The sequence below is a fragment of the Hymenobacter bucti genome, assembly GCF_042681145.1.
Classification (GTDB): domain Bacteria; phylum Bacteroidota; class Bacteroidia; order Cytophagales; family Hymenobacteraceae; genus Hymenobacter; species Hymenobacter bucti.
This window is the reverse complement of sequence record NZ_JBHUFD010000019.1, coordinates 1-57,059: the sequence shown is the minus strand read 5'-3', so window position 1 is coordinate 57,059 and position 57,059 is coordinate 1. Positions and strand designations below refer to the sequence as shown.

Annotated in this window: 52 protein-coding genes and 1 pseudogene (1 of these 53 running past the window's edge); 26 read left to right on the top strand and 27 right to left on the bottom strand. The window is 56.8% G+C overall.

Going from position 1 to position 57,059, the window contains the following annotated elements; all coding sequences use genetic code 11:
- The 3 genes from ACFSDX_RS24030 to ACFSDX_RS24020 form a co-directional block, all read right to left on the bottom strand.
- Positions 1-218 carry the 5' portion of a hypothetical protein gene (locus ACFSDX_RS24030; protein WP_382318340.1) on the bottom strand. The gene continues 43 nt to the left of window position 1, outside the view, so the window shows 218 of its 261 coding nt (coding positions 1-218); its start codon is at positions 216-218; its stop codon lies beyond the left edge, outside the window.
- 37 nt (positions 219-255) lie between these two features.
- Complete coding sequence (locus tag ACFSDX_RS24025) at positions 256-894, bottom strand: phage integrase SAM-like domain-containing protein (protein ID WP_382318338.1); 639 nt, start codon at positions 892-894, stop codon at positions 256-258.
- A gap of 351 nt (positions 895-1,245) precedes the next feature.
- Entirely contained in the window at positions 1,246-1,545 is a 300-nt protein-coding gene (locus ACFSDX_RS24020) for a hypothetical protein (RefSeq protein WP_382318336.1), read from the bottom strand.
- Positions 1,546-2,003: 458 nt separating this feature from the next.
- Between ACFSDX_RS24020 and ACFSDX_RS24015 the strand changes: the two genes are divergently transcribed.
- Entirely contained in the window at positions 2,004-2,945 is a 942-nt protein-coding gene (locus ACFSDX_RS24015) for a helix-turn-helix domain-containing protein (protein WP_382318334.1), read from the top strand.
- Positions 2,946-3,038: 93 nt separating this feature from the next.
- Positions 3,039-3,791, top strand: a complete 753-nt coding sequence (locus tag ACFSDX_RS24010; RefSeq protein ID WP_382318332.1) for an SDR family NAD(P)-dependent oxidoreductase — start codon at positions 3,039-3,041, stop codon at positions 3,789-3,791.
- A gap of 193 nt (positions 3,792-3,984) precedes the next feature.
- Here the strand turns inward: ACFSDX_RS24010 and ACFSDX_RS24005 are convergent, their stop codons facing one another.
- The 5 genes from ACFSDX_RS24005 to ACFSDX_RS23985 form a co-directional block, all read right to left on the bottom strand.
- A complete protein-coding gene (locus ACFSDX_RS24005; protein ID WP_382318330.1) occupies positions 3,985-4,401 on the bottom strand; it encodes a hypothetical protein in 417 nt (138 codons plus the stop codon).
- Positions 4,402-5,688: 1,287 nt separating this feature from the next.
- Entirely contained in the window at positions 5,689-6,054 is a 366-nt protein-coding gene (locus tag ACFSDX_RS24000; RefSeq protein WP_382318328.1) for a hypothetical protein, read from the bottom strand.
- Between the two features lie 137 nt (positions 6,055-6,191).
- Positions 6,192-6,953, bottom strand: a complete 762-nt coding sequence (locus tag ACFSDX_RS23995; RefSeq protein WP_382318326.1) for an SDR family oxidoreductase — start codon at positions 6,951-6,953, stop codon at positions 6,192-6,194.
- A gap of 199 nt (positions 6,954-7,152) precedes the next feature.
- Positions 7,153-8,289 (bottom strand): catalase family protein, encoded by a 1,137-nt coding sequence (locus tag ACFSDX_RS23990; RefSeq protein ID WP_382318325.1) that lies wholly within the window; start codon positions 8,287-8,289, stop codon positions 7,153-7,155.
- Positions 8,290-8,667: 378 nt separating this feature from the next.
- Positions 8,668-9,537 carry a helix-turn-helix transcriptional regulator gene (locus ACFSDX_RS23985; protein ID WP_382318323.1) on the bottom strand — a complete coding sequence of 290 codons (870 nt, stop codon included), beginning with the start codon at positions 9,535-9,537 and terminating at the stop codon, positions 8,668-8,670.
- 408 nt (positions 9,538-9,945) lie between these two features.
- Here ACFSDX_RS23985 and ACFSDX_RS23980 point away from each other — a divergent pair, with 408 nt between their 5' ends.
- Positions 9,946-10,185, top strand: coding sequence for a hypothetical protein (locus ACFSDX_RS23980; RefSeq protein WP_382318321.1), 240 nt, complete (start codon positions 9,946-9,948; stop codon positions 10,183-10,185).
- A 258-nt stretch (positions 10,186-10,443) separates the two neighbouring features.
- On the top strand, positions 10,444-11,874 hold the full coding sequence (locus ACFSDX_RS23975; RefSeq protein ID WP_382318319.1) for an amidase: 1,431 nt from the start codon (positions 10,444-10,446) through the stop codon (positions 11,872-11,874).
- 164 nt (positions 11,875-12,038) lie between these two features.
- Here ACFSDX_RS23975 and ACFSDX_RS23970 read toward each other — a convergent pair whose 3' ends face one another.
- The gene (locus ACFSDX_RS23970; RefSeq protein WP_382318317.1) at positions 12,039-12,602 is read right to left on the bottom strand and encodes a Crp/Fnr family transcriptional regulator; all 564 of its coding nucleotides are present in this window, start codon (positions 12,600-12,602) and stop codon (positions 12,039-12,041) included.
- 39 nt (positions 12,603-12,641) lie between these two features.
- On the opposite strand from ACFSDX_RS23970, the gene ACFSDX_RS23965 reads away from it, so the two are divergent.
- The gene (locus tag ACFSDX_RS23965) at positions 12,642-13,016 is read left to right on the top strand and encodes a histidine kinase dimerization/phospho-acceptor domain-containing protein (RefSeq protein ID WP_382318315.1); all 375 of its coding nucleotides are present in this window, start codon (positions 12,642-12,644) and stop codon (positions 13,014-13,016) included.
- Positions 12,985-13,530, top strand: coding sequence for a sensor histidine kinase (locus ACFSDX_RS23960; protein WP_382318313.1), 546 nt, complete (start codon positions 12,985-12,987; stop codon positions 13,528-13,530). The genes ACFSDX_RS23965 and ACFSDX_RS23960 overlap by 32 nt, the downstream gene beginning before the upstream one ends.
- 106 nt (positions 13,531-13,636) lie before the next feature.
- Here the strand turns inward: ACFSDX_RS23960 and ACFSDX_RS23955 are convergent, their stop codons facing one another.
- Positions 13,637-13,846: a hypothetical protein gene (locus ACFSDX_RS23955; RefSeq protein WP_382318311.1), complete on the bottom strand. Its 210-nt coding sequence runs from the start codon at positions 13,844-13,846 to the stop codon at positions 13,637-13,639.
- Positions 13,847-14,387: 541 nt separating this feature from the next.
- Entirely contained in the window at positions 14,388-15,137 is a 750-nt protein-coding gene (locus ACFSDX_RS23950; RefSeq protein WP_382318309.1) for a DUF1349 domain-containing protein, read from the bottom strand.
- 707 nt (positions 15,138-15,844) lie between these two features.
- On the opposite strand from ACFSDX_RS23950, the gene ACFSDX_RS23945 reads away from it, so the two are divergent.
- Entirely contained in the window at positions 15,845-16,426 is a 582-nt protein-coding gene (locus tag ACFSDX_RS23945; protein ID WP_382318307.1) for a Riean_0653 family protein, read from the top strand.
- A 302-nt stretch (positions 16,427-16,728) separates the two neighbouring features.
- Here the strand turns inward: ACFSDX_RS23945 and ACFSDX_RS23940 are convergent, their stop codons facing one another.
- Complete coding sequence (locus ACFSDX_RS23940; RefSeq protein WP_382318305.1) at positions 16,729-17,193, bottom strand: hypothetical protein; 465 nt, start codon at positions 17,191-17,193, stop codon at positions 16,729-16,731.
- A gap of 288 nt (positions 17,194-17,481) precedes the next feature.
- On the opposite strand from ACFSDX_RS23940, the gene ACFSDX_RS23935 reads away from it, so the two are divergent.
- Positions 17,482-18,087, top strand: coding sequence for a recombinase family protein (locus ACFSDX_RS23935; protein WP_382318303.1), 606 nt, complete (start codon positions 17,482-17,484; stop codon positions 18,085-18,087).
- Here the strand turns inward: ACFSDX_RS23935 and ACFSDX_RS23930 are convergent.
- Complete coding sequence (locus ACFSDX_RS23930) at positions 18,084-18,266, bottom strand: transposase (protein WP_382318301.1); 183 nt, start codon at positions 18,264-18,266, stop codon at positions 18,084-18,086. The genes ACFSDX_RS23935 and ACFSDX_RS23930 overlap by 4 nt on opposite strands.
- A 290-nt stretch (positions 18,267-18,556) precedes the next feature.
- On the opposite strand from ACFSDX_RS23930, the gene ACFSDX_RS23925 reads away from it, so the two are divergent.
- Positions 18,557-19,684 (top strand): acyltransferase family protein, encoded by a 1,128-nt coding sequence (locus tag ACFSDX_RS23925; protein ID WP_382318298.1) that lies wholly within the window; start codon positions 18,557-18,559, stop codon positions 19,682-19,684.
- Positions 19,685-20,050: 366 nt separating this feature from the next.
- The gene (locus ACFSDX_RS23920) at positions 20,051-22,252 is read left to right on the top strand and encodes an alpha-N-acetylglucosaminidase (RefSeq protein WP_382318296.1); all 2,202 of its coding nucleotides are present in this window, start codon (positions 20,051-20,053) and stop codon (positions 22,250-22,252) included.
- Between the two features lie 1,466 nt (positions 22,253-23,718).
- Here the strand turns inward: ACFSDX_RS23920 and ACFSDX_RS23915 are convergent.
- The 4 genes from ACFSDX_RS23915 to ACFSDX_RS23900 form a co-directional block, all read right to left on the bottom strand.
- Positions 23,719-23,889, bottom strand: coding sequence for a hypothetical protein (locus ACFSDX_RS23915; protein WP_382318294.1), 171 nt, complete (start codon positions 23,887-23,889; stop codon positions 23,719-23,721).
- 134 nt (positions 23,890-24,023) lie between these two features.
- The gene (locus tag ACFSDX_RS23910) at positions 24,024-24,998 is read right to left on the bottom strand and encodes a replication initiation protein (protein WP_382318292.1); all 975 of its coding nucleotides are present in this window, start codon (positions 24,996-24,998) and stop codon (positions 24,024-24,026) included.
- Between the two features lie 1,768 nt (positions 24,999-26,766).
- The gene (locus ACFSDX_RS23905; protein ID WP_382318290.1) at positions 26,767-27,360 is read right to left on the bottom strand and encodes a hypothetical protein; all 594 of its coding nucleotides are present in this window, start codon (positions 27,358-27,360) and stop codon (positions 26,767-26,769) included.
- 4 nt (positions 27,361-27,364) lie between these two features.
- On the bottom strand, positions 27,365-28,123 hold the full coding sequence (locus ACFSDX_RS23900) for a ParA family protein (protein WP_382318288.1): 759 nt from the start codon (positions 28,121-28,123) through the stop codon (positions 27,365-27,367).
- A gap of 1,157 nt (positions 28,124-29,280) precedes the next feature.
- Here ACFSDX_RS23900 and ACFSDX_RS23895 point away from each other — a divergent pair.
- From ACFSDX_RS23895 to ACFSDX_RS23870, 6 genes and pseudogenes are all read left to right on the top strand, one after another.
- Positions 29,281-29,799, top strand: a complete 519-nt coding sequence (locus tag ACFSDX_RS23895; RefSeq protein WP_382318286.1) for a BfmA/BtgA family mobilization protein — start codon at positions 29,281-29,283, stop codon at positions 29,797-29,799.
- Between the two features lie 13 nt (positions 29,800-29,812).
- Positions 29,813-30,832: pseudogene (locus ACFSDX_RS23890) on the top strand (DUF5712 family protein).
- A gap of 39 nt (positions 30,833-30,871) precedes the next feature.
- Positions 30,872-33,172 (top strand): TraM recognition domain-containing protein, encoded by a 2,301-nt coding sequence (locus ACFSDX_RS23885; RefSeq protein ID WP_382318284.1) that lies wholly within the window; start codon positions 30,872-30,874, stop codon positions 33,170-33,172.
- Between the two features lie 75 nt (positions 33,173-33,247).
- Positions 33,248-33,544, top strand: a complete 297-nt coding sequence (locus tag ACFSDX_RS23880; RefSeq protein ID WP_382318282.1) for a hypothetical protein — start codon at positions 33,248-33,250, stop codon at positions 33,542-33,544.
- 2 nt (positions 33,545-33,546) lie between these two features.
- Positions 33,547-34,848, top strand: a complete 1,302-nt coding sequence (locus ACFSDX_RS23875; RefSeq protein ID WP_382318281.1) for a zeta toxin family protein — start codon at positions 33,547-33,549, stop codon at positions 34,846-34,848.
- A 673-nt stretch (positions 34,849-35,521) separates the two neighbouring features.
- Positions 35,522-36,313 carry a bestrophin-like domain gene (locus ACFSDX_RS23870; protein WP_382318280.1) on the top strand — a complete coding sequence of 264 codons (792 nt, stop codon included), beginning with the start codon at positions 35,522-35,524 and terminating at the stop codon, positions 36,311-36,313.
- A 377-nt stretch (positions 36,314-36,690) separates the two neighbouring features.
- On the opposite strand, the gene ACFSDX_RS23865 is transcribed toward ACFSDX_RS23870, so the two are convergent.
- Positions 36,691-37,803 carry a glycoside hydrolase family 43 protein gene (locus tag ACFSDX_RS23865; protein ID WP_382318278.1) on the bottom strand — a complete coding sequence of 371 codons (1,113 nt, stop codon included), beginning with the start codon at positions 37,801-37,803 and terminating at the stop codon, positions 36,691-36,693.
- A 595-nt stretch (positions 37,804-38,398) separates the two neighbouring features.
- Between ACFSDX_RS23865 and ACFSDX_RS23860 the strand changes: the two genes are divergently transcribed.
- The 6 genes from ACFSDX_RS23860 (at position 38,399) to ACFSDX_RS23835 (ending at position 44,074) form a co-directional block, all read left to right on the top strand.
- Positions 38,399-40,096 (top strand): sensor histidine kinase, encoded by a 1,698-nt coding sequence (locus tag ACFSDX_RS23860; protein ID WP_382318276.1) that lies wholly within the window; start codon positions 38,399-38,401, stop codon positions 40,094-40,096.
- Positions 40,097-40,100: 4 nt separating this feature from the next.
- On the top strand, positions 40,101-40,544 hold the full coding sequence (locus tag ACFSDX_RS23855) for a response regulator (protein ID WP_382318274.1): 444 nt from the start codon (positions 40,101-40,103) through the stop codon (positions 40,542-40,544).
- Between the two features lie 362 nt (positions 40,545-40,906).
- A complete protein-coding gene (locus ACFSDX_RS23850) occupies positions 40,907-41,278 on the top strand; it encodes a hypothetical protein (RefSeq protein WP_382318271.1) in 372 nt (123 codons plus the stop codon).
- Between the two features lie 428 nt (positions 41,279-41,706).
- Complete coding sequence (locus ACFSDX_RS23845; protein ID WP_382318268.1) at positions 41,707-42,036, top strand: hypothetical protein; 330 nt, start codon at positions 41,707-41,709, stop codon at positions 42,034-42,036.
- A gap of 525 nt (positions 42,037-42,561) precedes the next feature.
- Entirely contained in the window at positions 42,562-43,167 is a 606-nt protein-coding gene (locus ACFSDX_RS23840; protein WP_382318266.1) for a Crp/Fnr family transcriptional regulator, read from the top strand.
- 172 nt (positions 43,168-43,339) lie between these two features.
- Positions 43,340-44,074 carry an SDR family oxidoreductase gene (locus ACFSDX_RS23835; RefSeq protein WP_382318264.1) on the top strand — a complete coding sequence of 245 codons (735 nt, stop codon included), beginning with the start codon at positions 43,340-43,342 and terminating at the stop codon, positions 44,072-44,074.
- 637 nt (positions 44,075-44,711) lie between these two features.
- Here the strand turns inward: ACFSDX_RS23835 and ACFSDX_RS23830 are convergent.
- The 5 genes from ACFSDX_RS23830 to ACFSDX_RS23810 all read right to left on the bottom strand — a co-directional run bounded on the left by ACFSDX_RS23830 (position 44,712) and on the right by ACFSDX_RS23810 (position 50,649).
- Positions 44,712-45,302, bottom strand: coding sequence for an SRPBCC family protein (locus ACFSDX_RS23830; RefSeq protein WP_382318262.1), 591 nt, complete (start codon positions 45,300-45,302; stop codon positions 44,712-44,714).
- 49 nt (positions 45,303-45,351) lie between these two features.
- Positions 45,352-46,239: an alpha/beta fold hydrolase gene (locus ACFSDX_RS23825; RefSeq protein WP_382318260.1), complete on the bottom strand. Its 888-nt coding sequence runs from the start codon at positions 46,237-46,239 to the stop codon at positions 45,352-45,354.
- Positions 46,240-46,331: 92 nt separating this feature from the next.
- Entirely contained in the window at positions 46,332-46,829 is a 498-nt protein-coding gene (locus ACFSDX_RS23820; protein ID WP_382318258.1) for a cupin domain-containing protein, read from the bottom strand.
- A 219-nt stretch (positions 46,830-47,048) separates the two neighbouring features.
- Positions 47,049-47,714, bottom strand: a complete 666-nt coding sequence (locus ACFSDX_RS23815; protein ID WP_382318256.1) for an isochorismatase family protein — start codon at positions 47,712-47,714, stop codon at positions 47,049-47,051.
- Positions 47,715-48,018: 304 nt separating this feature from the next.
- A complete protein-coding gene (locus tag ACFSDX_RS23810; protein WP_382318254.1) occupies positions 48,019-50,649 on the bottom strand; it encodes a sigma 54-interacting transcriptional regulator in 2,631 nt (876 codons plus the stop codon).
- A 541-nt stretch (positions 50,650-51,190) separates the two neighbouring features.
- Here ACFSDX_RS23810 and ACFSDX_RS23805 point away from each other — a divergent pair.
- The 4 genes from ACFSDX_RS23805 to ACFSDX_RS23790 all read left to right on the top strand — a co-directional run bounded on the left by ACFSDX_RS23805 (position 51,191) and on the right by ACFSDX_RS23790 (position 54,721).
- Positions 51,191-52,231, top strand: coding sequence for an NADP-dependent oxidoreductase (locus tag ACFSDX_RS23805; protein ID WP_382318252.1), 1,041 nt, complete (start codon positions 51,191-51,193; stop codon positions 52,229-52,231).
- Positions 52,232-52,331: 100 nt separating this feature from the next.
- A complete protein-coding gene (locus ACFSDX_RS23800) occupies positions 52,332-52,652 on the top strand; it encodes a putative quinol monooxygenase (protein WP_382318250.1) in 321 nt (106 codons plus the stop codon).
- 63 nt (positions 52,653-52,715) lie between these two features.
- Positions 52,716-53,612, top strand: a complete 897-nt coding sequence (locus ACFSDX_RS23795; RefSeq protein WP_382318248.1) for a helix-turn-helix domain-containing protein — start codon at positions 52,716-52,718, stop codon at positions 53,610-53,612.
- A gap of 161 nt (positions 53,613-53,773) precedes the next feature.
- Entirely contained in the window at positions 53,774-54,721 is a 948-nt protein-coding gene (locus tag ACFSDX_RS23790; protein ID WP_382318246.1) for an NAD-dependent epimerase/dehydratase family protein, read from the top strand.
- Between the two features lie 24 nt (positions 54,722-54,745).
- Here ACFSDX_RS23790 and ACFSDX_RS23785 read toward each other — a convergent pair whose 3' ends face one another.
- From ACFSDX_RS23785 to ACFSDX_RS23770, 4 genes are all read right to left on the bottom strand, one after another.
- Entirely contained in the window at positions 54,746-55,495 is a 750-nt protein-coding gene (locus ACFSDX_RS23785; protein ID WP_382318244.1) for an SDR family NAD(P)-dependent oxidoreductase, read from the bottom strand.
- A 48-nt stretch (positions 55,496-55,543) separates the two neighbouring features.
- Positions 55,544-56,305, bottom strand: a complete 762-nt coding sequence (locus tag ACFSDX_RS23780; RefSeq protein ID WP_382318242.1) for an SDR family NAD(P)-dependent oxidoreductase — start codon at positions 56,303-56,305, stop codon at positions 55,544-55,546.
- Between the two features lie 54 nt (positions 56,306-56,359).
- Positions 56,360-56,650 (bottom strand): DUF3861 domain-containing protein, encoded by a 291-nt coding sequence (locus ACFSDX_RS23775; protein ID WP_382318240.1) that lies wholly within the window; start codon positions 56,648-56,650, stop codon positions 56,360-56,362.
- Positions 56,651-56,718: 68 nt separating this feature from the next.
- Positions 56,719-57,059, bottom strand: a 341-nt coding sequence (locus ACFSDX_RS23770; protein WP_382318239.1) for an SDR family NAD(P)-dependent oxidoreductase, incomplete at its 5' end; no start/stop codon positions are given.

Below are 57,059 nucleotides of genomic sequence, written 5' to 3'. Positions count from 1 at the left end.
CAAGGTGAAGAAGACGCTCGACGTGGTGGGTGGTGCAGATGGGTCTCGATGCCCAGCTGCGAGCTGATGGCCGTGAGGGCCCGGTTCTCATACTGGTCGGTGTAGTCGCAGAAGCCGGGCCGGCCTTCCTCTTCCTGCGCGTCGATGAGGTAGCCGAGGGCCTGGCGGGTGAGCGGCAGCATACTCGCCTTGAAGCTTTTGCTCCAGCCTTTCTGCATCTCGAAGGTGAGGCGGTTGCCCTCCAGCTTCGAGTTGCTAATGTTCCTTGAGGTCGCTCAACCGTAGCTCACACTTGCAGCTGAAGAGAAACTTGCCCAGGACACGGCACTGCGGCGTGCCCGGCGCGTACAGCCCGTAGTAGCTCTCCAACCGGCGCAGTTCGTCGGGCTGGAGCGGCTTCCACTTGCCCGGCTCGCTTTGGTTTTTGAAGTAGGCGTAGGGGTCTTCAAATTTGATTTTCTCTTTGCAGGCCCAACTCAGGTAGGTCTTCACGTCCTTATGCCGGCTCCAGCGCGTGTTGAGGCCGCGCACGTGCTTGTCGAGGTAGAGCTTGAAATCGTCGACAAAATCGGGCCCTAGGGTGTAGAAGGGCACTACCTCTCGGAAGGCCTTCAGCGCGCGCCACGTGCTGAGGTGGTTCTTCTTGGTGATGTCAGTGATTTCCCCCTTGTGGTGACGCTGAATGACTTTGTGATAGAAGTAGCTCACAAAATCGTCCTTGCTGCCCTCCGTATTAAACTCCACTAAAAACCGCTCGGCCGAGAGGGGCTGGCTGCTCAGGCGGCACTCGACGAAAATGTCGTTGGCCTTGCCCTGGGCATGGCCAACGATAAGGTTGTAATCTTTGGCCAGCTGCTCGGCGGCCGGGCTTTGGCGGGCACCGAAGCCAGACACTGGCCTGTGCTTTCGTCGAATAGAGTAGGGGGCCAATTCACTTTTAGGCCTACCGGCACCGCCCGCCCATCAAGCACCACTAGCAGCCGCACCTGGCAGGTGCCAGCCTTGCGCGCCGGCCGGCGCAACACCACTTTCGCAGAGTAACCCATGTAGATTGGTCAGTGAATTTTTCGTTGGTCAGTAGATGGTCAGCTGGGGTAGGCCGAAATTGGAAAAACCCCCTTCTCAGCGATGCTGAACAGGGGGTTTTTGTATTCTGGAGGCTGTTTTAGTACCTCTTAGTACCCAGAGCCGGAGTCGAATCGGCACAGCGCATAATACAAGATATAAGCTACTGCTAACCAGTAATTATTCAGCTGCCTCGCTTGCCTTACCGCGCCCCGGCTTGTCTTTAGGTGTCCCATCTTTCCGCCGTCCATATGGTGCCTCTGGATCTATATCCGCTGCCGCTTTCGGCGTGCGGATTTTTCGCGTTTGGCGGGCTGAGGTGGCACCGTCCAGGAGTTCGTAAATGCCCGTCAGTTCTTTGGTGATGTTGCTAACTAGATTCTCTACGCGCACCAGACTCTTGCGAATCTCTTTATCATTTGCTGCTGCAGTAGCAGCTTGGTCTAACAGGGCTTGTAACTCATGTAGATTAAGGGCCATTCTAGAGATCTGAAAAAAAGTAAGGAAGGATAGTACGATCGGCTCGCCAAACAGATGCAAATAACTTATCCCTTCTCTGTATGTGAAAGAGCAAAACTCAACTTTGCAGTGTCTTATAATTGCCTATCTGTTAAGTTGCGCACCCTTCCTTCACAAGCAGTCTACTACGGGTCGGCTGAAAACGGCGGAAGAAAGTGCCTCCACACGCTGGCTACGCCCTCGGCAAAACCATCCAATAAGGGCCCGTGGCTGTTGACAGAACTTGACGCGACACTTTTAAGAGAGCGTCTTATCAGCCAAATTAAGGTAACCGCTACTTCGTCAAGTAGGTAGTCAGCCACCTCAGGCCGCGAAAGTTGACTAGCAGCAGTAGCCAGCTCCCTTCAGGGGTGCCAAGACAAGTCCGTCGCCCGGCGGTGGGCGGCCGTACCTTTGAATCCTACAAGCACTCCGCTGCGATGAAGACGACTGCGCTCCAGGCACTTTACCAAGAAGTAGCTCCTTGCACGAGCCTCGATCTAAACACGCTGCTGCCCAGCGGTATTCAGCGCGAGGTGGGCCACTTTAACGTGTTTAATCTGGCCGACTTTTGGGAGACCAGCCAGCTGCGGCCCGACGCCGCTTACCCCTGCCGCTCGTTCTACAAAATCAGCTTTCTGCGCAGCCGCAGCCGCGCCGAGTACGCCCACCAGACGATTGACATCGCGCCCGACACGCTGGTGTTTTCGACGCCTAGGGAGGGGTTTCAGTGGTGGCCGGCCGAGCGGCAGCAAGGCCAGTTTTGCCTCTACTCGGCCGAGTTCATGTTGCCCGTGCTCGGGGGGCTTACCCTCGATGAGTTGCCGCTGTTTCAGGCCAGCGGCCTGCCGGTATTTCAGTTAACACCCGCCGAGGCAGCGCGGGCAGCGGCCATTTTCACGCATATGCACGCGGAGTTGGCCTGCGACTACGCCCACAAATACGACCTACTGCGGGCTTACGTGCTGGAGCTGCTGCACCTGGGCCAGAAGCGGCGGCCGGCCACCGCGCTGCACCCCGCCCCCGCGGCGGCTCGCCTGGCCTCGCGCTTCGTGGAACTGCTCGAGCGGCAGTTTCCGCTGACCGCTGCCCAGCAGCAGGTACCGCTGCGTACGGCCAAGGACTTTGCCGACCAGCTCGCCGTGCACGTCAACCACCTCAACAAGGTGCTCAAGGACAACACTGGCCGCACCACCACCGACCTGCTCGGCGGGCGGCTCGCCCAGGAGGCTAAGGTGCTGCTGCACCAATCTGACTGGACGCTTGGGGAAATTGCCGAGCGCCTGGGCTTTGTCGATGTAGCCCATTTTTCACACTTTTTCCGCCGCTACGCCAACGTCAGCCCGGGCGCTTTTCGAACGCAGCAAGCCGTTGTGATTTGATTGCTACAAAAATCTGATTGGGGAGTACAATACGGGCGGTAGTGGGCCGCCGGACCTTTGTCGGGTTCTTTTCAACACGACAAACTCCCCCTTATGAGTACTGCCAAAATCGCCCTGCTTACCGGCGGCAGCCGGGGCCTGGGCAAGGACATGGCCCTGAAACTGGCCCAGCAAGGCATCGACGTTATCCTGACCTACCGCAGCCAGCAGGCGGAAGCCGCGGCCGTCGTAGCCGCCATCGAGGCTCTGGGGCGCCGCGCCGTGGCCCTCCCCCTAAATGTGGCCGATACGAGCACATTTGCAGCCTTCTTCACCCAGGTAACTCACGTGCTAGCGGATACGTTTGGCACCGGCAAGATTGATTTCCTCATCAACAACGCGGGCACGGGCCTAATAGTCCCGTTTGCCGAGACCACCGAGACGCAGTTTGACGAGCTGCTCAACCAGCACTTTAAAGGCGTGTATTTTCTGACCCAGCGGGCGTTACTGCTGCTGCGCGACGGGGGCCGCATTATCAACATCACCTCGGTGGCCGCCCGCGTGGCGTATGTCGGCAATTCCGTTTATGCGAGCGTGAAAGGAGCCCTGGACGTGCTCACCCGGCAGTTGGCCCTGGAGCTGGGTAGCCGCGGCATTACCGTCAATGCCGTAGCGCCCGGAGCCGTATTTGGCGGCGGGGCCATGCAGGACACGCCCGAACTACGGGCCTGGGCGGCCCAGGCCACGGCGCTCGGCCGCGTGGCCGAGCCGGATGACATCGGCGGTATCGTCGCCTTCCTCTGCACCGACGCCGCCCGCTGGCTCAACGGCCAGCGCGTAGAAGCCACCGGTGGCACGGTGCTGTAGTAAACCGGCAGGCTTTAGGCAGCTTTTTAACCAACCGCTTACGCATTTACTGGCCTAGTCAGGAAGTGCGTAAGCGGTTGCTGCGTGGGAAATACGCGAGCATTTTCTGCGTGTTGCTTCTGAGTCCTATGTTAAAACTGCTAAGGCCCGCCAACTTAGACAGGGACAAATTACTGACTTACAAGGAACCTGTTTAAACGAATGGGAGCTGCCCATCCGGTTTTAGGCGTTTACTTAGGAGGTAGCCTACCCCTACTTCTATGGGCACGAGTAAGACGATTGCGAGACGATAGGCCAAGCTGGTGCTGGCCAAGGCCCCGAACACGCCGGCTAGGTCAACTAGCAGAAATAAGACCAAGAGCACGACCAAAAGAGGTTTTCTTGGTCGTTTATCTAAGAGGCCAACCACCGCACTCGCCAACACCCCGGCCAGAAAGACAAGGCCCACCGATAGCCATTCCGCCCGGGTTCCCAAGGGCACATGGTTGATTGCCGAGCCTGCCGCGATTGTGTTGAGCAGGCGGTCGTGTGGGAAGTTCACAAGCGCGATGACGGCGAACCCGACCAGCAGGATACCCACGCTTCGGAGGATGTTAACAAGTAGCTTCATATGGAACAACAGGTTGAAACATGGAATATTAAAGTTAGCTAATGTATAGCCTTATCCACGATTTGAGTGCCTGCTGTCCCAAACGTTATAGGTAGGGTAGTCTCAGGAAACGGAAAATATAGCACGCTAAGTAAATGTGCCCAAAGGTTGCCACCTGACTCAGGTACCTGCTTCTCCGGCAGCGTCTTTGCGACAGTGATGGATGACCACGCCCGGGTAGCGCAGCTAGTGGTAGCGCGTAACTTTTAAAATGCGGACCAGCCCCCCTACAAGAGAGCCGCAGTACTAGCTGCGCCTCTCTTGTAGGGGGGCTGGTCCGCGTGCGCGTCGATGCCCGTCCGCTGTCTCGCCGCATATTTGTACTCCACCCGGGCCAAGGGCTGGAGATTGTCCTGCAGCGCGGCACAAGCTAGCGGCCAGGCTGGGTCCTCGGGGTAGAGTGCCGTGCGCAGATAGGCCCAGGTGAAAGGCTACCCGCTCGGGGTTTTCGTCGGTTGTTTCCGCGGCATCGTAGCCCGAAATACCGCCCAATAAGTGTTCGCCGCCCACGACCGTCAGCAAATACTTAGGGCCGGGGCTCCGGAAATAGGGGTCGGCATGCCAGTCGGCTCCGTGCACGGTTAAATGTGGCGAAACGTCTTGGTCCCCGATGACAATCAGGGTAGGGGTCGTTATCTCGGCAAAGCTAGGGCGCCGGAAAAAGGGCACCCGCTCATTGCCCGACGCGCTCAGGTCGGCGCCCCCGTTACCGGGTGGGGTGAGCAGCACGCCCGCCTTGATGCGGGGCTCCAGCAGGTTCACCCGCATGCCATCTTCCTCGGTTAGCTGCGCGCCCAGCAACATCCCAGCCGTGTGTTCCCCAGGGAATGCGCGGCCACCGCGACCCGGCTGTAGTCCAGGCGCCCGGTCAGCTCGCGGACGGCCGCCTCCAGGGTGGTTAGCTGGTCGAGGATATACGTCAGGTCCTCCACGCGGGAGCGCCTGAACAAGGGAGCCCCGGGCGCGCTTGCCACGCGCGGGTCTCGGTTCAGGGTTTTGGAGCTGAAGTGAGTGGGCTGGATGACGACGAAGCCGCGAGCAGCCCAAAAACTAACCAGTGGGCCATACCCCTCCAGGGACGAGAGGAAATTCGACTGGCCGTGACCGCGCGAAAGCAACAGAATGGGCAGGTCGCGTCCGGTGCGGGGCAACGAAGAGCGCAGCCGCAACTCGACGGCGCGTCCCGCCGCCGCTGCCCAGCACTACAGGGCTGAGGGAGAAAACGGCCGTCGCGGCCGGCGGCCGTAGCTAGATGGTTTGCAACTCAACTTCCCGATAAATACCCCGGTCGATTGTGATACCGAGTCGTTCAATCATCGTAGCAGCGTCAAACCCTTGCCTTTCATACTCTGCTTGCACCGCTTCTTTTGCGCTATCTATCGCTTGGGTACTTCCCCAAGCCGCTACCGTAACGTAGCGCAGATTCCCTTGCTCATCTGAGTGTTCGTAGTGGGCGTCTTCTATAAAGCCGGGCAGCTTCTGAAGGAAGCCCCGGTTCATCGCTATCATCTGATAAAACTCTGTCTTGGCAGCGGCGGGGACAAAGAATTTATCAATCAAGCTCACCAAGTCATTTCTTTGATTCTCCATAATGTTACCTTCCAGAAAAGTCACTGTTTGTATTAACGGATAGAACGCCCGTTTATAAGCCTGCGCTATCCAGTATCCCTTGCGGAGCCAGGGCCCTACCACGGGCTATATTCACTGCCTTTCGCCGGCTAGTGGCGAAGGCTTTTAAGCAGCTCCTCCCTTTACATGAGGCCCCCGGCGGCGCGCACGTTCTGGCCCGTCAGCCAACGGCCGGCGGGGCTGGCCAAAAACCCCACGACCTCGGCAATGTCGTCGGGCTGCCCTAGGCGCCCCAGCGGAGTGTTCGCTAGCAGTTGCTGTTTGAGTTCTTCCGGAATGGCCAGCGCCTCGGTTTCCGTGATGCCGGGCAGCACGTTGTTGACCGTGATTTGGCGTCCGCCCAGTTCCTTGGCCAGCGCCAAGCCAAACTGCTCCACGGCCGCTTTGCCGCCCGCGTACACCGACTGGTTGGGGTTCGGCACGGCCGTCTGGCCCGAAGAGATGTTGATGATGCGCCCCCCGTCACGCACGCGGCGGGCGGCTTCTTGCAGGGCAAAGAAAGTGCCCTTAACGTCCAGGTTGAAGAGTTCGTCAAATTCGACTTCGGTCACGTCCGCCAGCGGCTTGGCCAGGTACGTGCCGGCGTTGTTGACCACGATGTCGAGCCCACCAAAAAAATCCTCGGCTTGCTGAAATAGCCGGGCCACGTCGGCGAGGCGACTAACGTCGGCCTGAATCGCCGTGGCTTGCCCACCGCCCGCCGTAATGGCCGCGACGACCTCGTCAGCTCTGGCGGCGTTGCTGGTGTAATTCACGACGACACTGGCGCCGGCCTGGCTCAGGCGCAGCGCGATGGCGCGGCCGATGCCACGGGAGGCCCCCGTTACGAGGGCCACTTTGCCGACCAAATCGCCGGTGGCAGGGAACGCAGGAAACTCGGCCATAGGGCAGCAATTGAGAATAAATTAACGTGATGGTTCTTAGGCAATAGTCCATTAGATATTTCTTTCCAAGTGCCGCACGTCCCTCCCCTACCCCCCCCGAACGGCCCTACTACCTGGCTGACTTTCCAGGCCTGCTAGTAGCCAGAGGTAGTGCGCACGCCCAAGCTCTTCGGGTTGATAAATGATGACTTGCCCTCCTTTAGTCGGGAACCTCGTCGGCGCTAAGCGGCTCGGCGGCGGCTACTTGGTTGGTGTGCTGGCGAAAATCTTGCGTTTGTAAATACACGGCCCCACGGGCGCGCTGGATGCCGCCCAGTGGCCGGTGGGCTTCTAGGGCGTGCAGGGGGTTGAAAGACAAGCGCTGCTCGAAATACTGGAAACGAGCCTCACTAAAGCTTGCTTGGGGCGGAAAGGTCAGGCGGGCAACGGTGCGGTACGGACTCTGGGCCTCGGGCCACTCCACCGAGGCATCCTCAACGGGCATGGCCGCCAGGTCGGTGCAAAGCTGCACGCGTAGCTCGAACGAAGCTCCGTGCTGGGCAAAGAACTGGCTCATCGCCGTGCGGAAGGCGTTGTCATCCTGCCCCTGGTCGAGGTGCGGGTTGCCCAGGATAGCGAGGGTTTCCGGCGTCGGAAAGGCCGCGACTTTGGCGATGTAGTCGCCATAGCGGGAGGGAGTCTGGCTGTAGTAGGCGTGGCCGATGGGGTGCAGGGGCTCGCGCCCGATTAGCTTGAGCGTGCCGACGGAGAGCCCGACCGTTTCCAGGGCTGCTTCTACCCCCCGGGCAGCGTAAGAGAGCCCTACAATAGCCGCTTCCGGCAGACGCGGCGTGTTGGAAGCCCCGAAGCGAAAGTTCGTCAGAAACCCAGCGGCCGTAGCGTTGATGAAAGCCGGGTCGGGGGCCAGCACCCAGTCTTGGGTGCTGGTTTCGCGGCCGCCGGCCACGTGCGGCCCGGCCACGCCCAGCACTTTCAGCGCCATGCCGCGCTGGCCGGAAGCCTTATCGGTTACCGGGTTGCTCGGCCCCTGCGAGTAGCGCGCTAGCACATCGTAGCGGCGGCCGGGCTGCGCGAACATACCCTGGGCCAGCTCGGGGGGTAGGTCGTCGGCCACAACCAGTTCGCCCTTCAGCAAGCCCGTGGCCTTGGCGTGGGTGGCACGCATGACCTTGCCGTGCTGCGCGCGGACCTGTTCGGCCATCTGGACCATCATCTGGCCAATTTTGGCAATGGTCTCCGGTTCCTCGGCCGGGATTTGCTCCACCTCGGGCGTATAGCGCACCAGCGGCGCAAAGGCTACCGGTGCGGGGGCAGTTGGTGCTTCAGGATTCTTCATGGGGTAAAGAAAAAGTCAGGGTTGGGGCGGGCTGGCGGGGGCAGGGTTTCGAGCAACAGGCGGTCAGTACTGGCCGGGTCACAAAAGCTCTGGTCAGTGGTTAGGCACACGTCGCAGGCAGCCAGCGCGGCGCGGTAGGTCGCTGGCCAGGAGGTGATTTCCTGCGCCGCAGTCCGTAGGCCCGCTCCGAGTTGAGGTGGCGCACCAGCCCCGTCACGTGCTGACTAGCCTGGCGCAGTGCCACAGCCGCCACGTAGCTATAGACCCCGGCGAGGAAAACGTTTATGGGCAGTACCTAGGGTGAAATAACGAGCACAAAGGTCTCGTATCTATCCCTGCCCACTTCCTCGATTCTTGCTATTCGTTTTTGAATTCTTGCTATCTTTTGTCGCTGGCCCCGCCCCGCTGAAATTCTTGCGGGCTACAGCCCACGGCGCGCTTAAAGGCGGTCGAGAAGGTAGCCAGTGAGGCAAAGCCCAGCACGTCGCTGATGTCAGCCACCGAAGCGTGGCCCAGGCGCAGCAACTGGCGGGCGCGGCGGATTTTCCAGCCCAGCACGTACTGGTAAGGGGCCACCCCCATCGTCTGCTTGAAGAGCCGGGCAAAGTGAAACACGCTCAGATTGGCGAGGCCCGCCAGGATGTCCAGCGTCACGGGGGCCTCGGCGTGGGCCTCCAGGTAGTCATCGATGCGGGCCAGCACCTCCCGCGTCAGTCGTCCGCCCGTGGCAATGCGCCGCTCATGGGCGGCATGATACTGAATCAGGTGGTAGCAGAGCGCATTGGTCAACGATTCGACGTAGAGCAGCCCCAGCGCGTGCTGGCTGCCGGCCGCAGCCAGTAGTTGGCGGCAGAGCTGGGCCAGGAACGGGTCGTTAAATTTCAGACGCTCGCTCAGAACAAAATGCGTCAGGTCCAGGCCCTGCCGCACCAGTCGGTCCAGGTGCTGGTCGTCAACCATCAGGTACACGTTTTCATGGGGAGTAGTCCAGGTTAGCGTGCTGTAGTCGCCGCCCGGATATAAGCCCAAATCGCCGGTGTGATACACCGTCTTCGTTGTCCGCGTTTCGTGTAATTGATGGACTACCAGGGGCACCGCTGCCTGGTAGAGCATCAGCAAGTGATGCTTATGGTGGTGCGCGGGCAATTCGCCAGCTTCCAGCCGGTGCTGCTCTACCCGCACTCCCTCCCAAGCCAAGGGCGCGCTACTAACCAAGGGCTGCTTAAAATACTCGGTTACATACCGCATCAGCACGAGGAAACAATCTGAAAGTCATGGTTTACTAGCTCCTCCTGTTCCTGGCTGGTGTAGTTGCCGACTAGCAGCGCGCTCAACAACGGACCTAGGCAAGGTCGGAATAGGCTACGCCTACTGAGTGAAATAGTTAATGCTCAGCTTGTTCAACTCTCCGATTTTGGGCAGAGCTACTACAGTAAAATATACGTCATCGGTCCGTGCGCTGTTCTGCTGCGGAACTGGGTGTCTGAGGTGGTCGAACAAAGACAGCCAGGGGCAAGTCTTATCTTTTTTACCCGATGCCCCGTCAAGCGAGCAGTTGTTCTCTACTGGCTGTATGGTCGCCCAATCGTAGGAGCGAAAAGCAACGGCAAGGGTGCTGGTCAGTCGGGTCTGGGTCCACCTGGGTTTGTATCTATCTTGTCCTACGTCTCGCGCACGGCCACGTCGCAGGGTTTAGACTCAGACTTGCTACTTTCCAAAATGGGCTTGCGCGGCACGGTCTGGCACAACCGGGGCACGCTGGAACTGCAACTCCCCCATGTTTTGAACTCCAACACGCAGACCATTACCACCGAAGGCCCGACCTTCTACAGTGCTATTCCTGAGCTTACTGCACAAGAAAAATGTATTCTCATGCGGTATTTAAGTAACTTTTAACCAAGGCCCAGAATAGCCTTGTAGAGGCAGGCGCCAACGCCCTGGCTAGGGTGGCGCACTGGCTTAGCTTGCCGGCAGTAGGGGCTAGGGAGTTAGGTGCTCAACGGGGGTAAACCGAATAAAAAGGGTGACAAATGTCACGGCCAAATTGTGTCAGCTGACGCCATTTCTTGGCAGGGGGGCTTCCCAATTTTGCCTCGGCAACCGGACCTCCCGCGACGGGAACGAGGGTTGCCCAAACCCTAAAAAAACACCCCCATGCAAACTGCCTCCAACGGCCCCGACCAGCCTCTCTACTACCAGGATGCTACGGCGCTGGCCGCCCTCATCCGTACCAAACAGGTGACGCCCCGCGAAGTGGTGCAGGCCCACCTCGACCGCATCAGCGCCGTCAACCCCGCGCTCAATGCCCTCGTGACCCTGCTGGCCGATGAGGCCTTGCAGGCAGCCGACGCGGCGGGCAAAGCCGTTATGAGCGGCGCCCCCCTCGGGGCCTTGCACGGCGTGCCTTTCACAGCGAAGGATTCTATCGACACTGCGCAGGTGCTCACGCAGCGCGGCTCGCCCATCTTTCACGGCCGCACCCCCGACGTGGACGCGACCAGTGTGGCGCGGATGAAGCAGGCCGGCGCGATTCTGCTGGCCAAGACCAACCTGCCAGAGTTCTCCTACTCCACCGAAACAGACAACCTGCTCACCGGCCGCTCCAACAACCCCTGGAATCTGGCGCGCACGCCCGGCGGGTCGAGCGGCGGCGAGTCGGCGGCTATTGCGGGGGGCCTCTCGCCGCTCGGCTTGGGCACCGACCTGGCCATCTCCGTGCGCGGGCCGGCGGCCAATACCGGCATTATCGGCTTCAAGCCAACCCACGGGCGCATCCCGATGACGGGTATCTGGCCCCGCGTGCCGCGGCGCAACTGGCACGTGGGCCCCATGGCGCGCAGCGTGCACGACGTGGCGCTGGCGTACTCCCTACTGGCCGGGCCCGACGGGCTGGACGGCTTCGCCACCCTGCCGCGCCACTTCGATACGGGGGTAGGCGCTACCCCCGACCGACCCCTGCGCGTGGGCTGGCTGGTGGCGCCCGGCTTTGGACCCATTGACGCGGAGGTGGCCGCTACCGTACAGGCCGCGGCCGAGGCCCTGCACGGCGCCGGCTGCGTGGTAGAGCCGGTGCGCATCCCGGCCCTGGAGCAGGAGCATCCGCTGGCGCTGTTTAATCAGCTGCACGTAATGGAGTTAAAGCCCGCCTTTGCCGAAGCCACGGCGGGCCACGAAGCCGAGATGTTCGCCATTTCGAAGGCGATGCTGGCCACGCCTGACACGGCCCTGCGGGCCTACGTCTTGGCCGAGCAGGCCGCCGAGCGGCTGCGCGATGGCTTTGCCGCCTACTTCCAGCGCTACGACGCGCTGCTGTGTCCCGTGCTGCCGCTGCCGGCCTACGCGCACGGGCTGTCCGAGCTGGTTATCAACGGGCAAACGGTGCCCGCCACCTACATTCAGAACGCGACCGTGCCGCTCAACGTGACCGGGTTGCCGGGCTTATCCATCCGCTTCGGCACCAGCCACGACGGCTTGCCCATCGGCGTGCAGTTGGTCAGCAACTGGTGGGCCGAGTCGACGGTGCTGCACCTGGCGGCGCTACTGGAGTCGGTAAGCCCGGTGCGCGACCTGCATCCCGCGCTGTAAGCTAGCCCAGCGCGCGCGCAGCAAGTAGCCCGCAACACTTACTCCTTAGTTTACGGAGCGCTGCAAGCGAGTGAAGAACCCTCCTGGTTGCCCCGGGAGGGTTTTTGCTGTTGGTCCGTGGCCAGGGTGGTTCACGTGGCTAGCGGGGGGCTCCTGGCTGGACCTTAACGCCGCAAGCGGCTCAGTGTCTCGCGCGACATGCCCAGGTACGACGCGACCATGTGCAAGGGAACGCGGTTGAATACCAGGGGGTAGGTCTGCTGAAATTCCAGGTATTTCGCCTCGGCCGGCGAACTGATGAGGGAGAAAATGCGTCGTTGACCGGCTTCGAAGCTGCGGGAAAGCAACTGGTCAGAGAACGTTTTCAGGGCCGGCAGGTCGTGCATGAGTTCTTCCCAGTTCTGCTTGGTCCAGGTAATGACGGTGGTGGCCGCCAACGCTTCCATGTTGTAGACCGAAGGCGTTTCGGTGCGGTAGCTTTCCTGGTCCATCATCCACCAGTTCTCGACGGCGAACCGCAGCGTGTGGTCAGTGCCGTCTTCGCTGAACCGGTAGAGCCGGCAGCAGCCGCTGGCAATAAAGCAGTTGAGCCGCCAGATTTCCCCTTCGTGCAGCAGGGACTGCCATTTGCGCAGCTTCCGCACCGTGCTACGGGCGCGCAGCACGTCTATTTCCGTCTCGGTAAGGGCCGCCTGCTGGCGAATGTACTGGGCAAACACATCAAACATGTAGGCAAGAACGGGCGGGAGCAGGACAAGCAAGCCCTATTGGCCGCCCAGAACGAGACGCTCGAAACCCAAGTAAGCCAGCGCACGGGCGAGCTGCAACGCTCGCTCACCGACTTGCGCGCGACCCAGGCCCAACTCATCCAGAAAGAGAAAATGGCCAGTCTGGGCGAGCTCACGGCCGGCATCGCTCACGAAATCCAGAACCCGCTCAACTTCGTCAACAACTTCGCCGAAGTCAGCACCGAGCTACTTGACGAACTGGCCGAAGAGCAAGCGCGACCCGCGCGCGACGCCGGCCTGGAAGCCGAACTCGTGGGCAACCTACGCCAGAACCTAGGCAAAATCACGGCGCACGGCAAGCGCGCCGCGGGCATCGTGCGCGATGTTGGAGCACTCGCGCCAAAGCACCGGTGAGCGGCAGCCCACCGACCTCAACGTCCTCTGCGAGGAGTACCTACGCCTGGCATACCAGGGCCTACGGGCGAATGACAAAACCTTCAACGCCATACTGGACACGGACTTTACAGCCGGCCTGCCGCTGGTCGAAGCCGCCGGCGCAGACGTGGGCCGGGTGCTGCTCAACTTGTTCGGCAACACCTTCTACGCCGTGCAGCAGCGCCAACAAACCGCTGGGGCCGGTTACCAGCCCACAGTGGGCGTCAGCACGAAACAACGGGATGGGTACGTCGAAATTCGGGTGACGGACAACGGCACGGGCATGCCGGCGGAAGTTCAAGCCAAAATCCTCCAGCCTTTCTTCACCACTAAGCCCAGCGGTGAGGGCACGGGCCTGGGCCTCTCCCTCTCCCACGACATCATCGCCCAGGGTCACGGCGGCACGCTTAGTGTGGAGAGCCAAAAAGGACAAGGCACCACGTTCTCTATCGCCTTACCGCTGAACATGGCAGTTCATCAGCAGGCAACCTGAACACTGCTTTCAACAAACATAGCGAGTTCAGGCCACGACCGTTTCAGTGAACTGAAGCGGGCAAGCCCATCTGCACGGCACCAGGCCGTAATTCATACGTGTCTTCTTAGCGCGGACTGGCTGGGTTGACTTTTTGTTTTTTGTGCACAACAGAGGCGATAATGGCCAAGAACGCGCCCCCAAAGCCCAGCTCCTGCCCCAGCTTCGCCAAGGAGTCGTTGCGGCCGGAATAGTAACCCGTCATGAAGGCTCCGGCCAAGGCCAGGAGTAGGCACAAGATGGCAACAAAGTAGAAGAAGCGGGATGGGGTTTTCATAGGGATTCGCAGTCGGTGGTATCGTGGGAACAAAAAGGTGCCGAGGCCGTGGGTCTCTTTCGGCAAATTTGGCATTCGGACGAGCCGTACACAACACCTAATTTTGGATATTTTATTGGAGCGCTGTCGGTCAGCCAAAGGTCAACTAAACCCTTCTTTCGGTGAACACCTGGCAGCTGCCTGGCACCAGGTGCTCGTAGGTCATTGCAGCGCTCGGCGAGTTTACGAAACTCGTCTACGATTCGACGTTTAGGAAACGCGCCGAGGGGATGAGTTTCGTAAACTCCAAACGAGAGCCCGGTTCCCCACCAAAGGACTATGCCGGTAGTACCCCGACCGAGGAGGCCAAAACCGCCACTTTTCTAAGACGCGGATTATAACTAGCATTATGTAATTGAACAAAAGAGGAAAAAAGAGTTAGCCAAAAGGCGACGGCTTTACTTCATTTTATTCAATTACATAAGCTGGCTTCTCGCAGTCCGGTCACCACTGGTGATGCCGGGACAGGTAAGGGCCCCGCCGCCCGCCCACACGTCCGCTCCTATTGCCCCAGGCGGAAGTCGGCGACGCTTGTCTGGGTAAGGGTGCAGCGCTCGAAGCGGGTGCTCATGCCGTTGCCGACCGGCGCCTGGGCGCTAAGGCCCAGCCAGATGGTGGCCGGGTAGTCGTTCTTGTACAGCCGGGCCAGCTCCCACTGCTTGCCGGCGAGCGAGTGGTAGAAGCCGATGGTTTTGGCATCGGACGAGATTTTCAGGTACACCTGCTTGGCCGTGACCAGGTCGTGGTCGTTGTCGTCGGAGGTGCCAATGGTGCGCACGCTCACGACGCGCGTGCGGGCCCGCTCGTCGCGCTCAAAGCAGAACTTCTGCCACCAGTCTGGGCGCAGGTAGACGTAGAGCACGCCGGCGTCGTAGGTTTCCAGGAACTGTGGCGCTACTAGGGCTGTGAGGGTGAAGGGCTTGGTGTTGTCCACCTGGGTCAGCAGCACGGGGGCGCTGTTGTTGCTAAGCTTGCCGTCGGGGTCGTTGAAGTTGTCGCTTTTGGCCGCGGCGCGCAGCGTGAGCACGCCTTTGTCGACGGTGACGTGCTGGGCCGCTCCGTTCAGCGAGCGGGTGAAGGTGAGGCCCGGCAGCTGCACCGTGCACGGCTCGCCCGGCACGGCAAGGGGAGCCACGTCCTTTGCCGTAGCCGGCGCAGCGGTTGAGGCCTCGGGGGCCGACGCCGTCGTGGCCGAATCCGGCGTGCAAGCGGTGAGCAAGGCCAGCGGCAGCAGGTAGGAGGTGATTTTCATGAAAGGGTTAGGCAAAATGGGTTAGGGAAGTCCGCTCGTACGGGGTAAAGCTGGAAATCAGGCCGGGAAGCAGCAGCGCAACTAGTTGCCCTCGGATAAGGGTTCTGCTGGCAAAAAGGTGGATTTACACGACAAGCCCTCCGGCGGCGTTTTATCAAAAAGGGTGGCTCGGAAACCTGCTCAAAAAGGGCGATTCCAAGCAATCAAGTAGGGGCGCCAAACTTACCAAAAAGGGTTCGGTTTTTAATAGGCAAGGTTTGGCCCGCTATTACAGCGCAGTAAATCAGGTGGTTAATCTCTTATCGTGTAAATGCACCCTTTTGCCAGAAGAACCCCTTTGCAGCTGGTAATGTGCAAGGAGTCACAATCCGTCGCTTGGTGGCTCAATAAGGCGCGCAATTCTGAGGCCCCCTTTGATGAGTGCTAAAGGATAGCCTAGGGGGTGCTTCAGTAGCTCAGGAAGTAGGTTCTGAATTCTGACCCAGTAGGTGCGTTCGAAAAACAATAGTTTTGGGAGGAGCTTTCGCAGCCTGCCTATAAAGTCGGATTTTGTGCGTAAAATAAGTTTGCTAATCAAGGAATTAACCGGCGGTAACGCGCGAGCGGCAGGGCACGTAAAGTCTCCAACCAGCAAGAATCTAGTTTCTATTTGGGCGGTGAGCGGGTACGTTTGGCAATCCTATAAAGTCACTAGCCTGTTCCAAACTATGCGTAGCTTTTATCTCGTGCTGGGGGGGCTGACCCTTGTTGGAAGTGCCTGTACAAAAGCTGACCCGCAGGCCAGCCTGCCCCGCATCAGTCAGGAAGGGTTGAACACCGGCGGTTTTCTGGTCGATGGGATAGCCTATCCCGCTACCGGGTGGCCAGGTACGCTGTTAGGGACGGGTGGCCCCACTGGGGCGCTGGAAGGAGGCTACGCCAGAATCTTCCCCGGATTTCCTGTAAGGCCCACTTACGAGCTGCGTATCAACAGTGAGCAGGCCACTAAATATGTTGTCGTCACGTTGTTTCTACGTAACCCGAGCAAGGGGGAGTTTGTGCTGAATCGGAACACGGGCTTGCCGCCCACGGCCGTGGACAGTACGATTTTTGACCACGCGACGATAGACCTTGGCGGGGGCAAGGGGGAGCTATATACGACCAGCGCCCGTCATACTGGCCGGATCATCCTGAGTAATGCCAGCCGGCCGACCTTGTCAGCTGGGACGTTTGAGTTTACGGCCGTAAGCAATTTGGACCCTGCGAAAACGGTCCGGGTAACCGCCGGGCGCTTTGACCGCAAACAATAAGCTAGCTAAGCTGGCTTAGATGTAAGACTATATCACCCTTCCCTTACGCGCGCCAGGCAACCCAAAACGCTGTTTTGACTGGTCAAGAAATGCGTTCTGAGGGGTTTGTTCTGCTGGCTTGTGAGCGGTGCTCCTATGCCCTCTAAAAAAGGACCGTTTCTTGGATGGCCAGACTGGCTCGATTTGCACTACTCCTCAGGAGGAACATCATATTGCATGAACCTCAAAATCGCGGGCAATAACATAACACCCGCCGATAAAGAGCACTTGCCTAGGCAGGGGGAGCCCTGTTGACACGGGGGCTACGGGCGGCAGTAGGTTGTCACCCCGTGCTGCTGACAAGCAGTGCGGACAACTTCCACTATTGCAATAGGGGCGCTCTGTAACAGCAGGCCACTTCCATTGGCCAGGTTCTGCGTTAATAGGGTCACAGCGCTTGCTTTGGGACGCAGGAACAAGTAGCGCTCTAGCGAGCGCCACCCCTGCGTGACAGTTGCCACCATGCGCTGGAGTTCTGCCAAGAGGTGCGGCGGGTCCAGGGCCGCGTTAGAGAGGTATACCGTATCACACGGTCCATTGTAGTCCCAGAGCAAGGGATGGTCCCGCATCTGCGCGAGGCGGCCCTGCGCGCTAGGTTTGGCGACAAACTCCACTTTGTCCCGGTACTGGATGCGAAAGACTCCGGTAGAGACTGCTACCTCTAGATAGGTGGTTTGAACGCGGGTAATGGTCGCCTCGCTGTAACGGTCAATAAACGAATCAAGCATTCCGTAAGACAGTAAGCGATTGCTCGGCTAGCGTTACCGAGCAGTGCAAATAACGGCTCGTTTGCTAGGCTGCTGCACCCGGTCCAACAAAAAGTCCTTTTTTAGATGGAGCGGATTTTTTTGGCAAATGGTTGTTTAGCAAAACGAGCGTTTTAGTGAACAACTAAGCTGATTACCGGCTGCCAACCTAAATGGGTGGAAAATGAGCCGATTTAGTACAGAAAATTTGTTCAGCAATCAAAGTACAGAAAAGAGTGCCTTCGTGACGGATAACCTGTACTTTGCCCCATGAAAATTGGCTACGCCCGCGTCTCGACCCGCGACCAGAACCTGGAACTGCAACTCGATGCCCTGACCAAGGCCGGCTGTGAGACCATCTACCAGGAAAAGGTGTCCGGCGCAAGCGCCAGCCGCCCCGAGTTGGAACGGCTGCTCACGCAGCTGCGCACCGGCGACACGGTTTATATCTACAAGCTCGACCGGCTCGGGCGCTCGCTACGCCACCTGCTGAAGGTGGTCGGTGACTTGCAGCAAATGGGCGTGGGGCTGGTCTCGCTCACCGATGCCATCAACACGACCTCGGCCCAGGGCCGCCTCGTGTTTAATCTGTTTGCCTCGCTGGCCGAGTTTGAGCGCGAGCTGATTCGCGAGCGCACCCACGCCGGGCTGGCCTCGGCCCGCGCCCGGGTCGGTGGCCGCCAACGGGGCCTCTCCGAAGAAGCGGAGCGCACGGCCATCATCGCCGAAACCCTCTACCGCGAGCAGCAGCTCGGCGTCAACGAGATTGCCCAGCGCTTGCACATCTGCAAAGTCACTCTTTACAAGTATTTACGCCATCGCAAAGTGGTGATTCACGCCCACCGCAAACCAGCCCCCAGTAACCCGCCCGTTTAACTTTTGTACCAAACTTTTAACCAAGGCCATTTGCCCAACACAGCTTCGCTCATACCTACCGCCAGCGCGACCCGCGTCACCGGCTGCCCGTCTTGCGTGACACGGCGGACCGCTTCGGTCCGAAAGGCCGCATCATACTTGGTTCGCTGCCGTTTACCGGCTGGTTTTGCTGCTTCCATGATAAGGAAAAGTTACTTTCTCCGTGTCCATTCTTACCCGACCACCTCAGCCACCGGCGTGTACTACGAAGAACTAGCATCCCTTTTTAATTATTCCGTGCCAGGCCCCAGCGCTAACCCCAAACTACCGGAGTCGAAGCGCGGGCCGATGTATATGATGAAAAACTCCGGGAATAAATGAAAGCATGTTCAAAATGGAAATGCTGCCGAAGTGGTAATCAAGCAGCACCTAGAGTCCGGGTTGTGAAAAACGACTAAATTGGGCAAATGAATTTAATGCAATTGCTAAAATGATAAACGCCGTAGGAAGGTTTGCTGCACTCGATGTATTCCGTGGCATGACGGTATGTTTCATGATTATCGTAAATTCTTCGGGTTCAGGAGCCGCTGCCTGGTCACCGTTCAACCATGCTGATTGGATTGGTTTTACACCAGCAGATTTGGTTTTTCCGTCCTTTCTTTTCGCAGTAGGTAATGCTTTGAGTTTTTCCAAGGCGAAATACGAATCAAATACGGTATTTCTTGCTAAGGTATTTAAAAGAACGGTAATTATATTTTTGCTTGGGTACCTAATGTATTGGTTTCCATTTTTCCACCGCGTTGATAATGAATGGGCTTTTAATTCTATAGCCAATACGCGTATCATGGGCGTTTTGCAGCGCATTGCGCTGTGTTACTTTTTCGGGTCACTTATTGCCCATTACTGCACCCAAAAAGCAGCTATTATTATTTCTGCACTGCTTTTGACTAGCTATTGGGTTTTTCTGCTACGTTTCAGCAAGGCAGGTGAGGAATACACAATGCTTGGCAATGCAGGTACACGGCTGGATATATTGATTATGGGGGATGCTCACCTATACCACAAACAAGGAGGGCCGATTGCCTTTGACCCCGAAGGCTTGCTAAGTACGCTGACCAGTATTGTGAACGTAATCAGTGGGTTTTTAGCAGGGGTGTATCTTCAAAAAAAAGGTAAAACTTACGAATCTGTAGCCATGCTATTTGCATACGGCGCAATACTAATCTGCACGGCGCTTTTCTGGGGTCAATTTTTTCCGATATCAAAGAAGATGTGGACCAGCTCGTTTGCGCTACTCACCATCGGTATCGACTTAGCCATACTAGGTTTTCTAATTTTAGCCGTTGAAATTAAAAATGCAAAACGGGGCACCTCTTTTTTTCTTATTTTTGGAAGAAATCCCTTAGCTATTTATTTATTATCGGAGTTGTTATTAGTCCCGCTCCAATTGATATGGATTCGTCCACACTTAGGCATCTATGACTGGGTCAATCAGGTCTTTTATCAGCAGGTTTTTCCTGGTTCTTTGGGGGCCCTACTGTTTGCCATAAGCTACATGCTATTGTGCTGGGTAGTGGCGTATGTGCTTGACAGAAAAAGGATATACATTAAAATATAATTCATTGCAGCTCTTTTAGTAGCCAGGTCCGGTGCCTATTGGGCAATGGCCTTTCTGGTATCAATGCTGCTAGTCGTTCTAATTAGCCTGGGCATTTGCGGCCTGATACTTTTCAGTTCGGGCGACGGGCATTAATTACTGCGTTTATTGCGAGGCCGGAAATAACTATTACGTCGGCATAAATTGATTTTGTTTGCCCCTGGGCCAGGCCCCGGCTTTGAACCCAGGCGCGGGCGGCGGGCAATGCCGCATGGGCCCCTAGCTCATTCGGCAGTAGTCCTTGGTGTGCTTGCCGGAACGGCGCGTTTGGGCGACGTGGCCGGAACACTAATTTTCTGCACTAATTAAGTTTTGCAACGCATGAGAATGAATAAATACCTTTTCTTTTTTTGCGCGGTCCTGGGCCTATTGGGACCCCGGGCTTACGGGCAATTGAACAAGGGCGCGGCCGATTCGCTCATCGCGCGCACGGTGCCGGCCAAAGCGAGTAATTTCCTGGTGGAAGAATTGCCCGCGGCCCAGGGGAAAGACGTTTTTGAGATTGAAAGCAAGGGTGGTAAAATCGTTCTGCGCGGCAACAATGCCGGCACAATCGGCTCGGCGCTCTACTATTACCTGCGGGAGTACGCGCACTGCCAGATTACCTGGAACGGCGTAAACCTGCACTTGCCGGCCGTGCTTCCCCGCGTTCCAGTCAAGGTCCACAAGGCCACGCCGTACACGTACCGCTACTACTTAAATTACTGCACCTACAGCTACAGTATGAGCTGGTGGGACTGGGCGCGCTGGGAAAAGGAAATCGACTGGATGGCCCTACACGGCATCAACATGCCGCTGGCCATTACCGGGCAGGAGTACGTGTGGCAGCAGGTGTACCAAGACATGGGCTTTTCCGCCGACGACTTGCAGGGCTTTTTCAGCGGGCCTGCTTATTTCGGCTGGTTCTACATGGGCAACCTCGACGGCTGGGGCGGGCCCCTGCCCCTGGGCTGGATGGCCAGCCACCGGGCGTTGCAGCAGAAAATACTGGCCCGCGAGCGCGCGCTGGGCATGAAGCCAGTGCTGCCGGCCTTCACGGGGCACGTGCCCGCCGCGTTCAAGAAGCGTTACCCCACGGCCAAGCTCAAGCAAACCAACTGGACGAACGGCTTCGCGGACACGTACATCCTCGATTCGGAAGACCCGTTGTTTGCCGAAGTGGGGAAGCGGTTCCTGGAAGCCCAAACCAAACTTTACGGCACCGACCACTTGTATTCGGCCGATACGTTTAATGAAAACGAGCCGCCGTCGGACAACCCCGAATTTCTAGGCAAGCTGAGCGCCCGCATCTACGAAGGCATGCGGCGGGCCGACCCGCAGGCGGTGTGGGTGATGCAGGGCTGGCTGTTTTACAGCGACCGGAAGTTTTGGAAAGCGCCGCAGATTGAAGCCCTGCTCAAAGCGGTGCCGGACGACAACATGATTCTGCTCGATTTGGCGGCGGAAATTGAGCCCGTCTGGAAACGCACCAATGCGTTTTATGGCAAACCCTGGATTTGGAACATGCTCCACAATTTCGGTGGCAACATCAGCCTGTTTGGCCGGATGGACGGCGTGGCCCAGGGCCCCGCGGCCGCCCTGCACGACGGCGGCGCGGGGAAAATGGTGGGAATCGGTCTGACGATGGAAGGCATCGAGCAGAACCCGGTGCTGTACGAATTGATGACGGAGCACGTCTGGCAAACCACCGCGCCCGAATTAATCGCTTGGTTGGGCAACTACGTGCGCCGCCGCTACGGCCACGCGGATGCCGATGCGCTGGCCGCGTGGCAAATACTGCGGACCACGGCCTACAACGGCCAGAAAATCCGGGACGGGGCGGAATCCATTATAGTAGGCCGGCCCACGCTGGACTCGGTGGCGCGGTGGACGAAGACGACGCTTAATTACGCGCCGAAAGACCTGCTACCGGCCTGGGATTATTTAATTAAAGCCACGCCGGCCTGCGCCAAAAGCGACGGGTTTCAGTACGATTTGGTGGACGTGTCGCGGCAGGTGCTTGCCAACTACGCGCTGCCACTGCAACGGCAGCTGGTGCGGGCGTACCAGCAAAAAAATACCGCAGATTTTAGAAAGTACAGCGCGCAGTTTCTGGCGCTGATTGACGACGAGGACCGATTGCTGGCCACCCGCAAGGATTTTTTGCTGGGCCCCTGGGTGGCCGACGCCCGCAAGTGGGGGGCTACAGCCCGCGAAAAAGCGTTGTACGAGCGAAACGCCAAGGATTTAATTACGCTCTGGGGCGATGCGGAAAGCCCCCTCAACGAGTACTCAAACCGGCAGTGGAGCGGGCTGCTGACGGACTTTTACAAAGTCCGGTGGCAGCAGTTTTTTGTAGTACTGGATAATTCGCTGGTGGCTGATAAACCAGCGGATATTAAACTATTCGAGCAGCAGATTAAAGCCTGGGAGTGGCAATGGGTGAATTCCCGCAAGGATTTTCCCGTGGCTGCGTCGGGCCAAAGCATCGCGGAGGCGCAGCGGGTTTACAAAAAGTATCGGTCCCGAATTGAAACGTCCTACCGGTAATAATTAAGGCGCATCGCCGTTTTCAACTGCTAAAACCGGCGCGGGCTGGCACTTGGGGCAGGTGTATGTGGCTCGCCCGCCAGGATTTATAATACGTTTGCCATTAGTGTAGAAGCAATACTTGAGTTCTTCTCGGTTCGATTTCAACCGCAAGCGCTAACCAGTCGGCGTTGAGCAGCGACGGACAACCTCAGCCCGAATCACGCGAGAGGCCAACCCAGCCCATCCAGCGTGCGGTCTTCCCATCCGGCAGATTGCCGAATGGGAAGACCGCACGCTGGCCGATAAGGCGCGGCAGACTTTGGCTTTCTTTACTACCAATGCTCCGGAGTAACTCCGGCCCGGCTACCTCCACCCGGCGCCGGGTGGGGTAGCCGGGCCGGGGGCGGTGGGTTACCCGCCGGCTGCTGGCTCTTCGCTTACTTTTCTACTGCTCCTTTTTCGCCCAATGCCCGCTGCCCCTCTTCTTTCCAGCTCCGGTTGCTACTCCCAGACCTCGCCGCTTTACGGACCTGCTGCGCTACGGTCGCTTCACTTTCACCGAGCGCGAGCGGAGCGCCTGCGCATGACGTATCGTACCATCAGGCAGCGCGAGGCAGATTTTGCTACCTTACTATTGGCGAGCTGCGGGTAGCAAATCTGATGAATTTGCTCGTAAAGAACATCATTGCCGTGGTCCTGGCCGGAGTACAGCACCCGCCCCACTAGCTCTGGATAGCAGGGGCAAGCTTAGCCCGCGGCGGCAAAGGCGCTCGTCATCGTTTCCTGCTCAGCCCGGCTCAGCTGGTAGCGCTCCGCTACCGCTCGCCAGTTCCGCACCGCGCTAACCACCTGCGCGAGCCTGCCGTCCCGACAGGCGGAAGTATGGCGCTACCGCGCGGGCCAAGTTAAAATCCAGCGCGTTGTTAGTTTCGGAGATGTTGAGCTTTAGTCCATACCCGTACACAATGGAATTCAGGTCGAATGCCGGGGAGAGCTGCCAGCCCTAGGGCGTGAGCAAAAAGCCGTGGTTGCGTAGGTGCTCATCAGTATTGGAAACGCAGATGTTGAATACAATGTGCCGTTACAGCTCCGTCAGGTCCTCCCCTACCCTAGCCCCCTGCTTCAAGAGCAGGCCCGCCAGCTCCAAGCCTGGCCCCGTCCTGGTGGTCAGCGCGGTCTTGGTAGCTCAGCAGCGTCATGGCGGAGGCAAAGTGAAGGCGTGCGGCGTGCGGTCAAAGCGTTGCGAGAGATAGGTGTGGTGGTGGCTGTTGAAGCGTTGGGCCTGGCCAACCGCTACCCGCAGCCCGGGTCAGCTCATTCACGACGGTTTCCTAAGCTCCCACGTCGTGGTCGTCCTGCCCGCTGGGGAACTTGGCGATCTAGAGCTACCCCCGCTCATCCACGACGCTGGCCTTAAGCCGCGCGCCGCCCAGCGAGGAGTCGGGCACAACCAGCATAAACAGCCACTTGAGATAATCCGGATTCTATGGCGCATCCACCCGCTCCAGCTGCAGACTGGCATGCTCGAGCTCGTGCAGCGAGAGCCACGTCGGAGTCGCCCTCGCCCGGTGGTCGTTGAGCCGGTGGTCGTTGAGGAAGAGACCAGCCAGGTCGGTTTCAAATCGCAGGCCGCCCATACGGCGGCCGTCGAACACGCCTAGCAGGTAATCAAGAGCAGGCTAAAATTAAAGTCTAAAAAGGTAAAAAATTTGAATATTCTTTGTACTTTTTTAGACTTTAATATTTTGTTGATTTATGCGGCTGATCATAGTATGTGTGTTTATACCCACTATTTTTTATCTGTCACAGACTGTGCTTTTCGCAAACCAACTACTGTCAGAAACAAACCACCAGGATTGGATGCAGCCTTAATTTTACCAGTTTTAAGCTTGTAGCAAAAAGCAAACAACTCATCTATCATTCGCCCTTCGCCTAGTATCTGCTCCACAAGTCGTCCGTCCCTGATATCAAGCTCCAATAAACGCTGCTGCGCCAATTGAATCCGAGAATCATCCAGCGGCTGTTCAAAAGGTAGAGGAAGCTGCAGTGGCTCTTGCTGCTTGATTTGAAAGCGAATACTCTCGAAGGAGCGGCCCTTCTTGATAAGCTCGTACCCGATATGAAGATCCGTATTCTGATTAATTTGCGTAACGGCAACATCAAGCACGTACTTCTGGAACATAGACACTTTTGTATACTGCTCCGACTCTACACCCTTCGGATCCTTCAACGAGAGCATTACTTTTAAATCGTGCAGGGTGAATGTGCGGGTAACTGACTTATCCTTCCACTGCGAGGCAAGTTGGTAGATACGCTTAGCGTACTTACTGCTAAGACTAAAAGCAGCCTGCAACCGGAAAGAAGTGAAATTCCGCTTCAAATCTATCAGGTAGGGCCTAATCTTTTCCGAGATTTCCAACTCGATTACCCCTTCCCCTTTAATATATTCAGCGGAAGCGAGTAGACCTACCTGCAAGATGCGCTTATTATCCTCAATCACATACTCACGCGAGCGGAGAGCAGAAGTGGCTTCCAGAAACTGCTGGTAGTTCCATTGCCGGCCGGTAAGGTGCTGTAAATCGAGCACCTTCACCCGGTAAAACGTTCCAACCCGGTCTTCCTTTTTCAGTAACGAGAGCAAATAGAACACAATATCCATCTCGCAGGCCGTCATCTCATACCGCGCCGTTGTAATGGCATTGTGCTGACGAATTTCCAGACCGGTAGAGCTAGCCATACCAGACACATTGTCAAGACCTTGCATAAGATAACAGGAATGGGATAAAGGCAAAGATAGTAGCGAACTGGCGAAAAGAAAGTAAAAAGGAAAGTTTTTCCTGAGAGACCTTTCCTTTCGCTTATAAAACCTTTCCCTTAGGCTTATAAAACCTTTCCTTTCGCTTATAAAACCTTTCCCTTAGGCTTATAAAACCTTTCCTTTCGCTTATAAAACCTTTCCCAAACCCCTTTTATCACTTTAATAATCAACAAGTTATGAGCCCTACAAATAGAACAAATAACTAACAAATATCACAAAATTGTGATGAGAGCTAAAAAAAGCTTTCAGGGTGTTCTACTAACAGTAAACTCGACCGAACGAAAACAAGAAACACCAACATAACAACCAAACCTAACGTAAACCGTGATTGCACTTTTACAATATATTATATAATTTTATTTTTACAAGAAAAACCTTTGCTACTTCCAGTCACAAAGAAGAAGGTTCGTAATCTTAGCCTGTCTCTATACAACAAGCTAAGCAGCTTGCTTCTTCCCTTTAAAAGGAAAGATTTTATAAGTCGGCCTGCGAGGCACTTAAACCCAGACTTCTTCGGGCTAGTCTTAACCCATTTCTCTACTAACAGACCCGCGTTTACCTCTAAAAGAAAGGTTTCATAAGCCAGACAACAGCTTTAGGTTAACTTTTCACTAGCCTCAAGGTAGGCTAAAGGAAAGATTTTATAAGCTAGTTGCGAGCTTTTTCTGAAGCTCCCGACAGTTTTTGACTTGCTTAAAGGAAAGGTTTTATAAGTCTGGAATACCCCTAACAAGTCCCTAAACGCATAAAACGCCTCCTAAAATGCTTACCCGCTTTCCTTAATTCTTACCGGCCCGGGTGCATTCAATACACTTCACCACATCTTGCCGTGTATTCAGCATTCTGGGCTCAATGACCATAAGGCATTGCAATTCCAGATAGAAAAGCAACAGGTCGAGAAATACTCCTACCTGACCAATTCCAACCAACGCTGGTTACCAATAAGGGTGAAGTATCTATCAGCGCCCCCAACGCGACTACACTGCGGGTAAAGAGTCAGAAGTTAGTCTCCAACCTACTCCTACAGTCTCTGTTCTCGACTACACCTGAACTTTATAACCCAGGACAGGCAAGACGTTCTCCGTTCCACCCAATAGCATCCGGTAGTTACACGAGCGCATACAACAAGCAGCAGCTGTGAAGAATTAGAACTGATACTCATTCGCAGTAGTTATTGAAATTATAAGCTAAGCGTAAACCTTACACAGGATTTTATTCTGATACGGAAGAGTTTACCTGTCTCTCTGATAGGACAAGTTTGAGTCCCTGGAAACCTACCGGCACTAGCCCGAGGCCCAACGGCAGAGCGTAGTCGTCGTGGTACTTACCACCTCTAGCAGCCTCTGCGACCTGACCCGCCCCCAGGCCATTCCTGACTTAAGGGTCCTAGCCAAACCCCTCACCGAAGCGAAGGTTACCCAAGTGCTGGCTAACTATTTTCCGCTTAGTTCGGCAACGGTCCTTACCTAACAATATCCTCAATTACCAGGACCGAACGGCATACCAGAAAACATGAACAACTCTTTAACCCACGTCAGAAAGACCTTACCAATTCAGCGAAGTCTTTTTAGGTGATATCCATATAAAAAAGCAAGGACAGCCCCGTTAGGAACTGCCCTTGATTGGCGCGTCGCAGCGCCGAATTAGGAGCAAGTATTGCCGGCGACCAAACCGACCTCACTTCTAACCAGTCCAGCAAATTACAACCTTTATGCTATTTTGCAGGTAATTTTCCTTGCTTACGCAGGTGCGCCTCGTAGTGCTGATGAGCGGCTTCTACATAAGATTGAATATTACGAGGTGTATTTTCTTCTTTTGGAAGTAAGGCAAGTAACAATTTAATATCCCCCCAAACGGTCTCTCGAATCTTTACCGAGCGCACGGCAGGCGGTTCGACCCCTTGCTCAGTAATCATCGTTGGCTTACGGCCACGGCGGCCAGGAGCAACTGTTACCGTTGATTGGGGAACTGGCTTGGTTGGTGCAGGTGCAGTAGCTACGGGTATAGGTTCGACGGACGTAGTAGTGGCCAAGTCGAGCGCAGCCTCGGTAGCAGGTGCAGTGGTCACGTCAAACGTAGGCTCAACAACCGTAGTCACCAACTCAGTAGCCACAGGCGCGGCTAACCTAGTTGGAACAACAGCAGGCGCGGCAGGTTCAGTGGCCATCAGAGCTACTGGCTGATTTAGGACCACCGCAGCTTCGCTAGCTTGCTTGGTCTTTTCGCCATCCATTCTAGCACGGGCAGCAGTTCTATCCGAATCTGAGACAGGAATACGGCCGCGAGGTGGTACATAGGTTTTAGCCATTGCCTTATTCAGTTACAGTGGTAGATGATTCGCCCGAAGCCGCTTTGGTATTCGGTAGGCTCAAGCGTTCTATCAGCTCCTCACACACGCGGCGTATTTCTTCCGAGCTTTCCTTGGTGCCACCAGCATAGGTGCGGAAGCCAGGAGTAAGCAGGCTATGCAGAGTAGACGCCCGCGAGTAGGCCAGGCGGTTACTTAGAAATGACTTAAAGCGAGAGAGGCCCAGCCCGTCTATGTACTCATCCATTTCTTTTTCTTCCCTACGGCCCGCAATTCGCTTAGTAGCTAGACCAAAGTAATCAAAGGGTAGCCCGGCCTTATTGGCAGCACCCTTAATACTTTCGAGGATACCCATAAACTCAGCAGTAGAAGCACGGTCTAGGTAGTCTGACACTAGTGGCACTATAACAGCGTCGCAGCTAGTGAGAGCGTTAAAAACATCTTCTCCGTCAGCCCGGCCCGGTATATCGATGATAATTAGATCGTATTCGTTTTCTGGGTTGTCGATGAAATCAAAGATTTTATCCAGGGCCAATGGGAATACGTCATAAGGATATTTTGCCGACGGGTCATGCTCTAGCATTGCAGCCATGCTAGGTGCATCAATCTGATTGCGCGTCTTGACAATGCTTTGCTGATAGTCACAATCCAAGATAGCGATTTTTAGGCCGTACTCAGTGGCAAGAGGAGCAGCCAGGACGAGAGCTAAAGTTGATTTACCCGAGCCGCCTTTTTGGGTAGCAAAGCTGATGATTTTTGACATGGCTTCTACTGGTTATAAGGTTGGGATTAAAGCCCCCGATTGGTCAGAGAGGAAGCAAGGCAAAGATAATAAAAAATAGTAAAGTGGTAAGATGGTAAAGTGGTAAGATGGTAAAGTAGTAAAGCAGTAAGATGGTAAGATGGTAAGGTAGTAAAGTGGTAAGGTAGTAAAGTGGTAAAGTGGTAAAGTGGTAAAGTGGTAAAGTGGTAAGGTAGTAAAGTGGTAAGGTAGTAAGGTAGTAAGGTAGTAAGGTAGTAAGGTAGTAAGGTAGTAAGGTAGTAAAGTAGTAAAGTAGTAAGGTGGTAAAGTGGTAAAGTGGTAAAGTAGTAAGGTGGTAAAGTGGTAAAGTGGTAAAGTAGTAAGGTGGTAAAGTGGTAAAGTGGTAAAGTGGTAAGGTGGTAAAGTGGTAAAGTGGTAAAGTAGTAAAGTAGTAAAGTAGTAAAGTAGTAAAGTAGTAAAGTAGTAAAGTAGTAAAGTAGTAAGGTGGTAAATAAGAAATAGAGCAGATAAAATTAGTTGAAAGTGGTAAGGTGGTAAAGTGGTAAGAAAATGACAGGAGAGAGGAAACGAGCTGAATAGAGCCAGGATAAGTATAGTAATTAAAAAGTGGTAAAGTGGTAATTTAGTATAAATACGGGAAGGTAAGTTAGGTGTAGGCAAAGAGTTGAACAGGTGGTAAGGAAGCCAGGTACTAGCTTTTCTCTCAACGACCCATAATTGCTAAAAAGCGCAAGGAGAAGCGGTAACTAAGAGTAGCGCTAGGAGCTAGAGTAGCTGAGTTGAGTGAGGTAGTTAGGAGTGATAATTAAAAGGAGTAACCGAAGCAACCGACGCCAGGTGGGTAGTCTTAGTACCTAATTGTAGTTATAGCCTAGTCATAGATAGTTGTAGCTTAATTCTAGATAAGTAGTCCGATATACAGGCGAAGCAAACCGTAGTAAAGAACCGTAACAATGCTCTTAGGAACCGTAACAATGCTATTAGGAACCGTAACAATGCTATTAGCAAGAAGAACAACACATTATCATATCTAAAAATATGATAATGTGTTGTTTATGTTTCAGCAGAGCTGAAGCTTGTAGGTTACTAGTCATAACTTGTTGACTTTTAGTATAGTTTTAACCTAGATTATCTCTAAAAATAGATTCTAAATGCCTATGCCCTCAAACCCGGAAATGAAAAGCGTAAACGTGCCCACGGCAGTACACAAGCTGCTAAGCGAGGAGGCCAAAAGGCTTGGTGTCAGCCAGGGCGAGTACGCCGCCGCCAGCGTCAGCTACTTTGCTAAGCGAAAGCTAAACCCACTCGATAATGACGCCCGCGAGGGCCAGTTGATTATGCAGCAGGTGAAAAAATTGGGCGACCGAGTTTTTAGTTACTTGCAGGAAGAGGAACGCAGTTTGCTTATCCCGATGCTAGAGGAAATGCTACGCACCCGAATAACAATAGACCGCTTGCTACGCATGAATGAGATTCTAGTGAACCGGCTCACACAGCAACTCAGTGTTTACACCGAGCAACAGTTAGCCGTGCAGCGGGAGAGCCTGAAGAAGCTACGGCAGCAGAACGAAGAAATGATAGAACAGCAGGTAAACGACGCCCTAACTAATGCCCGAGGGGCCGGTCACGGCAAGGCAAATGCAGGGGGCAGTCGGAGAAAAACGACCTATGATTAGTAGTTAATCTACCATGTATGTTAAGGTAATTAACCCAGCAACCCACGGACACGCCGCCTATAACAACAACGGCAGCAGCGCGCAAACGCTCAATTATTTGAAGCAAGAAGTAAGCAAGAATGGGAAAGAAGCCACCTTTTTTGGAGCCGAAAAGGACAAGATAGATACAGCAGAATTAATGCAGAGTATTGATAATAACGTGAAAGGTTTGCGCGCTGACGACGCCAAATTTTATTCATTAGTTATCAGTCCGAGCAGCAATAAACTAGCCCACATTGAGAACAGTGAGGTCAAGTTGAAGAAATATACTCGCGAAGTAATGGAACACTACGCGGAGAATTTTAAGCTGAAAAACGGGCGTAGTTTGGACAGTGAAAACCTGGTTTGAGGGGCCACCATTCACCAGAATAGAAGCTACCGAGGTACTGACCCGGAGGTGAACGCCGGCAGTGCCAAAGCAGGGGATAAGAGGCCGGGCTTACAGACCCATATTCATATCATTGTTAGTGCACGCGACACCGAGCAGAAAATCACGTTAAATCCGACTGGACGCCGGAATAGATTCAACCTCATAGAGTGGCAGAAGGTAGCAGGCAAGCAGTTTGAAAATCAGTTTGGCTATACCGCCCAGGAACACGAAAAAGTGCAACAGAAGCAGCGCGACGCCAGCCGCGATGCAGCCCGAGCCACCAAGATTGGAGAGCGAGTAGAGGGCATTAATATGCTAGTACCGAAGGAGCAGCAACTAGACCCCCGGCAGGTGCAGAAGATAGCCGAGGCCCGCGAGTATGATAAGAGCTTTTACCGAATGCTAGAACGGATAGAAGGTCGGGCGCAGGAAGGGCTACCGATTGATAACGCTTACCAATTGCTGAGTACTGGCCGAGAAAAGCCGGAGCAGCAGCAGGGAGCCACAAGCACTTTGCGTGCCTTGCAGCAGGCGCTACGGTCGGGCAGTAGCCAAGACAAACAGACCGAGAATGTAGCCGAGAAAAAAGGCCGGAATAAGGACGAACTAGATATTGAAATGTAGTGCAAACAATGAGTTTTTCCACCATAGCCTTACCCTAATATGAGTAGTCCAACCCCTAAACCGGCAGGCAACGCGCAGAACACCGGGCTGATATTCGTGCTCCTAATTCTGGCCATTATCGGCGGGGAGTATTATACCCTACTACACGGCCAGGAGGTAGCAGAAGCTAGGGCCGTGCAGTTTGCCGAGCCAGAGATAGTAGCTCTCAGCCCACAGGAAAAATTAGCAGCTCGTAAGGCTGCTTTTGCCGAGCAGCAGCGCCAGCGTATCCTTGCCGCGCAGCAGCTTAACGCCACCCGCAAAGTACCAGGCCAGCCCCAGCGCGCCGGCATCCCGACCCACGGCACCGAGTTAGCAGTTACGGAGCAAGTAGACCACGCAGCAGCAGTGGCCAAGGCTGGCCAGGGCGTCAAGTCTAAGCTGTTAGTAAAGGCTGCGAAGTTCTACGGCCCGGCAGGCGTCTATTTGCGGACGCTCTTACTCTTATCAGCCATTGCCCTGGTATTCGTGCAGAAGGCACCCGCCGACGTGCCAGGCAAGCCCAAGCGCAAGCCAGTTGATAAGAAGGTGCTACAAATCATTTTGGGCATTTGCGCGGTCGTCTTTTTGATTACCGGCTATATGTTGCTCAATATTCACACCTACACCGTCTGCTTTATCAAGCTGGGGTATCCGATAGCGGCAGCAGCGGTGCTGGCCAGTGGCGGCTTAGCTGGCCTTCTTTGGGCCAGTACCAAGCGGCCGGCTTTCGGGCTGACCACGGAGCGCAAAAAGGTTGAAACGCCTAACAGCGTCTACTTCCCTACGGCTGATGGAGGTTGGATAACCATAGCTAACCCCTTCCGAGGCACCCTAGTATTAGGTGGTGCAGGTGCAGGCAAAACCTACTCGATAGGAGAGCCAATGGTAGAGCAGTTTGCTTACCTGAATTTTGCGGGCCTCATCTACGACTTCAAATTTCCGGTATTAGCCGGGGTAGCGCAGAAGGCAGTTATCCTAGCTGACCGTCGGCATAAGGCTGAGCAGGAAAAGGCCAAGGGATTGCTAAGCATGGGCAAGTCCAAGCTGACAAAGGAGCAAGAGAAGCGGCTAAATGAAAAGCCGGTACAACTCCACATTATCAATTTCCGTGACCTTACCCGCAGTGAGCGCGTGAACCCGCTACGTGCAGCAGATATGCCCGTCGTAGCCTTTGCCGAGGAGTACAGCCGGGCTATCATCAATAACCTGAACCCGACGAGCATCAAGAAAATGGAGTTCTTTGATATTAGCGCGGTATCTTACCTAACGAGCATCATTTGGTTCTACAAGAAGCACTACCCGCAGTATTGCACCATTCCCCACGTCGTAGCAACGGCCATGCACGACGACTTTAAGCACGTTTTAAGTATGCTCGATACTGATTTAGAATGCGGTGATATGGCCCGTTCTATCATTACCGCAGTAAAGCAGAAGGCAGAGAAGCAAATAGCGGCCGTAATTGCCACCTTACAGGTAATCCTAACCCGGATTAACAGCCCCGAAATTGTATGGGTACTAACCCCGGATGAATACAACAAGGACGAGAGCCTACGCGAAGGTTTCTCATTGGCTCTAAATGACCCCGACGCACCGAAGCTGCTTTGCATTGGTAACGACCCTACGCTGAAATCTACCTTCTCCCCGGTAGTAAGCTGCATTATTACAGTGGCTATAAAACTGATGAATCAGCAGGATAAGCACCGCAGCTACATATTTTTGGACGAAGCCGCGACTATCTATGTACCGGGCCTAGAGGAGTTGCCGAACACCGGCCGAAGCAATTTGATTGCTACCGTATATATGACCCAGGACATAGCTCAAATGGTAGATTCCTACGGCCGGGATAAGATGAATGTAATGACCGCTAGCTTTGGTAATAGCTTTTTTGGTAAAGTGAACTCGCTAGAAACCGCCAAATACATTTCGGAGTTGGTAGGCCGCGAGGACAAGGAAATGACGAGTACTAGCACTGGCAGTAGCCAAGGCGGCACCGGCAGCCGCAACAGTTCAACTAATCAAAGCACGAGTTACCAGGAGCGCAACTTGGTACGGGTGCAGGACATTATCAGCTTGAAGCAAGGAGAGTTTATTGGTCAGACAGTTGAAACCAATAGCCCCTTTTTCCAGGGTACGATTAACCGGACAGATGCCACACAAGAGCGTTTTCCTTTGCAACCAATGGTGACTTTTGCCGCTGAGGGAGCCGACCCAGCCGCCGCTCTGAATAAGACCGTGCAGGAGAACTTTTTACGGGTACGCCAAGAGGTAAAAGACATTATTACTAGTCATCCAAATACCTTAGCCGGAGCTAGCCAATAAAGTGGCTTTTTTTGAGCACAATTTTACCTAATAGCCCGTTTATACCATAAGGTTTTACTTTTAACAATCCTTGCTATGCACCCATTTGATAATAAGGCCGAACTGATACAGACGGAGGATTGGAAGCAATCTTATCGTCAGAGCATTCGGCAGCAAGCTATAGCTAATGATTCGTTCTTAACCTACTATGACGAGCAGAATCGCCTAGTGCGGGAGTATCCTGCTACAGGTGAGATTTACCAAGTTTCGCCTGACAATAAAACCTTAACCCTGCTTTCTATAAACGGCCAGGCCGTGCTGGAAAGCGAGAAAATAGTGAAATCTATAACAGATATAGCTGAGTTGAATAAAGCATCGGAAACGGCTTTTTAAGCATGAATCCAGAGGAAAAACAGCCGACACTTTATGTATTTGCCGGTCCTAATGGGGCTGGCAAATCCACTTATTTTAATAAACTAGAGGAGCGCTTTCCAGGTATTCAGCAGATTAACGCGGATGTTACCGCTGCAAAGAATCCGCATCTAGGCGCAATGGGAGTAGGAGCAATTATGGCTAGGCAATCCCAGGAGCTATCCAGTAGGCGGGAAAGCTTTTCGTGGGAAACCAACCTAGCTAAGCAGAGCAATTATAAGATGTTCCAAGGCTACCAGGAGCAGGGCTACAAATTAGATGTTACCTACGTCAATGTCCAATCGGTAGAGCTTGCTAAGAACCGCGTGGCCCAACGAGTAGCCGCAGGAGGCCACCCTATACCAGAGAAGCAAATTGAAGAACGCTACGTGGCTGCTTTGGAACTCATTAAGCAAAACTATAAAGTACCTGACCGGCTAGAGTTGGTAGACAACTCGGGAAAAGAGCACCGAACAGTATTAGTGCTTGAAAAAGGGAAAATCATTCAGCAGGCCGAGCCACTACCCAAGTGGGCGGCTGATATCACAACTCACATCAACAGAGTTAATAGGATAGAGAATATGGAGCGTCATGAAGCGGCTACCCAAGCACCCGTAAGCCCAAAAGAGCAGTTTAAGGAAGCCGCCACACACGTAGCAGGGGAACTGAAAGCTACTGGCCTGCCCGCAGATGCTTTGGCAGCAGCTCGATTGCAGGAGGTAAGCCGTTTCCTTGAGCGCGTGCCTTATATCGGCGGGATGAATAAGGAGAATGTAGACAAAGCCCTGACCGCAGCCGACAAGATACCCACCATAGCCAATAGCCCCCAACTAGAGCAGTTACGCAACGCAACAACGGCCTTAGCACAGCCAGGCTTAGAGCAGCAATCGGGCGTAGCGCAAAAAGAGAAGGTAGAGAGCCGCGACCAGAGTCAGCCAGAACGAGGTGCAGTGCCAGCCCCAGCCGGGCCAACGCACGACCAAGCGCGGGAAACGTATCTTAAAAACGTAGGGCCACTAATGCAAGGCTTGAAAGAGAACGGCGAAGGTTTGAACGCAGCCCGATTGCAGGAGGTAGCTAAATTTATTGAGCGCACCCCCTATGTTGCCGGAATCAATAAGGAGAACGTGGATAAAGCGCTCAGTGCAGCAGACCGGATACCTGGCTTAAGTAGTAGCAAGGAATTAGGCGAATTAAAGGGTGCAGTTACTGTAATGTCACAATCTCTTACCCAGGAGCGTAGCAGTCCAAGTACCGGCCGTGATAGCGGCGGTATTGAACGCTAACTATCAGCTTGCAGCAGGGAATTTATCGGTAGAGGGTAGATACCAATAGAACTTTCTTAAGACCTTTACTATAGGAATTATTGTTGATAATCAAGTGTTTGTATTGCATGGCAACCATTTGCCGTGAAAATGTGGGCGCGATGATGATTTAGTCGTCACCGCAACCCACGCAAAGTGGCTAAGCTCTCGGAGCTGCTGATTTCATGAGCACTTCAAAAAACGTTAGTTAATGGAGTGCTCATGAAATCAGCATTTTCCGAGTTCTTTAAGCACTGACCACAGGCTCCATTATAGGGTCTATTTTTGGAGGGCTCAGAAAGCATAGTTCGCAAACCAGAAGGACAAAAACTTTCGGAGTCTACTTATTGACCCAGCAAAAAGTGGGTTTCGGTTTGTCTAATGGGGGAGGGGAGGGGTGTCAGAATTGCGCGCCTTTCGGAGCCACGAGGTAGGCAGACTCCGAATTGTGTTGGCATTCTTTTGAGGGAAGCGCACAGGGTAGGCACTGACGCGTTGGGAAATAAAAATGCTTGGGGCGACGGATTGGGCCCATTTTCGAGCCGGTTGCGCGTAGAAGCCGCTAATAATGTGATTGCTGCCTTGCTACCCGCTTATGGAAGCTTCTTCGACCCCGGAGGGCGTGTTTTACGCCGTCGCCTCTTTCCCCGCTTATATGCTTTGGTTATACGAAATTCCCACCTGGCTACTGGCCGTCTTTATCGTGGGCCTGACGGTGCTGCTGGCCCTAGCGGGCCTGCGCCTGGTGCACCGCCGCCTGCACCGAAGCTCAGCCGTCACCCTTATCGACAATGGCACCGTGGGCTGGTTTTTCTCCGGCGTCACGGTGCTTTACGGGCTCACGCTGGGCTTGCTGACGGTGGCGACCTGGCAAAACTACTCCACCGCAGCCGGCATTGCCTCGCAGGAGGCTGCCTCGCTGGCCGTGCTCTACCGCGACCTGAGCGGCTACCCCGCTCGCGTGGGCCAGCCGCTCCAGCAGCAGCTGCGCCACTATACCCAATCCATCGTGCACCAGTCATGGCCGGCCCAGCGCCGGGGACTGGCCAACGACCAGGAACGCCTGGTGCTCACCCGCTTTCAGCTGGAGCTGCTGCACACCGAGGTGACGAGCAGCAGCCAGCAGGTGCTGCACAGCGAGGCGGTCGCCACGTTTAACAAGCTGGTGGAGCTGCGGCGGCAGCGCATCGAGAGCATCGGCAGCAGCGTGCCGGGGGTGCTGTGGGGCGCCGTGCTGATGGGGGCGGTCATCACCATCCTCTTTTCGTACGGCTTCGTGGTGGTGAGCCTGCGCCTGCACGCGGTGTTGACGGGCTTGCTGGCGCTCATGGTGGGGGTGATGATTTTTGTGATTGCTGCCCTCGACCACCCCTATCTGGGCGAAGTAAGCGTCACGGCGGACGCCTACCAGGTGGTACTGGACAAAGTCATGGTGCCGGTTCAGTAAGCGGACGAACGCAACCGCCTAGTTCCGGCCTCCCGACGCGGAGCAGCGGAGCTGGGCCATCCCGCTTAACCTGAACCAGAACTAGGGGTCACGAGAGTAGGAACAGAGAACCCCGCTAAGCTGCTTGCCGCCGTAAAGGGCACGCTCTGAAAGGCTATAGGCCCTCTCTACTAGCAGCTTAGCAAGCCAAGGGGAGGAGATAGGACTAGGGAGCTAGTTACTCCCTTCCTTTCCGGTGAGATGGCACTACTTGAATTGAGTAGTAGCCTGCTGCGGCTAGTTGAATTTACTTAGCGGCGTTTTCTGTGTTTACCCTAGGGCGACCCCGGCTGCAAACTTGGCCGCACCGGCCTCCGGACCACCTCTTTGGGCGGGAGTCACGGGCTGGTTTTCGGTTGGGCCGGCCCGGACGCCTGCTTGCCCGCCCCACTTTTACGCTGCCAGTAACGCTCCAGCCGGTCGGCTTCCTTTTTGGTGAGCTGAATAACGGCCCCGTGCTTGGGCGACGTGAAATTAGTGGTCTTCAGGCGGCCTTCGTTGAAATGCCCCAGGTCCTGAAAGGCTGTGAAGTCCCTCGTCTGCACAAAGCCAAAGTTGTGCGGCTGAATGCTAAAGATATCGTACAGCATCACCCAGTTGTGCTCGCCGATGCGCTTCCACACGTTGGGCGCTTCGCAGGCCCCCGGCTCGACATCCACCCACGCCGGGTTGTAGCGGTACCCACTGTGGAGGCTGTCGGAGAGGGCGAGTTTGATGCCGCCGGGCTTTTCCTGCGCCACGTAGGCCAGGCAAAACCGACCATCGGGCAGTTGGGTAATGTCCGCGTCGAGCACCTGAATGGCCGGGTCCGGGTAGGTGAACAATAGCTTCGGCGCCGAGGTAAGGCGGGTAAAGGCTGCGTCCGTGTAGGCGTAGTAGAGCTGGGTGGGCCCGTTGCCCAACCGCATGGTGAAATACAGCATCAGCTGGCCGGCCACCGCGTCATAGATCGTTTCGGGCGCCCAGGCGCAGCCGATGTGCTGCAATTCGGGAAACGCCTGGTCGAGGCGGACCTCGTGGTGCGTCCAGTGAATCAGGTCCATGGATTTCAGGAGCACCAGCCCCCGGTTATTGCCCCAGCCATATGCCTGCTCCTCCCGCTCCCAGCGGGTAGGGCGGTAGCCCTTCTGCTGGGCAAACAGGTGCAAATCCGTCATGGCTAGGTAGAAAGCCCCGTCTGGTCCCCGGTAGATATGCGGGTCGCGGATGCCCCGCTGCTCGGCAATGGTATCGCCGGCAATCACGGGCTGCCCGTCGTTGACGGCGGTAAAAGCGTAGCCATCGCGGCTCGTGGCCATGAACAGGCTGTGCGTGGGGTCGGTGAAGAAGACCATCAGGTAGGCCCCCATCTTCTTTTCAGCGGGTGGCCTCAGGAGGGGCTGCGCCATCCCCCCGGTGGTTGCACTCAGGAACAGGGCAGTAACGACTGCCAGCCAGGGTAAGTATTTCATGTTCTGCGGGGCAGTTAAACAAGTAGTAGGGATTGAAAAGCAAACGGAGCGCTCCCAAGAACTACTGTCCCTCAGCACCTTGTGTACTTGTCATAATTCTTTGTCCAACTACCAACGCAAAACAATAGTGGCTGTTGCAGAACTCTCCGGTTCATTTAAAAGCTGGTCGTCGCCCTTACAAAGGCGCAAATAAGGTGCGATTACGGCCGATTTACTCGCCCGATTTGACTAGCGGTATCTGCGTACGAGCCCTAGGTGGAGTTCTGCAACAGCCACTACTGTTTTTCGAATGACTTCCCTACCTACGCCAAAGGCCTTGAAAACGTGGTTTTCAGGGCCGTTTTGCGAGGGGGTTTTTCGAACGGACTTACTGGCTCAGAAAGTACCGGTTTGCTATAATGATTCAGAACCTACTTCCTGAGCTAATGAGGTACCTCCTAAGCTAGCTTTCAGCACTCATCAGAGGGGGCCTCAGTATGGTTATGGTGCGCCTTTCTGAGCCACTAAGCTGTAACGGCTAGGTTTGTTCAGGCCATTGGTTACCCATCGCTTTCGCAAAGCTTTTCCTAAGCAGGCACCTGCTCCCCATTTTCGTGTGCACCTTCGGCCACGCTCTTCCGTTTCGCTGGTTTCTGCTCGTCTGCTCATTGCCCCTGGTGCTCCCGACTTCCCTGCCGCCCCTTTCCTGTCGGAGGGCGTGCTACGCGACCTGCTGGTCATTTCACTTACCGGCGTCAACGTGCTACGTCCAGTCTACGGTCCTGGCCCTGCCGGCGCGATTGAAGACTTCGACCTAGTCTACCTCAGCCCCGCTGGCCAGCGCATGACGGGCCTAGCCGAGCGTCCCGACGGCACCCTGCTCACCCGCTTCCCGCACACTGACGTGGCCGGTATTCTAGGATACTACCGACGCGTGTACCTACAGGGGGACCTCGACGTTTACGAAGTCAACTACCAGGCCGACGGGCTCGACAACTACTTCCGCCTCGTCGCCCGGCGTAGCGGCGACTGGCTGGTGGTCAGCTTCACCGATACCAGCGACCAGGACCGCAGCGCCGTCGAGCAAGCCCTGCGCGAAAGCCAGGCCCGCGAGCAAGCCGCCCGCACCGCCGCCGAGCATCAGCGTAACGAGCTGCGGGAGTTAGTGGCGCAGGCCCCCGTCGCGGTGGCAGTCTACCGGGGTCCGCAGTATCGGGTTACCGTGGCCAACGCCGCCACGCTGGCCATCTGGGACCGCAAATGGGCTGACGTGCAGGACCGGCCCGTGTTTGAGGAGGTGTTGCCCGAGGCGGCGGACCCCTCCGTGGTAGCCCACTTCGACCAGGTCTTCACCACGGGCCAGCCCTTCACGGCGCACGAGCGGCCCACTATTATTAACCGCCACGGGCAACCCGAGGTAGTGTACTGGAATTTCGCGTTTCAACCCAGTCGCGAGCCCGATGGCCAAATCCGGGGCATCATATCCGTCGGTACTGATGTGAGCGAGCAGGTCCGAGCCCGCCAGCAGGTCGAGGGCCTCAACCAAGAGCTGGCCTCTATCAACGAGGAGTTGCGGGCCACCAACGGAGAATTGCAGCTGGCCAACGGCCAGCTCACGCGCACCAACGCGGACCTGGACAACTTCATCTACACGGCCAGCCATGATTTGAAGCAACCCATTGCCAATATCGAGAGCCTGCTGCACGCCTTGGACCGGGAATTGCCCCCGGCGGCCCTGGTGGGCGATGTGCCGGAAATGCTGCGGCTCATGCAGCAGGCCACCGAGCACTTCCGGCGCACTGTCGAGCAGCTTACCGACGTGAGCAAGCTGCAACAGGCCCACGCTCAGCCCGCCACGCCAGTACTGCTAGCTACCGTGGTGGCGGACGTGCGGCTCGACCTACTGCCGCTCGTGCAGCAAACTCAGGGTTGGCTCGTCTTCGACGTGCCGGCGGCGGTCCGCGTACCGTTTTCTGAGCAGAACCTGCACGCGGTGGTGTACAATCTGCTCAGCAACGCCCTTAAATACCGCCACCCCGACCGGGCCCCCGAGGTGCGGTTCACCTACTTTCGGCAAGACCAGCAGCATGTGTTGCAGGTGCAGGACAACGGCTTAGGCTTCGACGTCGCCCAAGCCGAAGGCAAGCTCTTTGGTCTGTTCCAGCGCCTGCACACCCACGTCGAGGGCACCGGCATTGGCCTCTATATGGTAAAGAAAATGGTGGAAAACAGCGACGGACGTATCGAGGTGGCCAGCCAGCCCGGCAAAGGCAGCACCTTCACCGTTTTTCTTCCCGTACACCCGGTATCCTGATTCCTTGTCCCGTTTCGCTATGGCCACCCTGCCCACTATCCTGCTTGTTGACGACAACTCTACCAACAACTTTCTCAACACCAAGCTCCTGCACTACGTCGACCCGAACGCGCAGGTGCTCACGGCCTTAGACGGCCAGGAAGGCTTGGACCTGCTGCGCACTCGTTGCCAGCCGCCCACGCCCAGTTGTCCGAGCCTCATCTTTCTGGACCTCAACATGCCTGTTATGAACGGGTTCGAGTTCCTCGAAGCCTACCGGCACTGGCCCGAGGCCCAGCGGCAGGGTGTAGTCGTCGTGGTGCTGACCACCTCCAGCAGCCCCCGCGACCTAACCCGCCTCCAAACCATTCCCGGCGTGGGCGTGCTAGCCAAACCCCTCACCGAAGCGAAGGTTGCCCAAGTGCTGGCTGACTATTTTCCGCTTAGTTCAGCGGTAAGCTCGCTTTAGTTAGCAATTGGGCACAGGTGGTTGGTGCGCGGGTCATATTCGCCTCCTTGGGCAGCTAACCCTATTTTGGGCATGGTAGGTAAACAGGATTTTATGGGCAGTGGGGAAGTGCAATCTTCTCCCTCTTGTTTCTAGGAATAATCCCTTTACGTAATGCCATTTATATCTCCACTCTTGGAATCAGTACGGTTTTCGGCCTCTGGTGATTTGCCCGCGGAATAGTGCTTAGCTAAGGCTACCCATCTTTTAAGACCGTAGCTTACTATCACCGATACCCTTTACAGGTTGTAGGTGCGGTTCGGGCACTAATGCAACGATTGCCGGCCAGGGATGCTCGTTAGATTAAGCAACCCTTTCAAACCATGAAAAAGCTCTTACTTCTACTAGCCATCGTGCTAGCTGGCTGCCAAAGGGATACCGACGTAGTCCCCGACACGGCGATGGCCGCTGATGAGGTGGAGATTACCACTCAGGGCCGTAACTACGACTGCGGGGTAGCGCAGGTGGTGGCGAGCGACCTAGCCCAGGTGCAGCGCGTAATTGGGCCAGCGGCCTACGAGCCTACTTATTTAGCTTACCAGCTCGATACGGCCCTGTGGGTGCGTAAAAACCGGGTGCTGTACGTACGCATTCGCAAGCGGCAGCCAAATGAAGCTGTTATGTGCTTGGCGCGCGGCCCAGGCTACGCGGCGTTTGTCGTAATCAGCGCCCGTATAAAACCCGGCAGCGAGTAAGCAGTGCTTGGATTTAGTCTTGGCTGATAAGCTTACCACGAGCGACTATGTAGTTAAGTTATTGTTACAAAGTAAGTAACATAAATTTACATATTGAAAACGACGAACTACAGCACGTAAAAGGGCTTAGAAACTCAACCCTAGAATCAGTGCGGGTTTTTGCCCTGTTGGCCATTGAGCCCGGCGTGGTACTTTGGCCGTTATGAGGCTCCCATTTGGGCGTTTACGAAACTCATCCCCTCAGCACGTTTCCATAAGTATCCAGCGTCGCAGCAGCAAAAAGCCATGGCCCACTAGACCAGGGTAGGTTGTAGATAATGAGTATATTAGCGCGCATGAAAGCGCTCCTACTAGCCTCTGCCCTGCTGACTGGCCTAACCAGTGTTAGCTGCCACAAAGCCGATGACGTTACCCCGGTTACCCCGGTTATGCCACCCCCTACACAGGCACAGTTGCTCATCGGTAAATGGGTGCTCGTCCGGCAGTCCCGGACGGATGGCCAAACCACGAATACGGCTACGTTGGATAATGGCTACTACGTGCGCGAGTTTACTACTGACGGCCGGTGGCTTAACTATTCCGGTACGAGGGTTAACGATACCTACCCGTATAGCCTAGCTAATGGGGTCATCACGATTGACGCCTCCCAGCCGATTAGCCACACCATTACCTCTTTAACGAGCACGGCGTTAGTCGTTACTTATCCAGGTCAGTCCACCTACACCTTTACGGACACCTTTGTGCGCGCTACCAAGTAGAAGTGAACTAGGCGTTGTGCAGCCACGGCTACGGCATTCAGGACCTGGTGCGGCCCTACGCTTGGCCGATCAGACCCTGGCAGCGAAAAATTCTATGCAGTCATGAAGCTCGCCTCGGCCTTTGATGCGGTGTTATTTCTACGCAAAACCACCGCTGTGACCTTATTACCTTAAAAATTCAACCCTATTTACGTGTCAGCCACCACGGATTACTACTTGTAAAATGACGCTGGTTTTACATAACGCCCGCTATAAACCCACTCTTGAAATAAGTGCGGGTTTTGGCCCGACTGACTACTACACTCAGCGCAGTATTTTTCCGGTTTATCTAGTATGATTTAGCACAATCTATGGTGGTTGGGACGAGGCTAAGTATACTACCAGCTTGCTCTATCACTAATCCCAAGCAGAAACCGGCTGCGCCCGTACTTTTTACCATCTGGTAACTACTGCCCGCGCCCCAAGCAGGACCTTTAGTGCGTGCCGATTGCCTGGCGCCACGCCACATGCTACCCGCTTGCGTCCATGACCGACTCGCCCCTTGACGACTTTCTGCTGCAATTCCACTATTTCAGCCCGCAGCAACTCCAGCTTATCCGCAGCCAGGCCGTGGCACGCACCTACCAGCCGGGCGACTACTTTTCGGAGGCCGGACGAGTGGCGCAAGAAATCGGCTTTGTCGTGGCCGGCGTTTTCCGCGTGTGCTACTTCGACCGGGACGGCACGGAAAACACCAAGTACTTTGTGGAAGAGAACCACTTCGTGGTGGATTTGCAAAGCTATCGGTTCAAGCAGCCCTGCACCGAGTACGTACAGGCCGTGACGCCGGTACAGGTGCTGGTCTTTCAGGCCCGCGCCTGGCAGACGCTGAGCCTTACTATTCTCGCGTGGCCACAGGTGGAACAGCAGTTCTTCACGCGGGCGCTGCTGGAAAAAATGAACCGGCGCAGCGCGCTGGTCAGCCCCAACGGGGCCACCCGCTACGCACAGTTTCTGACTACGTTCCCGGGCCTGGCCAACCGGATTCCGCTGGCCTACCTGGCTTCCTACATTGGCGTCACACCACAGTCGCTGAGTCGTATCCGCCGCCGGCTGGATAGTCGGCCCGATTCCTCGGACGCAACCACCTGACCAGCTCCCCCTACTCTGGCGACCAAACCAGGGTAGGTAAGCCGGGGGCTACCCGCACTAGGAGCTACCGGAGCCATGGTGTAAGCCGGTTGGCTGCTTTTTACCTAAAGGTAAGTAAACCCTTCGGCTGCCGCCGGACCTTCGCCCGGTACTTATCCCCCTCGCAAAACGCATGAAACAGGTTCTTATTACGGGTGCCAACAAGAGCATCGGCCTAGAAACCGCCCGGCAATTGGCGCAACAGGGCTACTTTGTCTACCTCGGCTGCCGAGACTTGGCCAAAGGGCAGCAGGCCGTGGCCCAATTGGCCGAAGCCGGCCTCGGCCACGTCGAAGCCATTCAACTCGATGTCTGCGATAAAGCGTCTATTCAGGCGGCCGAACAAACCATCCGGGCGAAGACCAATGTCCTGAACGTGTTGATTAACAATGCCGGCGTTCGAGGGGAGATGCCCCAAAACGCGTTGACTACCGGCACTGCCCAGCTACGAGAGGTCTTCGACACCAACTTCTTTGGCACCATTGATGTGACACAGGCCTTTCTGGACCTGCTCGGGCAGGCGCCGGTTCCCGTTATTGTCAACATCACCTCGGGCCTGGCCTCGCTCACGTTGCAAAGCGACCCAACGTGGGTCTATGCGCCCTATAAACTAGCGGCCTACGGCCCCTCGAAAACGGCCCTCAATGCCTATACCGTCTTCCTGGCCTATGAGCTGCGCGCGAAAGGCTTTAAAGTCAATGCCGTTGATCCAGGCCAAACGGCCACCGACTTTACTGGGCACCAAGGTGGGGCCGTAACGGATGCCGCCCGGTTTGTAGCCCAACACGCCACCTTTGGTGCCGACGGCCCCACGGGGAAGTATTTTAGCCGGGACGCGCCGGCCGGCGAAACCGAAAGCCCTTGGTAGCCAATACGTAAGGACAGCTTAAAGATAGGGAAAGGGCAACTCGAATGGAGTTGCCCTTTCCGCGTTATAGTCAAGAGGTTAGCAGGCAAGCCTACAAAGAACGAGCGTTGGCAAATCCCCCGATTACCAGTTGACCTACCCTTTTAACCAAAGCCAACTTCACCGCCTATTCAGCGCTCAGCTTGTATAATGATACTAATTCACTGATCTTTACGTACTACAAACGACCGTGGCTGTTGCAAAACGCGCCGGGTCGTTCAACAAGAGAGGCCAGCGCACAAAGGGCCAAAAAGCAGCATTTATACCCGGTTTCTGGGCTGCTTTAGCGACCAGCGACCGGGTACCAAGTCAAAAATAGGGCCTTGCAACAGCCACTGCCGCCAAATGATTCAATACACAGGCCATCTGTGGGTTTGCCTGGCCGGGAGGAGTCCAGCCTTATGTGCCGACCGCAGGCCCGACTGCTGAGCGACAAAGTGCCTGGACGGCCCGAAGCTCCCGTGCTAGGTAGTACCTAAGTCCGTACGGCGTGTTCATGCACGCTTACCAAAAAGCTAGCGGCGGCCGGGCCATCGATTAACTTTTCAATCAAGGCCAAAATTGCTCGTGTCTTGGGTCGGCCGAAGGGGGCATTTAGTTAAGCTGACACCCGTTCCATGCGGGCTTTCACGGCGGGGTAATGCATCCTGTTCAGGTCGTCCTTTAAGATGGCCAAGGCATTGGTTAACATCGTGCGAACCTGCGGCATCAGTACTAACTGTACCAGCACGCGGGCGAGCCCGTTCACGGGGACCGCCCGGTAGGTCCACTCAATGTTGGTTCGCCCGTCGCGCGGTTCGGTAAAGTGCCACTCGCCTTCCAAGCGCTGGAGCAGCAGCCGCAGGGGCAGGGAAGTAAAGCCCTCGTTTTGGTAGGAGAAGGACGTGGGGGCCCGCACGGTGAGCAGACTCTCCTGCGAGGTTGAGCCGTCGGCGAACGTGATGGTCCGCACCAAGCCCGGCTTGTTCCAGCCGTCCTTGATGCTCATGTCGACGATGGCGGGAATGAGGACAGTACCCAGGAAGATACGCGTCAGGTCCACTGGGACAATGTAGTCGAAGGTCGCGGCAAGGGGGGCGTCCACAATGGCACTTACTGTGGTCTGCGGCACTTTTTTAGACGAGCGGGCCACCAAGAGACCGGCTACGCCGGCGCCCAAGGCGACCATAAGCCAGGAAGAAGGTTTCATGCGAAAAAGGAAAGGTGGCTATATGATAAACTGTTTCAAAATGAGACATCTATGGCAAGAAAGCTAGCAGTTGGGCTAACAGATATTCCGGGTTTTCCTCGGCTACCCAGTGGCCGCAGTTGGGAATGCTCCCGCCGCTCACATCGGTGGCTACCAGTTCAGCCATGGCCACGATTTTCGGGCCGAAGGAATGGTCGCCGCCTAAGGCCAGCACGGGCATGGGCAGCTTGGTGAGCGCACTGCGCTGGTTCTGAGCGGCCGAGGTATCGAACGCTTGGTAAATCTGTAGGCTGGCTCCCATCGCCCCCGGCGCCGCGTAGGAGCGCACAAACTCGTCAACTTCGGCCGCGGTGAAGGCCGTTTTGTTGAAAGCCGAGGTGGTGTACATATATTCCAGGTAATACCGCTCGCGACCGGCCAGCAGCTGCTCAGCCAAGTGAGGCGTAGCATTGAAGCCAAAGTGCCAACGACTGGCTTTCACCAGACTCCATACGGGCTCGACGCCGGGCAGCGGCGCGTCGAGAATGACTAGCTTGTGGACTTCGGTGGGGTAGGCAGCCGCGTAGGCGTAGGCTACCATCAGGCCAATGTCGTGGCCCACCAGCCGGATGCGGGACAGACCTAGGTGCTGCACCAACGAGTGGATGTCCTCGGCCAGCGTGCGGGTGTCGTAGCCGGTAGCGGGCTTTTCGGAGGCCCCAAACCCGCGCAGGTCCGGGACAATCACGGAGTAGTGCGCCGCCAGGGGTTCCAGCAGGCGCTGCCATTCGTACCAGGTCTGAGGCCAGCCGTGCAGCAGCACCACCGGCTCCCCGTTGCCGCCAAGCACGTAGTGCAGCTGGATGCCATTGACCCGGGCAGTAGCCGAGGTAAAGCCAGCTGGCGGGGAAGCCGGCGTAATTTCCGGTGGGTGAGTTGATTTAGCGGAAGCATTCATAGTAGGAACAATTAAGCCAAAAAGCGTCGCCACCGGGTAGGCGCGGGTCCCATCCGACGGCGACGCAAGAACTGGCTACGGGCCGGCGGACTTTACTTGGTTAAGTAGTCGGGCGGGAAGACTTCCTGGCCGTGCTGGGCCGCAATGGCCTGGATTTTTTTCAGGCTATCCGGGCTTAATTCCGGCTTTGGCAGAAACTGGCCGGCGGCCACGGGCTGGCCGATTTCCGTAAAAAATTCATCAAGGCCTGCGGGCACTACCACGCACAGCAGATGGGCTACCGTGGTCGATTCGTTGCTGAAACTATGAATGGCCCCGCCTTTGGGAATCTCAACCAAGGCTCCCTTGCGGGCGGTGTACGTCTGCGTTTCCGACCGCACCACTACCTCGCCATCTATTACATAGAATGACTCCTGGATGAGGGCATGCGCGTGGGGCCCGGGCCCGCCACCGGGCGGTACCAGCATGTCGATGATGGCGTAAGCGCCATCACTCTGAGCGCCGCTGGTCACGATGCGGTACGTGTCGCCGACCACCGATACGTCGGGGCCAGCCTGTGGGTCGAGGGTGCGAATGGAAGTTGGGCGCATGAACTTGGTAAAAATGAGGGAAAAAGTAGTGAATGCCCGTTGTTGGCCCAGTCAACGGGGCCGACAGCGGGTAGAGAAAGTGGTAGTCGCGGCCTCGAAGGCGACGCCCGCCGCGGTCGGTGGGTGCTCCAGTATCTCCTCGAACGGCAGGCGGGCGGTGGGCCCATCGATTTTGCTCTTCCTAGGAGCTGAAGCCAGTCGCACGGCGGGGCGGCGCGCTTACGCGGGCTGGAGAGCTGCCTGCTGGTTAGCGGTGGCCTGCTGCGCGGCCATGTTATTGACCAAGTAACCCGTGGCCGGCATATACTGGCCCAGCACCGCGCCCGTCTTTTGGGATATTGGTTGGCTCCAGTCATGCAGCAGCTCGGCAGTCACTGTGCCCCAGCCCGTTATCTTTACCCCTGCCTGCGCCATGCGCGTAATTGCCGATGACTCGGCGGCTGTACTAAAGCAGCCCGAAGCATCGACCACTGCGTAGACATCATAGCCGGCTTGGACAGCGGCCAGCGCCGGAAATAAGAGACAAACATCGGTCGTAATAGCGGCCATAATGAGCTTTTTACGGCCGGTTTTCTCCACCGCAGCCACAAACTTGGGGTCATCCCACGCATTCACCAACATGCGATTCTGTATCTCCTGCCCGGGAAATAATTCTGCTACCTCTGGGAGGTAAGGTCCATTAGGCCCCTGCACGGCACTGGTCGTGAGCAAGGTGGGCAGTTGATACGTTAGGCTCAAGTGAGCCAGCGCCAACACATTGTTTTTCAGTTCAACGGGCGAAATGGTTGTGACGCCTAGCATGAGGCCGGTCTGCATATCAATCAGTAGCAGGGCAGCATTCTCGGGGGTCAGGCGCTCGAAGAATACGGGATTGGTAGGCGACATGAGGTGGTTGGTTAGGGTTGCCAACGATAACGAGGGAAGAATAGCCCTATCGGCACGGGTCCGGCAGCCATCATTCTCGTGCTGGTTGTTTGCCTTAAGCCAATTTGAATGCCAAGCTCATGATACCAACTGTTACTTGCTATTCAGTTGACAATCAATAATCTAATTTTATCACAAGATTATACTGCATTTTGTAGTTGCTTCAATTTTGGAGTAACTACCAGCATAATCTCCAATAATTTTGGAGGTTGTTATCCCGGTCTTGTCAGCACGTGAGCGAGCGTAGCCAAGGGGTAGGGGAATCCTATTTTATTCCCAACCGCTTGAGGCGGGCTTCGAGGGTGGTGGGCTTCATATGAAGGCGGGCGGCCGCGCCATCAACTCCGCGGATGCGCCAGTGGGTCTTCTGCAACACGGCTTCGAGCCGCTCCCGCTCCCACTGGTCACGCTCGGCCCGCATGGCGCTGGCCGTAGCAGCTGGTGGGCTGGCAACGGCGGGCGCAGATGAAGGCAACAGCGTCGGCACGTCACACTCCAGCAACTGCCCATTGCTGACGATGACGGCGTGTTCGATGATATTTTCCAGCTCTCGGATGTTGCCCGGCCAGGGGTAGTGCAGCAGCCGCTCTAGGCAGCCGGCTTGCAGGCCCCGGAAGAGCCGGCCCATGCGGCGCGAAAACCGCCGCCCGAAGTAATCGGCCAGCAAGGGAATGTCCTCCAGTCGCTGGCGCAGGGGGGGAAGGGCAATCCGAAACACATTGAGCCGGTAGTAGAGGTCAGCGCGGAAGCGACCAGCCGCTACCTCGTCGGCCAGCACGCGGTTAGTAGCGGCAATGATGCGCACGTCCACGGCGATAACCCGACTGCCGCCCAGCCGCTCAATTTCTCGCTCCTGGAGCACCCGCAGCAGCTTGGCTTGCAACTCAAGGGGCAACTCGCCGATTTCATCTAGGAAAATGGTGCCTTTGTGCGCCAGCTCAAACTTGCCAATGCGCCGCTCGTGCGCCCCGGTAAAGGCGCCTTTCTCGTGGCCAAACAATTCGCTCTCCATCAGCTGAGGCGGCAGGGCGGCGCAGTTTACCTTCACCAGCACCCGCTCACGGCGCGGCGAGCGGTGGTGGATGGCGCGGGCAATCAGCTCCTTGCCCGTGCCCGTTTCGCCCAGAATCAGCACCGTGGTTTCGGTGGGCGCTACCTGGTCGACGCTGCGAAATATGTGGCGCAGCCCGGCGCTGCTGCCCACGATTTCCTCGAAGTTGTGTTCGGTTTTGATTTCCTCCACCAGGTAGGTTTTTTCCTGCTCCAATTGCTGTTTCAGGGCCACTATTTCGGCGAAGGCCAACTGATTTTGTAAGCCTAGGGTGAGCTGCGGAGCCAGCCGCTGCAGCAGCGACAAGGCCTTCTCCGTTAGCCCGTACGGGTGGCGGCTGCCCAGCGTGAGCACTACGGCATCACCTTCGGCCAGCGGCACCGGTAGGTACAGCAGCGACTGCAGGCCGTAGAGCTGCCGGGTCAGCCCCAGCAGGCGGTAGCGCGTGCACAGGTCGCGGTAGGCCAGGCCGCCGTGCACGCCGGCCCCGGCGTAGAGGGGGCGCAACTCTTGCAGCGCTTGGGCGAACGATACCTCATCCAGGCTGGCCGCATCGCGCAGACCTTCCAGGTCTTGGGGCGGAAGCAACTGGCCAGCCGCGTCCTTGCGCTGGCAGTACAAGGTGCGAAAGTCCGAAAGCCGGGCAGCCACGAAGAAATCCCAGGCCAGCTCCTGCTCCAACTCGTGCGCCAGCGTGGCGAAGAGGTGGCCCCAGTCGGGGCTGCTGGTCAGCGTATTGCCTATTGCCAGCTGCAAGGCCTTTTCCCGGTTGGCAGCTTGCAGCTCCTCGTAGGCCAGCACGTTGGTGACGCCGATGGCCACGGGCTCGACCAGCCGCTCCAAGTGCGTGAACAAGGGGAAATACGGCGCAAAATGCCCGGCCTGAGACGAATACAGGAACAGCCCGCCCACGGGCTGGTCGCCCAGTCGAATATGAATGTAGAGGCTTTCCTGAAAGCCTTCGCGCAGCAACGCCCCCAAGATGGGGTAGCCTTTGCGCGCGCTGATGGCCTCCAGTGTAGCGCGGTCGCAATACTGAATAACGGGCTCGGCGAGCCAGGTGAGTCGGCTGGCAGCTGGTGCCAGCTCCGGGCGCGGCCGCAACTGGGGGTAGTAGCCCTGCACGGCTTCGTCTTGCTGTACGGCAGCCGGCAGGTCGCCCAGGTAAAACCATTCGTAGGTCAGACCCTGGTCGTAGGCTACCAGGCAGGAGGCATCGAAGGGCAGCAGCTGGCGAAAGGCCTCAATGACCGTTTGCGCCACGTAGTCGCGCGTGCGCAGCGGGGTGACGGTGGCATCCGGGGCTAGGAGCAGGCGCTGCAGCTGCTCGACCTGTTCATTAGCCAGCAGGTTGGCCACCGCCACGGCAAGTAAATCGGCCACGGCTTGAAAAAGAGGCAGTTTAGCGGCGGTCAGCTTACCCGCCGAGTAGTGCAGGGTAAACACCCCAATCGCCCGGTTGCCATTTCGCAGGGGGCTAGCCAACAACTCCGTTAACCCTTCGGCTTGGAATTGTTGTAAAACGTGACTAGCAGGCGCAATTTTTTGCAGGGACGCCAAGCCCAGCAATTGGCCCTCTGGTTGTTGCAACAGCCAGGGGTAGGGCGAGCCCGCGTCAGCCTGCGCCCCGTATTCGGGCAAGCCACCAGCTGGCCCTGTCGTTTCCGAAACGACCAAGGCCAAGTAGCGGTGCTGCCCCATTCCCTGGCTGACGCTTACCCGCGCCTGGCTAAAGCCGAATGCTTCTTGCAGTTGCCCCAGCAAGCTCACCAGGCCCTGCTTATCACGGGTCGTAGCGATGGTTTTGCTGAAGTGCAGGAGCAGGGACAGTTCCGAAGGGTGCATAAACAATGAAGAGAGGAAGAAGATACTCACCTGCTCCCAGTCCGCAAGATTACTCGAGAAAACGGGGGTTTACTGAACGATGTAGACCGTTCCAAGCGGGAGATACTGCCTAGCGTTCGTCCGCAACATTGCGCCGATGGGCCGTATCAGCCCCGTAGCGGACGTGGCCAACGTCGCTGAGTTTTTTGACGGTGAGTTGTATTCCTTCGTCAGCAGCCAGCACCTGCTGCTGAGCGGGAGCGGCCTGACCTAGGGACGAGCAACGGGGCGCCCGCACCCAAGGCTGACCTACCTATTCCGTTGCACCCGGCAACACTTTCGTCGGCAGACAATAAAAGTCTGATTGTGTGATATTCATACTTTTTGGTTTGAATCGTGTTTTTTGTCGCTGCCATAAAAGGAGGACCTTTGCATCATCAATCGTAACCGGAAATAACGGCAACGACAAGCCGGTTTTTGGGCAGCGTGCGCAGCCTTGCGCTAGCGCCTGTCAATCGATAAAAACCGGGGCAATTCACCCACTTAATTACTAGCAACCAGCATGGCTACAGAAGCAGCAACAGGGATAGCCCATTTGGCCAACACGATGAATGCGGTTCGGCAGCACGAGTTCGGGGGACCGGAGGTGCTGCGGTACGAGGAGGCGCCGATGCCCACGCTACAGGCGGGGGAGGTACTCATTCGGGTGCACGCCGTGAGCCTCAATCCGCCCGACTGGTACCTGCGCGACGGGTACAAGATGCTACCGGCGGAGTGGCGACCTTCGGTTACCTTTCCCCTCACGCTGGGCACGGACGTGTCGGGCGTCGTAGCAGCCGTCGCCCCGGATGTGCAGGACTTCGCCGTGGGCGAAGAAGTGTTCGGCATGGTGCGCTTTCCCAGCGTGGGGGAAAGCCGGGGGTATGCCGAGTACGTGGCGGCGCCCGCCTCAGACCTAGCCCGCAAGCCGGCCACCATCGACCACGTGCAGGCCGCCGGGGCCCCAATGTCTGGGCTCACCGTGTGGCAATATTTGATTGAGCTAGGGCACACGGCCACCAACCCCTTTCAACCGGAAGCGCACCGCCCGGTGCCGCTCAGCGGCAAACGGGTGCTCGTCAACGGGGCCGCGGGCGGCGTGGGCCACCTGGCGGTGCAGCTAGCCAAATGGCAGGGGGCCTATGTGATAGCCGTGGCCTCGGGCGAGCAGGAGACGTTCCTGCGCGGGTTGGGGGTCGATGAATTTATCGACTACACCAAAACCCCGGCCGAAGACGTGGTGCGAGATATTGACCTCGTGCTCGACACCCTCAGTGGCCCCACCACGGGGCGTTTTCTGCGGGTGCTGAAGCGGGACGGGGCGTTGTTTCCGGTATTCTTAGGCTTCGCCGATGCCGAGGAAGCGGCCCAACTGGGCATTACCGTCTCGATGACCCAGGTACGCTCGAATGGCCAGCAACTAGCCGAACTCGGGCGCTTGCTGGAGGCCGGAACAGTGCGCGTCGCTATCGACAGCACGTTTCCGCTCGCCGAGGCGCGCCAGGCGCACGAACGCGTCGCCCGCGGACACATCCAGGGTAAAATCGTACTCACGGTAGCGTAAGCCCGCCCGCTTGAATGACGGCCTACTACCCCCGGGGAGCGCGAAATCGCGCCCGCGGGGGTAGTAGACGTTAGCCTTTTCCAACTCAACGCCCTAGCTAATGCCTACCGCTGATAAAGCCGCCGAGCGGCACCTGCTCGTCACCATTCACAGCCAGCCGGCGCACCGGGCGCACGTGCAGGAACTCCTGCTCAAACTCGTGGACCTGGTGCGGGCGGAACCCGGCTGCCTGTACTACCACCTCTTCCAGCAAGCCGAAGACCCGGAAGCGTTCGTGCTGGCCGCCGCCTGGGCCACTGACGAGGCCGTGGCCGCTCACCCCACGCCCCCGCAGGCCCGCCTGGTCGAGCAGATGCGGCCCCTGCTGGCCAGTCCCCCGCAGGTGCTGCCCACCCGGCGGGTGAGCGAAAACCCGGCCTAAAGGCCTCCCCAACTGGACTGACGTGGAGCAGTTAGTGTCGTTTGATTTTCGTACTTTTACCCGATGATTAGTACTGCGGCTACCTCGCCCATTAAGTTGAACCCGAGCGACCAGAAGCTGAAAGGCTTCAAGGTGTACGAGGTGGACCGCCCGTGCCACGCGAAGCCCCATTTTACCCGGCGCGACTACTATAAAGTCATCCTGCTAACAACCAAGGCCCGGCTGCACTACGGCCACCAGAGTTGGGAGCTCGACGGCACCTACCTGCTGTTCTTCAATCCGCACATCCCCTATTCCCTGGAGCTGCTGGCCGACTACCGGTACGGCTACATCAGCCTCTTCACGGAGGAGTTTATCGCCTTACTCGACCGGTCGGAAAGCCTACCGCAGTCGCCCCTGTTTAAAATCGGGGGCACGCCAATTTTCAAACTCCAGGCGGCGCAAATCCCCTTTATGACGGGCATTTTTCAGAAAATGCTGGCCGCGCAGGAAGCCGACTACCCCTTCAAGGCCGAGCTGATTCGCACCTACCTGCAACTCGCGATTCACGAAGCGTTGCAGCTCCAGCCTGTCGAAAACTTTGTCCAGCACCACCATGCGGCGGCCCGCCTGAGCGCCCGGTTTTTAGACTTGCTCGAGCAGCAGTTTCCCGTAGAAAGCCCCGAGCAGACGCTGGCGTTGAAAACGGCGCAGGAGTTCGCCGACCGGCTGGGCGTCCACGTTAACCACCTGAACCGGGCCGTAAAAGAAGTCACTGGCAAGCCGACGAGCGCGCATATCACCAGCCGCCTTACTGACGAGGCTAAAGCCCTGCTGCACCACACCACCTGGAGCGTGGCCGAAATTGCCTACTGCCTGGGCTTTGCCTACCCCACCTACTTCAACAACTTCTTCAAGAAGCAGACCGGCATCACCCCACTGGCCTGCCGCAAGGCTGTGGGAACGGCCGTCTTTGCCTAAGCAAGCGCCGCCCAACTGGAGACGGGCTGATTTCATTTCCTTTGCATCACGCCTACAGTTGCTTGACGAGGTGTCGCGATATCAAAGCAAGTACTTGGGGTCCTAACTTGTAGGTTTTGTCTTTTCGCTTCATAACTCTCCCTTTCACCCTCTTCGTTCTCATGGCTTTACACACAATCTTGGGCGCAGGCGGTACGATGGCCCACAGCCTGCTCGCCGAACTCAGCGCCCAGGGCCAACCAGTGCGGCTCGTGAGCCGCCGCGCCGCCGCAGTGGCGGGGGCGCAAGCCGTAGCGGCCGATGTCACCAACCTTGGCCAGCTCCGAGACGCCCTAACCGGCTCTACCGTCGTGTATCTGCTCGTGGGCCTGCCTTATAGCACGAGTGAATGGCAAGAGAAATGGCCCCTTATCATGCGCAACACCATCGAAGCCTGCAAACAGGTGGGGGCCCGGCTCGTCTTCTTCGACAACGTGTACATGTACGGCCTGGTGCGCGGCGCCCAGACCGAGGAGACCCCGTTCAATCCTATCAGCAAGAAAGGCGAAGTGCGCGCGCAAATCGTCGGGGAGCTGCTGCGCGAGATGCAGGCCGGCAGCCTGCCAGCCCTGGTGGCCCGCTCGGCCGACTTTTACGGGCCGCACAGCACCTTGCAGGTGAGTTTGATTAACATGCTGCTCTTTAATAACCTAGCCCAGGGGCAGCCCGCACAGTGGTTCGGTAATGGAGAGGTGCCGCACTCGTTTGGCTTCACTACCGACATGTCGCAGGCACTATACCGGCTGGTCGGCGATGAGCGAGCTTTCGGTCAAACCTGGCACCTGCCCACGGCGCCCCACCCGCCCACCATCACCGAGTTGGTGCAGCTGGCCGCCCCGCAGTTTCAGGCCTCGCCCGACCTGCAGATAATGAGCCGCGCGCAGGTAGCCGCGGCGGCCCCGCAAAGTCCGATACTGGCCGAACTGCTCGAAATGCTTTATCAATATGAGGAGCCGTACGTGTTCGCTTCGAGCAAATTCGACCGCACCTACGGCGTCACGCCTACGCCCTATGCCGAGGGCATTCGGCTGGCGGCTGACGACTTCAAACGCCAGCAAAGCGCAGTCTGAGTACCTCTCGCCGCTTGATAGCGGTTAATGAATGGAGCCGCCGTTCACGGCTAGGTGCTGCCCGTGAATAAAGCCGGCATCAGCCGAGGCTAGGAAGGCCGCCACGTTGCCTATGTCGGCAGCCGTGCCCAAGCGGTTAAAGGGGCTGCCAGCCATCATCTGCTTTTTCATGTCGGGGTGCAGGGCCGTAATCACGCCGGCATTGTCGATGATGCCGGGCATAATGGAATTGACGGTGACGTGGCGCGGACCGATTTCCTTGGCTAGCACCTCCACGAATAGCTTCTGACCGGCCTTGCTGGCGGCGTAGATAGAGGCCCCGGCGTCGGGGTGGATACTCATGGTGGAAGAGATGAGGATGATGCGGCCCCCATCGACCACGTGCTTGGCCGCTTGCTGCATAACGAAAAACGTCCCTTTGACATTGAGGTTGAACACCTTGTCAAAGTCCTGCTCGGTGGACTGGAGCACCGGCGTTTCAATCAGTTCGATGCCGGCATTGGCTACTACAATGTCGAGTTGGCCAAAATTGACTAGCGCCTCGCTGAACAGCTTTTCAATGGCGGCGGGGCTTGACATATCGGCCTTCACCAGCCGGTACTCCACCCCGGCCCGGTCCAGGGCCTGCGCCGTGTCCTGGGCCGACGTTTCATCGGCAGAATAGTTGAGCACGAGCCGTAGGCCCAGCGTGGCGTACTTTTCGGCGATGCCGCGCCCGATACCTTTGGTCGCGCCGGTGATTAAGGCCACTTTGCCTTTTAAGTCAGGATACATAATGGGTTTATTAACAGAGGAATAGATTAAATCCTGCCAGCAGGCCGGCTACAGGTTCATGCCGCCCGATACTTCCAGACGCTGCCCGGTAATCCAGCGGGCCTCGTCCGAGCACAGAAAGGCCACTACCCCGCCGATGTCCTCGGGCGTGCCGGTGCGGCCCAGCGCCGTGATGGATTGGAGGCGCGCCACGTTTTCGGGCTGGGCGAAGGTGGCCTCGGTGAAGCTGGTTTGGATGATGCCGGGGGCCAGCGAGTTGGCCGTGATGCCGCGCGGTCCCACTTCCTTGGCCAGGTACCGGGTAAACGTCTCGACGGCCCCCTTCATAGTGGCGTAGGCCGAGCGGCCTAGGGTGGTAAAGCGGGTGAGGCCCGACGCCAGGTTGACGACCCGGCCGCCGTCGTTGAGAAAGGGCAACACCTTCTGCGTGAGCAGGTAGGGCCCCTTGACGTGAATGCGGTACAGCTCATCGAGTACCGCCTCCGGGGTGTCGGCAATGAGCGTATCGGCCCCGCTGCCCGCGTTATTAATCAGGAAGTCGAAGTTTGGGCGGCCGGTTTGCGCGGTCAGGCGCTCCGTTAGCGCGCGCACAAACGCGTCGAACGTGCCGCTGTCGGCCACATCGAAGGGTAGCGCGAACGCCTGCCGCCCGGCCCCCCGGATTTGGGCGACTACCGCCTCGGCGGCTTCGGGGTGGCTGTGGTAGGTCAGCACGACGTCGTGGCCGTGGTGGGCTAGTTGCAGGGCCATTTCTTTGCCCAGGCCCTGGCTGCCGCCCGTAACAAGGGCGATTTTTGGAGTGGTTGCCATTAGCTGCTTCGCTAGTAAGTGGAGGAGATGGTATAAACTGGCCGGTAGCACCGCCTAGCCCTTGAGCTTGGCCAGGAAGAGGCGGAAGGCTGGCCAAAATTCTTCGAACAGTGGATGGCTGCGGTTTTTGAGCATCACTTCGCTGAAGAGCTTCAGGCCAATGGCCAACTCGGTGGCTTGCGCCGGGTCGCCGAAGGGGTCTTGCTGCCGCAGCCGGTCGATGATGGTAAACAACTCGTCGTGGTTATCGAAGGTCAGCTCCAGCGCCCGGGGTGGGGCCGCTTCGCCGCTGGCCAGCGTTTGCAGGGCCAGCGTGAGCCGGTAGGTGTTGGCGCGTTTTGCCATGCGCCGAGGGGATGAAAGCAGGTGCGTAAGCAAGTCGGGGGCCGACGTAAGCCGGCCCCGTTCTTTGCTTAATAGGCCATGACGGCGTTGGTTTCCACGTTCCAGAACTGGCCGCTTTCGGGGCGCGCTACGATGCCCTGAAAAATGCCGTCGGCCGCCTGCTCCGGCGTAAAGGGGGCGCTGTCGCCACCTAGGCGGGTCTGGACCCAGCCGGGGTGCACGGGTGTCACATTAATGTGGCGGTCGGCCACGCGCTGGGCCAGCATGGCGGCGTACATATTAACGGCCGCTTTCGAGAGGCGGTAAGCCGTGCCGTTGGGCCCCGCCTGGCTGGGCAAGCCCATGTTAGAGGTAATAAAGACGACCTGGGCCCCGTCCTTGAGCAGTGCCAGCATCGGCTCGGTGAAAA

Coding starts and splice junctions, on each gene's coding strand:
- ACFSDX_RS24020 (WP_382318336.1), bottom strand. CDS start 1,545: ATGGCCCTTAATCTACATGAGTTACAAGCCCTGTTAGACCAAGCTGCT.
- ACFSDX_RS24015 (WP_382318334.1), top strand. CDS start 2,004: ATGAAGACGACTGCGCTCCAGGCACTTTACCAAGAAGTAGCTCCTTGC.
- ACFSDX_RS24010 (WP_382318332.1), top strand. CDS start 3,039: ATGAGTACTGCCAAAATCGCCCTGCTTACCGGCGGCAGCCGGGGCCTG.
- ACFSDX_RS24005 (WP_382318330.1), bottom strand. CDS start 4,401: ATGAAGCTACTTGTTAACATCCTCCGAAGCGTGGGTATCCTGCTGGTC.
- ACFSDX_RS23995 (WP_382318326.1), bottom strand. CDS start 6,953: ATGGCCGAGTTTCCTGCGTTCCCTGCCACCGGCGATTTGGTCGGCAAA.
- ACFSDX_RS23990 (WP_382318325.1), bottom strand. CDS start 8,289: ATGAAGAATCCTGAAGCACCAACTGCCCCCGCACCGGTAGCCTTTGCG.
- ACFSDX_RS23985 (WP_382318323.1), bottom strand. CDS start 9,537: ATGCGGTATGTAACCGAGTATTTTAAGCAGCCCTTGGTTAGTAGCGCG.
- ACFSDX_RS23975 (WP_382318319.1), top strand. CDS start 10,444: ATGCAAACTGCCTCCAACGGCCCCGACCAGCCTCTCTACTACCAGGAT.
- ACFSDX_RS23970 (WP_382318317.1), bottom strand. CDS start 12,602: ATGTTTGATGTGTTTGCCCAGTACATTCGCCAGCAGGCGGCCCTTACC.
- ACFSDX_RS23960 (WP_382318313.1), top strand. CDS start 12,985: ATGTTGGAGCACTCGCGCCAAAGCACCGGTGAGCGGCAGCCCACCGAC.
- ACFSDX_RS23955 (WP_382318311.1), bottom strand. CDS start 13,846: ATGAAAACCCCATCCCGCTTCTTCTACTTTGTTGCCATCTTGTGCCTA.
- ACFSDX_RS23950 (WP_382318309.1), bottom strand. CDS start 15,137: ATGAAAATCACCTCCTACCTGCTGCCGCTGGCCTTGCTCACCGCTTGC.
- ACFSDX_RS23945 (WP_382318307.1), top strand. CDS start 15,845: ATGCGTAGCTTTTATCTCGTGCTGGGGGGGCTGACCCTTGTTGGAAGT.
- ACFSDX_RS23940 (WP_382318305.1), bottom strand. CDS start 17,193: ATGCTTGATTCGTTTATTGACCGTTACAGCGAGGCGACCATTACCCGC.
- ACFSDX_RS23935 (WP_382318303.1), top strand. CDS start 17,482: ATGAAAATTGGCTACGCCCGCGTCTCGACCCGCGACCAGAACCTGGAA.
- ACFSDX_RS23930 (WP_382318301.1), bottom strand. CDS start 18,266: ATGGAAGCAGCAAAACCAGCCGGTAAACGGCAGCGAACCAAGTATGAT.
- ACFSDX_RS23925 (WP_382318298.1), top strand. CDS start 18,557: ATGATAAACGCCGTAGGAAGGTTTGCTGCACTCGATGTATTCCGTGGC.
- ACFSDX_RS23920 (WP_382318296.1), top strand. CDS start 20,051: ATGAATAAATACCTTTTCTTTTTTTGCGCGGTCCTGGGCCTATTGGGA.
- ACFSDX_RS23910 (WP_382318292.1), bottom strand. CDS start 24,998: ATGCAAGGTCTTGACAATGTGTCTGGTATGGCTAGCTCTACCGGTCTG.
- ACFSDX_RS23905 (WP_382318290.1), bottom strand. CDS start 27,360: ATGGCTAAAACCTATGTACCACCTCGCGGCCGTATTCCTGTCTCAGAT.
- ACFSDX_RS23900 (WP_382318288.1), bottom strand. CDS start 28,123: ATGTCAAAAATCATCAGCTTTGCTACCCAAAAAGGCGGCTCGGGTAAA.
- ACFSDX_RS23895 (WP_382318286.1), top strand. CDS start 29,281: ATGCCCTCAAACCCGGAAATGAAAAGCGTAAACGTGCCCACGGCAGTA.
- ACFSDX_RS23885 (WP_382318284.1), top strand. CDS start 30,872: ATGAGTAGTCCAACCCCTAAACCGGCAGGCAACGCGCAGAACACCGGG.
- ACFSDX_RS23880 (WP_382318282.1), top strand. CDS start 33,248: ATGCACCCATTTGATAATAAGGCCGAACTGATACAGACGGAGGATTGG.
- ACFSDX_RS23875 (WP_382318281.1), top strand. CDS start 33,547: ATGAATCCAGAGGAAAAACAGCCGACACTTTATGTATTTGCCGGTCCT.
- ACFSDX_RS23870 (WP_382318280.1), top strand. CDS start 35,522: ATGCTTTGGTTATACGAAATTCCCACCTGGCTACTGGCCGTCTTTATC.
- ACFSDX_RS23865 (WP_382318278.1), bottom strand. CDS start 37,803: ATGAAATACTTACCCTGGCTGGCAGTCGTTACTGCCCTGTTCCTGAGT.
- ACFSDX_RS23850 (WP_382318271.1), top strand. CDS start 40,907: ATGAAAAAGCTCTTACTTCTACTAGCCATCGTGCTAGCTGGCTGCCAA.
- ACFSDX_RS23845 (WP_382318268.1), top strand. CDS start 41,707: ATGCCACCCCCTACACAGGCACAGTTGCTCATCGGTAAATGGGTGCTC.
- ACFSDX_RS23840 (WP_382318266.1), top strand. CDS start 42,562: ATGACCGACTCGCCCCTTGACGACTTTCTGCTGCAATTCCACTATTTC.
- ACFSDX_RS23835 (WP_382318264.1), top strand. CDS start 43,340: ATGAAACAGGTTCTTATTACGGGTGCCAACAAGAGCATCGGCCTAGAA.
- ACFSDX_RS23830 (WP_382318262.1), bottom strand. CDS start 45,302: ATGAAACCTTCTTCCTGGCTTATGGTCGCCTTGGGCGCCGGCGTAGCC.
- ACFSDX_RS23825 (WP_382318260.1), bottom strand. CDS start 46,239: ATGAATGCTTCCGCTAAATCAACTCACCCACCGGAAATTACGCCGGCT.
- ACFSDX_RS23820 (WP_382318258.1), bottom strand. CDS start 46,829: ATGCGCCCAACTTCCATTCGCACCCTCGACCCACAGGCTGGCCCCGAC.
- ACFSDX_RS23815 (WP_382318256.1), bottom strand. CDS start 47,714: ATGTCGCCTACCAATCCCGTATTCTTCGAGCGCCTGACCCCCGAGAAT.
- ACFSDX_RS23810 (WP_382318254.1), bottom strand. CDS start 50,649: ATGCACCCTTCGGAACTGTCCCTGCTCCTGCACTTCAGCAAAACCATC.
- ACFSDX_RS23805 (WP_382318252.1), top strand. CDS start 51,191: ATGGCTACAGAAGCAGCAACAGGGATAGCCCATTTGGCCAACACGATG.
- ACFSDX_RS23800 (WP_382318250.1), top strand. CDS start 52,332: ATGCCTACCGCTGATAAAGCCGCCGAGCGGCACCTGCTCGTCACCATT.
- ACFSDX_RS23795 (WP_382318248.1), top strand. CDS start 52,716: ATGATTAGTACTGCGGCTACCTCGCCCATTAAGTTGAACCCGAGCGAC.
- ACFSDX_RS23790 (WP_382318246.1), top strand. CDS start 53,774: ATGGCTTTACACACAATCTTGGGCGCAGGCGGTACGATGGCCCACAGC.
- ACFSDX_RS23785 (WP_382318244.1), bottom strand. CDS start 55,495: ATGTATCCTGACTTAAAAGGCAAAGTGGCCTTAATCACCGGCGCGACC.
- ACFSDX_RS23780 (WP_382318242.1), bottom strand. CDS start 56,305: ATGGCAACCACTCCAAAAATCGCCCTTGTTACGGGCGGCAGCCAGGGC.
- ACFSDX_RS23775 (WP_382318240.1), bottom strand. CDS start 56,650: ATGGCAAAACGCGCCAACACCTACCGGCTCACGCTGGCCCTGCAAACG.